51 protein-coding genes and 1 pseudogene are annotated in these 57,671 nt (G+C 64.0%); 27 read left to right on the top strand and 25 right to left on the bottom strand.

Features of this window, described 5'->3' with window-relative positions:
* Positions 1 to 173: 173 nt before the first annotated feature.
* Positions 174 to 776: a TIGR03086 family metal-binding protein gene (locus M2432_RS25845; protein ID WP_280829703.1), complete on the bottom strand. Its 603-nt coding sequence runs from the start codon at positions 774 to 776 to the stop codon at positions 174 to 176.
* Between the two features lie 51 nt (positions 777 to 827).
* On the opposite strand from M2432_RS25845, the gene M2432_RS25850 reads away from it, so the two are divergent.
* From M2432_RS25850 to yhjD, 3 genes are all read left to right on the top strand, one after another.
* The gene (locus tag M2432_RS25850) at positions 828 to 1,253 is read left to right on the top strand and encodes a MarR family transcriptional regulator (protein WP_280829704.1); all 426 of its coding nucleotides are present in this window, start codon (positions 828 to 830) and stop codon (positions 1,251 to 1,253) included.
* A 45-nt stretch (positions 1,254 to 1,298) separates the two neighbouring features.
* Positions 1,299 to 2,309, top strand: coding sequence for a tryptophan--tRNA ligase (gene trpS, locus M2432_RS25855; RefSeq protein WP_280829705.1), 1,011 nt, complete (start codon positions 1,299 to 1,301; stop codon positions 2,307 to 2,309).
* A 157-nt stretch (positions 2,310 to 2,466) separates the two neighbouring features.
* Positions 2,467 to 3,423: an inner membrane protein YhjD gene (gene yhjD / locus M2432_RS25860; RefSeq protein WP_280829706.1), complete on the top strand. Its 957-nt coding sequence runs from the start codon at positions 2,467 to 2,469 to the stop codon at positions 3,421 to 3,423.
* Between the two features lie 15 nt (positions 3,424 to 3,438).
* Here yhjD and M2432_RS25865 read toward each other — a convergent pair whose 3' ends face one another.
* The gene (locus M2432_RS25865) at positions 3,439 to 4,818 is read right to left on the bottom strand and encodes an MBL fold metallo-hydrolase (RefSeq protein WP_280829707.1); all 1,380 of its coding nucleotides are present in this window, start codon (positions 4,816 to 4,818) and stop codon (positions 3,439 to 3,441) included.
* A 204-nt stretch (positions 4,819 to 5,022) separates the two neighbouring features.
* On the opposite strand from M2432_RS25865, the gene M2432_RS25870 reads away from it, so the two are divergent.
* The gene (locus M2432_RS25870; RefSeq protein ID WP_280829708.1) at positions 5,023 to 5,904 is read left to right on the top strand and encodes a sulfite exporter TauE/SafE family protein; all 882 of its coding nucleotides are present in this window, start codon (positions 5,023 to 5,025) and stop codon (positions 5,902 to 5,904) included.
* Here the strand turns inward: M2432_RS25870 and nagA are convergent.
* From nagA to M2432_RS25890, 4 genes are all read right to left on the bottom strand, one after another.
* Complete coding sequence (nagA, locus tag M2432_RS25875; RefSeq protein ID WP_280829709.1) at positions 5,827 to 6,987, bottom strand: N-acetylglucosamine-6-phosphate deacetylase; 1,161 nt, start codon at positions 6,985 to 6,987, stop codon at positions 5,827 to 5,829. The genes M2432_RS25870 and nagA overlap by 78 nt on opposite strands.
* Positions 6,984 to 8,372 carry a sugar porter family MFS transporter gene (locus M2432_RS25880; RefSeq protein WP_280829710.1) on the bottom strand — a complete coding sequence of 463 codons (1,389 nt, stop codon included), beginning with the start codon at positions 8,370 to 8,372 and terminating at the stop codon, positions 6,984 to 6,986. Before M2432_RS25880 ends, nagA begins: the two co-directional genes overlap by 4 nt.
* A gap of 105 nt (positions 8,373 to 8,477) precedes the next feature.
* A complete protein-coding gene (locus tag M2432_RS25885; protein WP_280829711.1) occupies positions 8,478 to 9,713 on the bottom strand; it encodes a D-alanyl-D-alanine carboxypeptidase family protein in 1,236 nt (411 codons plus the stop codon).
* 97 nt (positions 9,714 to 9,810) lie between these two features.
* A complete protein-coding gene (locus M2432_RS25890; RefSeq protein WP_280829712.1) occupies positions 9,811 to 10,800 on the bottom strand; it encodes an SMP-30/gluconolactonase/LRE family protein in 990 nt (329 codons plus the stop codon).
* Between the two features lie 197 nt (positions 10,801 to 10,997).
* On the opposite strand from M2432_RS25890, the pseudogene M2432_RS25895 reads away from it, so the two are divergent.
* The 5 genes and pseudogenes from M2432_RS25895 to M2432_RS25915 form a co-directional block, all read left to right on the top strand.
* Positions 10,998 to 11,137, top strand: a pseudogene (locus M2432_RS25895) (phospholipase); the annotation flags it as partial.
* 189 nt (positions 11,138 to 11,326) lie between these two features.
* Positions 11,327 to 11,464: a hypothetical protein gene (locus tag M2432_RS25900; protein WP_280829762.1), complete on the top strand. Its 138-nt coding sequence runs from the start codon at positions 11,327 to 11,329 to the stop codon at positions 11,462 to 11,464.
* A gap of 118 nt (positions 11,465 to 11,582) precedes the next feature.
* A complete protein-coding gene (locus M2432_RS25905; RefSeq protein ID WP_280829713.1) occupies positions 11,583 to 14,222 on the top strand; it encodes a hypothetical protein in 2,640 nt (879 codons plus the stop codon).
* Between the two features lie 2 nt (positions 14,223 to 14,224).
* Complete coding sequence (locus M2432_RS25910) at positions 14,225 to 14,926, top strand: GNAT family N-acetyltransferase (RefSeq protein ID WP_280829714.1); 702 nt, start codon at positions 14,225 to 14,227, stop codon at positions 14,924 to 14,926.
* A 207-nt stretch (positions 14,927 to 15,133) separates the two neighbouring features.
* A complete protein-coding gene (locus tag M2432_RS25915; protein WP_280829715.1) occupies positions 15,134 to 16,027 on the top strand; it encodes a sigma-70 family RNA polymerase sigma factor in 894 nt (297 codons plus the stop codon).
* A gap of 21 nt (positions 16,028 to 16,048) precedes the next feature.
* Here the strand turns inward: M2432_RS25915 and M2432_RS25920 are convergent, their stop codons facing one another.
* The 5 genes from M2432_RS25920 to sdhC all read right to left on the bottom strand — a co-directional run bounded on the left by M2432_RS25920 (position 16,049) and on the right by sdhC (position 20,314).
* On the bottom strand, positions 16,049 to 16,639 hold the full coding sequence (locus M2432_RS25920; protein WP_280829716.1) for a carboxymuconolactone decarboxylase family protein: 591 nt from the start codon (positions 16,637 to 16,639) through the stop codon (positions 16,049 to 16,051).
* A gap of 201 nt (positions 16,640 to 16,840) precedes the next feature.
* The gene (locus tag M2432_RS25925) at positions 16,841 to 17,629 is read right to left on the bottom strand and encodes a succinate dehydrogenase iron-sulfur subunit (RefSeq protein WP_280829717.1); all 789 of its coding nucleotides are present in this window, start codon (positions 17,627 to 17,629) and stop codon (positions 16,841 to 16,843) included.
* Positions 17,630 to 17,633: 4 nt separating this feature from the next.
* On the bottom strand, positions 17,634 to 19,388 hold the full coding sequence (gene sdhA / locus M2432_RS25930; protein WP_280829718.1) for a succinate dehydrogenase flavoprotein subunit: 1,755 nt from the start codon (positions 19,386 to 19,388) through the stop codon (positions 17,634 to 17,636).
* 9 nt (positions 19,389 to 19,397) lie between these two features.
* Positions 19,398 to 19,817, bottom strand: a complete 420-nt coding sequence (locus M2432_RS25935; protein ID WP_280829758.1) for a succinate dehydrogenase hydrophobic membrane anchor subunit — start codon at positions 19,815 to 19,817, stop codon at positions 19,398 to 19,400.
* 59 nt (positions 19,818 to 19,876) lie between these two features.
* Positions 19,877 to 20,314 (bottom strand): succinate dehydrogenase, cytochrome b556 subunit, encoded by a 438-nt coding sequence (gene sdhC, locus M2432_RS25940; RefSeq protein WP_280829719.1) that lies wholly within the window; start codon positions 20,312 to 20,314, stop codon positions 19,877 to 19,879.
* Between the two features lie 224 nt (positions 20,315 to 20,538).
* Between sdhC and M2432_RS25945 the strand changes: the two genes are divergently transcribed.
* From M2432_RS25945 to M2432_RS25955, 3 genes are all read left to right on the top strand, one after another.
* Positions 20,539 to 20,937 carry a cytidine deaminase gene (locus M2432_RS25945; RefSeq protein WP_280829720.1) on the top strand — a complete coding sequence of 133 codons (399 nt, stop codon included), beginning with the start codon at positions 20,539 to 20,541 and terminating at the stop codon, positions 20,935 to 20,937.
* A gap of 102 nt (positions 20,938 to 21,039) precedes the next feature.
* Positions 21,040 to 22,329, top strand: coding sequence for a thymidine phosphorylase (locus M2432_RS25950; RefSeq protein WP_280829721.1), 1,290 nt, complete (start codon positions 21,040 to 21,042; stop codon positions 22,327 to 22,329).
* Positions 22,330 to 22,388: 59 nt separating this feature from the next.
* A complete protein-coding gene (locus tag M2432_RS25955; RefSeq protein WP_280829722.1) occupies positions 22,389 to 23,201 on the top strand; it encodes a dienelactone hydrolase family protein in 813 nt (270 codons plus the stop codon).
* 81 nt (positions 23,202 to 23,282) lie between these two features.
* Here M2432_RS25955 and M2432_RS25960 read toward each other — a convergent pair whose 3' ends face one another.
* Both M2432_RS25960 and M2432_RS25965 read right to left on the bottom strand, forming a co-directional pair.
* On the bottom strand, positions 23,283 to 24,032 hold the full coding sequence (locus M2432_RS25960) for a hypothetical protein (protein ID WP_280829723.1): 750 nt from the start codon (positions 24,030 to 24,032) through the stop codon (positions 23,283 to 23,285).
* Between the two features lie 164 nt (positions 24,033 to 24,196).
* The gene (locus M2432_RS25965) at positions 24,197 to 25,969 is read right to left on the bottom strand and encodes an ABC transporter ATP-binding protein (RefSeq protein WP_280829724.1); all 1,773 of its coding nucleotides are present in this window, start codon (positions 25,967 to 25,969) and stop codon (positions 24,197 to 24,199) included.
* Positions 25,970 to 26,127: 158 nt separating this feature from the next.
* Here M2432_RS25965 and M2432_RS25970 point away from each other — a divergent pair, with 158 nt between their 5' ends.
* Positions 26,128 to 28,017 carry an ABC transporter ATP-binding protein/permease gene (locus M2432_RS25970; RefSeq protein ID WP_280829725.1) on the top strand — a complete coding sequence of 630 codons (1,890 nt, stop codon included), beginning with the start codon at positions 26,128 to 26,130 and terminating at the stop codon, positions 28,015 to 28,017.
* Here M2432_RS25970 and M2432_RS25975 read toward each other — a convergent pair.
* Positions 28,014 to 28,469, bottom strand: coding sequence for a MarR family winged helix-turn-helix transcriptional regulator (locus tag M2432_RS25975; RefSeq protein ID WP_280829726.1), 456 nt, complete (start codon positions 28,467 to 28,469; stop codon positions 28,014 to 28,016). The genes M2432_RS25970 and M2432_RS25975 overlap by 4 nt on opposite strands.
* A gap of 74 nt (positions 28,470 to 28,543) precedes the next feature.
* On the opposite strand from M2432_RS25975, the gene M2432_RS25980 reads away from it, so the two are divergent.
* Positions 28,544 to 29,485: a PHB depolymerase family esterase gene (locus M2432_RS25980; protein WP_280829727.1), complete on the top strand. Its 942-nt coding sequence runs from the start codon at positions 28,544 to 28,546 to the stop codon at positions 29,483 to 29,485.
* Positions 29,486 to 29,488: 3 nt separating this feature from the next.
* Here M2432_RS25980 and M2432_RS25985 read toward each other — a convergent pair whose 3' ends face one another.
* Complete coding sequence (locus M2432_RS25985) at positions 29,489 to 30,760, bottom strand: helix-turn-helix domain-containing protein (RefSeq protein WP_280829728.1); 1,272 nt, start codon at positions 30,758 to 30,760, stop codon at positions 29,489 to 29,491.
* A 106-nt stretch (positions 30,761 to 30,866) separates the two neighbouring features.
* Here M2432_RS25985 and M2432_RS25990 point away from each other — a divergent pair, with 106 nt between their 5' ends.
* Genes M2432_RS25990 through M2432_RS26005 form a run of 4 tightly spaced genes read left to right on the top strand, consistent with a single transcriptional unit; the run spans position 30,867 to position 36,668 of the window.
* Positions 30,867 to 32,327 carry an AMP-binding protein gene (locus tag M2432_RS25990; protein ID WP_280829729.1) on the top strand — a complete coding sequence of 487 codons (1,461 nt, stop codon included), beginning with the start codon at positions 30,867 to 30,869 and terminating at the stop codon, positions 32,325 to 32,327.
* Between the two features lie 25 nt (positions 32,328 to 32,352).
* Positions 32,353 to 34,113, top strand: coding sequence for a DUF3556 domain-containing protein (locus M2432_RS25995; protein ID WP_280829730.1), 1,761 nt, complete (start codon positions 32,353 to 32,355; stop codon positions 34,111 to 34,113).
* Positions 34,110 to 35,519, top strand: a complete 1,410-nt coding sequence (locus tag M2432_RS26000; protein ID WP_280829731.1) for an NAD(P)/FAD-dependent oxidoreductase — start codon at positions 34,110 to 34,112, stop codon at positions 35,517 to 35,519. Before M2432_RS25995 ends, M2432_RS26000 begins: the two co-directional genes overlap by 4 nt.
* 51 nt (positions 35,520 to 35,570) lie before the next feature.
* Positions 35,571 to 36,668 (top strand): adenosine deaminase, encoded by a 1,098-nt coding sequence (locus tag M2432_RS26005; RefSeq protein ID WP_280829732.1) that lies wholly within the window; start codon positions 35,571 to 35,573, stop codon positions 36,666 to 36,668.
* Here the strand turns inward: M2432_RS26005 and M2432_RS26010 are convergent.
* The 5 genes from M2432_RS26010 to M2432_RS26030 all read right to left on the bottom strand — a co-directional run bounded on the left by M2432_RS26010 (position 36,647) and on the right by M2432_RS26030 (position 43,457).
* On the bottom strand, positions 36,647 to 39,631 hold the full coding sequence (locus M2432_RS26010) for an MMPL family transporter (RefSeq protein WP_280829733.1): 2,985 nt from the start codon (positions 39,629 to 39,631) through the stop codon (positions 36,647 to 36,649). The two genes, M2432_RS26005 and M2432_RS26010, sit on opposite strands and share 22 nt — an antisense overlap.
* Before the next feature lie 245 nt (positions 39,632 to 39,876).
* Positions 39,877 to 40,317: an MmpS family transport accessory protein gene (locus M2432_RS26015; protein WP_280829734.1), complete on the bottom strand. Its 441-nt coding sequence runs from the start codon at positions 40,315 to 40,317 to the stop codon at positions 39,877 to 39,879.
* Between the two features lie 222 nt (positions 40,318 to 40,539).
* Complete coding sequence (locus M2432_RS26020) at positions 40,540 to 41,829, bottom strand: primosomal protein (RefSeq protein WP_280829735.1); 1,290 nt, start codon at positions 41,827 to 41,829, stop codon at positions 40,540 to 40,542.
* 192 nt (positions 41,830 to 42,021) lie between these two features.
* Positions 42,022 to 43,155 (bottom strand): C40 family peptidase, encoded by a 1,134-nt coding sequence (locus M2432_RS26025; RefSeq protein ID WP_280829736.1) that lies wholly within the window; start codon positions 43,153 to 43,155, stop codon positions 42,022 to 42,024.
* Positions 43,152 to 43,457 carry a type VII secretion target gene (locus tag M2432_RS26030; protein ID WP_280829737.1) on the bottom strand — a complete coding sequence of 102 codons (306 nt, stop codon included), beginning with the start codon at positions 43,455 to 43,457 and terminating at the stop codon, positions 43,152 to 43,154. The genes M2432_RS26025 and M2432_RS26030 overlap by 4 nt, the downstream gene beginning before the upstream one ends.
* A gap of 50 nt (positions 43,458 to 43,507) precedes the next feature.
* Between M2432_RS26030 and upp the strand changes: the two genes are divergently transcribed.
* On the top strand, positions 43,508 to 44,131 hold the full coding sequence (gene upp / locus M2432_RS26035) for a uracil phosphoribosyltransferase (protein ID WP_280829738.1): 624 nt from the start codon (positions 43,508 to 43,510) through the stop codon (positions 44,129 to 44,131).
* A 36-nt stretch (positions 44,132 to 44,167) separates the two neighbouring features.
* Here upp and M2432_RS26040 read toward each other — a convergent pair whose 3' ends face one another.
* From M2432_RS26040 to M2432_RS26050, 3 genes are all read right to left on the bottom strand, one after another.
* The gene (locus M2432_RS26040) at positions 44,168 to 45,682 is read right to left on the bottom strand and encodes a phospho-sugar mutase (RefSeq protein WP_280829739.1); all 1,515 of its coding nucleotides are present in this window, start codon (positions 45,680 to 45,682) and stop codon (positions 44,168 to 44,170) included.
* 49 nt (positions 45,683 to 45,731) lie between these two features.
* Entirely contained in the window at positions 45,732 to 46,331 is a 600-nt protein-coding gene (locus M2432_RS26045) for an RES family NAD+ phosphorylase (protein WP_280829740.1), read from the bottom strand.
* A 92-nt stretch (positions 46,332 to 46,423) separates the two neighbouring features.
* On the bottom strand, positions 46,424 to 47,158 hold the full coding sequence (locus M2432_RS26050) for a helix-turn-helix domain-containing protein (protein WP_280829741.1): 735 nt from the start codon (positions 47,156 to 47,158) through the stop codon (positions 46,424 to 46,426).
* Positions 47,159 to 47,376: 218 nt separating this feature from the next.
* On the opposite strand from M2432_RS26050, the gene M2432_RS26055 reads away from it, so the two are divergent.
* The 3 genes from M2432_RS26055 to M2432_RS26065 are packed head-to-tail and all read left to right on the top strand — an operon-like array spanning position 47,377 to position 49,700.
* Entirely contained in the window at positions 47,377 to 48,105 is a 729-nt protein-coding gene (locus M2432_RS26055) for a hypothetical protein (protein WP_280829742.1), read from the top strand.
* 43 nt (positions 48,106 to 48,148) lie between these two features.
* Complete coding sequence (locus M2432_RS26060) at positions 48,149 to 49,030, top strand: hypothetical protein (protein WP_280829743.1); 882 nt, start codon at positions 48,149 to 48,151, stop codon at positions 49,028 to 49,030.
* A 49-nt stretch (positions 49,031 to 49,079) separates the two neighbouring features.
* Positions 49,080 to 49,700: a hypothetical protein gene (locus tag M2432_RS26065; RefSeq protein WP_280829744.1), complete on the top strand. Its 621-nt coding sequence runs from the start codon at positions 49,080 to 49,082 to the stop codon at positions 49,698 to 49,700.
* 25 nt (positions 49,701 to 49,725) lie between these two features.
* Here the strand turns inward: M2432_RS26065 and M2432_RS26070 are convergent, their stop codons facing one another.
* Entirely contained in the window at positions 49,726 to 50,550 is an 825-nt protein-coding gene (locus M2432_RS26070) for a purine-nucleoside phosphorylase (protein ID WP_280829759.1), read from the bottom strand.
* 43 nt (positions 50,551 to 50,593) lie between these two features.
* Here M2432_RS26070 and M2432_RS26075 point away from each other — a divergent pair, with 43 nt between their 5' ends.
* Positions 50,594 to 51,778: a M20 family metallopeptidase gene (locus tag M2432_RS26075; protein ID WP_280829745.1), complete on the top strand. Its 1,185-nt coding sequence runs from the start codon at positions 50,594 to 50,596 to the stop codon at positions 51,776 to 51,778.
* Entirely contained in the window at positions 51,775 to 52,938 is a 1,164-nt protein-coding gene (locus tag M2432_RS26080) for a M20 family metallopeptidase (protein ID WP_280829746.1), read from the top strand. Before M2432_RS26075 ends, M2432_RS26080 begins: the two co-directional genes overlap by 4 nt.
* 54 nt (positions 52,939 to 52,992) lie before the next feature.
* Here M2432_RS26080 and M2432_RS26085 read toward each other — a convergent pair whose 3' ends face one another.
* Positions 52,993 to 53,460, bottom strand: a complete 468-nt coding sequence (locus tag M2432_RS26085) for a gamma-glutamylcyclotransferase (protein ID WP_280829747.1) — start codon at positions 53,458 to 53,460, stop codon at positions 52,993 to 52,995.
* A gap of 66 nt (positions 53,461 to 53,526) precedes the next feature.
* On the opposite strand from M2432_RS26085, the gene M2432_RS26090 reads away from it, so the two are divergent.
* The 3 genes from M2432_RS26090 (at position 53,527) to M2432_RS26100 (ending at position 57,614) form a co-directional block, all read left to right on the top strand.
* A complete protein-coding gene (locus tag M2432_RS26090) occupies positions 53,527 to 54,942 on the top strand; it encodes an NAD(P)H-quinone dehydrogenase (RefSeq protein ID WP_280829748.1) in 1,416 nt (471 codons plus the stop codon).
* Positions 54,943 to 55,029: 87 nt separating this feature from the next.
* Positions 55,030 to 56,763, top strand: coding sequence for a glycerol-3-phosphate dehydrogenase (glpD, locus tag M2432_RS26095; protein WP_280829760.1), 1,734 nt, complete (start codon positions 55,030 to 55,032; stop codon positions 56,761 to 56,763).
* Entirely contained in the window at positions 56,760 to 57,614 is an 855-nt protein-coding gene (locus M2432_RS26100; protein ID WP_280829749.1) for a pseudouridine synthase, read from the top strand. Before glpD ends, M2432_RS26100 begins: the two co-directional genes overlap by 4 nt.
* Positions 57,615 to 57,671 lie beyond the last annotated feature (57 nt).

Below are 57,671 nucleotides of genomic sequence, written 5' to 3' on the forward strand. Positions count from 1 at the left end.
CCTCGTCGAACAACGCCTCCAGGCGCTCACCGGGGGACGCCTCGGTGGCCAAAGGTGTTGCGGTGGTGGACATAACACCATCAAAGCAGAAGGGTACGACAATTCCTGACCATGGCGATTCGGCGATCGGGGAGGCTCATCAGACCGCCATGGGCTGCCCTCGCGGAACTACCCTAGGCGCTCCACTGCGGGTTGCGGCCGAGGTGGAGCAAAAGCCGGTCTAAATCTGTTGGAGCTGAGCCACTTTGGGTCGGACCGAACGGCGCGTTCGGGAAGCTGCGGAAGTCTCCGTCGGGCACGGCCAATGCCAGCGGCAGCGCCGCCGCGATGAGGTCGTCAGGCAGCTGCCAAGGCCGGCTCAGGCTGGCGGCGACATCCCAGCCGTGCACCACGTAGTCAATGAAATGGAAGCCGATGGCCATCTCGGCGGGGGCGTCCGCGCCGAGTTCCGGTAGCGCGAACGGGGTTTCGAGGTCGGCATCGGCGAACGCGGCCAGCACGTCACGAGCGGCCCCGGCGTAACTGCCGGCCGGATCGCTGAGCACTGCGTCGCGGACGCTCGCTGGGTCCCAGACCGCAAGGTCCTGGCCACCACCCCGCGCGGCTGCTGCGAAGCCCTGGTGCTGCACCGTCATGTGTGTCAGCAGGTCGCCGAGATTCCAATCAGTGCAAGGGGTTTGCCTGCGCAATTGGTCGGTGTCGATGGTATCGACCAGGTCGACGGTGGCCTGTAGCGCGGTCCTGTGCCAGTGCAACAAGCTGGTAGCTGTAGTCATGCGCTTATAGTAAGCGTATGATTACGATATGGCAATGCCTACCATAGTCGGATGACTTCGACCCGGCGGCCCGATCTGGCAGCGATGCTCGCACCGCTGCTGCGTGAGCTGATCGCCGCGGAACAGCCCGTGCTGGACGCGCACGGCATCACCATGTGGGGCTACATCGTGTTGCTGGCCCTGGACGAGACTCCTATGCGGTCGCAGGCCGCGCTGGCCGAGGCGATAGGAGCCGACAAGACCCGAATCATCCGCACGCTGGATGAACTCCAGGACCGCGGGCTCATCGAGCGCACCCCCGACCCGGACGATCGGCGGGTACGGCTGCTGGCCATCACCACGCCCGGGCGCCGGCTCAAGGACGCGGTGCAGGCCGACATCCAGCGCGGCGAGGAGCAGTGGCTGGGCGAGCTGACCACCGAGGAACGGCGCGTCTTCCTGCGTGCTTTGGCGCGCCTGAGTCCACCCCGCGCGTGACCCCGGGAAAAACCGGATGACGTCAGTGAGAAAATCGAACCCATCATGAGCAACCAGCGCGTCGTCTTCTCCGGGGCACAACCCACCTCCGACTCTCTTCACCTCGGCAATGCGCTGGGTGCGGTGCAGAACTGGGCCCACCTGCAGGACGGCTACGACGCGTACTTCTGCGTCGTTGACCTGCATGCCATCACGGTCCCGCAGGACCCCGAGACGCTGCGTCGTCGCACGTTGGTGACCGCCGCGCAGTACCTGGCCCTGGGCATCGACCCAGCCCGCAGCACAGTCTTCGTCCAGAGCCACGTGGCCGCGCACAGTCAATTGAGCTGGGTGCTCGGCTGTTTCACCGGGTTCGGGCAGGCCTCCCGGATGACGCAGTTCAAGGACAAGTCGGCCAAGCAGGGGACGGAGTCCACCACGGTCGGCCTTTTCACTTACCCGGTGCTGATGGCCGCGGACATCCTGCTCTACGACACCGATCTGGTGCCGGTCGGGGAGGACCAGCGTCAGCATCTGGAGCTGGCTCGCGACTTGGCGCAGCGATTCAACAGCCAGTTCCCGGACACCTTCGTGGTGCCGGAGGCAATGATCCCCAAGGCCACCGCGAAGATTTACGACCTGCAGGACCCGAACTCGAAGATGAGCAAGTCGGCCGCCACCGACGCCGGGCTGATCAACCTGCTCGACGATCCGGCCAAGAGCGCCAAGAAGATTCGCTCCGCGGTAACCGACAGCGAGCGCGAGATCCGGTTCGACCAGGAGGCCAAGCCGGGTATCTCGAACCTGCTGACCATCCAGTCCGCGGTGACCGGCACCGCTATCGACGCGCTGGTGGCCGGTTACCAGGGTCGCGGCTACGGCGACCTGAAGAAGGAGACCGCTGAAGCCGTCGTCGAGTACGTCACGCCGATCAAGTCCCGGGTGGATGAGCTGCTGGCTGATCCCGCCGAACTGGAGTCGGTTCTGGCGGCTGGGGCCGCCCGCGCCGAGAAGGTGGCAAACGCGACGCTGCAGCGGGTCAACGACCGGCTCGGATTTCTGCAGCGCAAGGCCTGACACCCCGCTGATACGCCACTCTTTTCGGCGTTGCGCACTTTAGGATTCCGGCAAATGGCGGCGCGGATTGCGGGGAGCAGTGGCGGACAGCACTGAGTCGGACAAGCCGGGGATCGTAGACCGGCTGCGGCAAAGATTTCCGTGGTTTGACCGTGTGATGACGGCGCAGGAGCGCTACCAGGACTGCAACGGTGATTTCTATGCCGCCGGAATCACGTATTACACGGTGTTCGCACTGTTCCCGTTGCTGATGGTCGGCTTCGCGGCCGGTGGGTTCCTGCTGGCCAGTCGTCCGGACTTACTGGCCCACATTGAGGATCGGATCCGGGAGTCGGTGTCGGGCGATTTCGGGCACCAGCTCATCTCCTTGATCGACTCGGCAATCAACTCGCGCGGTACCGTCGGCGTCATCGGCCTGCTCACTGCGGCATGGGCCGGGCTTGGCTGGATGGCCAACCTGCGCAAGGCGCTGACTGAGATGTGGGAGCAGCAGCGGGAATCGGACGGATTTGTCCGCAACAAGCTGTCGGACCTGGTGGCGTTGGTCTCGACGTTCATTGCGCTGGCTCTCACCATTGCGCTGACGGTGCTCGGTGATCCGGCCCTGATGACCAAGGTGCTCAACTGGCTGGGCCTGGGCCATATACCGCATCTGGGCGACGTGCTGGGCATGGCATCCTTGGTGGTCTCATTCCTGGTGGCGTGGATGCTGTTCACCTGGATCATCGCCCGGCTACCGCGCGAGTCGGTGAGCCTGCGCAGCTCGGTACGGGCCGCGCTGATCGCCGCCGTGGGCTTCGAGATCTTCAAGCAGTTGGCGTCGATCCTGCTGAGGTCCGTGATGCACGGCCCGGCCGGAGCCACGTTCGGCCCGGTGCTGGGCTTGATGGTGTTTGCCTTCGTGACGGCCCGGTTGCTGCTGTTCTCGACGGCTTGGGCCGCGACGTCGAAGGAAAACCTGGTGGAGGCCCCGATTGCACCGCCGGGGCCTGCCGTGGTCATCACTACCCGCCACCATGCCGGCGACGGCGTCGACGCAGGCAGTGTGGCGATCGGTGCTGCCGTGGGTTTCCTTGGTGCGCTTGGCCTTTCGTGGCTGGTCCGACGGCGGTAGTGGGTCTCGCGTCAGTTAGACGGCGACGCGAGATTCGGCCCAAGTGTTGTACCCACCCTCCAGGTCGGCGGCATCGGCGAAGCCCTCCGCGCGCAGCAACGATGCCGCCACGCTGGAGCGCCAGCCGCCCGCGCAGTGCAGCACGATCGGCTTGTCGGTCGGCACGTCGGTCAGACGTGAACGCAACTGCGCCAACGGGATTCCGATCGAACCGGGAATCGCGCCGGACTCGCGCTCACCCGGGTTGCGGATGTCGATCAGCGTCACCGCGTCTTCGGCCAGCATGCGATCGACGTCGGCGACCCGCAGCCGCGATGCCTCGACCACCAGATCGGTCAACTGGGTGGGGAATTGGCCGTCGCGGTCGACGTGCAGGTAGCCGACAGCGTTGTCCGATCCGATGCGGGCCAGTCGCAGTGCGGCGTCCTGTTCCTCGCCGGGGTAGGTGATCAGGATGATCTGCTCGCCGACATCGGCCACCATGCCACCGGTTTCGGCGAACCGGCCGTCGAACCCGACGTTTACCGAACCACGCAGGTGGCCGTTGGTGAAGTCGTCGACGCTGCGCGCGTCGAGCACCCGCAGGCCGGCCGCCAGAGCCTGCCGGATCTGTGTCGGAGTGAACTCCGGGATGCTGCGCGCCCGGTCCAGCAGCGGGTGCACACGCTTGTTCATCGCGGCGTCGACCGCGAAGTACGACGGCGCCGCCGGCTGCCCATGGGTGATCAACTCGATGAAGGCGTCTTCGCTCATCGGCTGGACAGATGGGTTGGTGGTGCGCTGCTCGCCGATGGTCGACGTCAGTTCGGTGGACAGGTTCTTGCCGCACGAAGAACCCGCGCCATGCGCGGGCATGACGACGACGTCGTCGGGCAGCGCCAGCAAGGTGTCGTGGATGGAGTGGTACATCGCGCGGGCGAGTTCTTCGGTGGAACTGTCGCCGATATTCACCAGATCGGGGCGGCCGACATCGCCGATGAACAGCGAATCGCCGGTTAGCACCGCGGTCGGCGCAGCGCCCGGGCGTTCGCTGACTGCGATGCTGATCGACTCCCAGGTGTGCCCCGGGGTGGCCAGAATCTCCAGGTCGACCTCGCCCAGCGTGATGTGTTCGCCGTGCGCCAGCCTGCGGATGGGGTAGTCGGTTTCGGCTGATTCGCCGAATCCGATCCAGGCGCCGGTGGCCTCGACCAACTCCAGGTGGCCGGAGACGAAGTCGGCGTGAAAGTGGGTGTTGACGACGCCCTCGATGCTCAGGCCGTACTTCTCGGCGTCTGCGAGGTATTCGGTGATGTCGCGGCGCGGATCGACAATGATTGCGCGGCCGCTGATTTCGTCGCCGATGAGATACGACGCGTGCGACAGGCATTCGATGTAGTACTGCTCCAGGATCATCTGGTGCTCCTTGGGTAGGGGACTTCTCGGTTAATGTAACTATACCCCTGGGGGTATAAATTCCAAAGGTTGATGCATACCCCTATGGGTATGTGTACGATGATGGTGAATATACCCCCAGGGGTATTGCAAAGAAGGGTATGCCATGACCACGTCCCCGTTGACTACCGACGCATCCGGGCCGGCCGAGCAGGGAGGCCTGCGATGATCGCGCTTACCGTTGCTGCGGCGGTCTTGGTCGGGGTCACCCTAGGGGTGCTCGGCGGCGGCGGTTCGATATTGATGGTGCCGTTGCTGGCGTATGTCGCGGGCATGGACGCCAAGGTTGCGATCGCCACCTCGCTGTTGGTGGTCGGGACCACCAGCGCCGTCGGCGCCATCTCACATGCTCGGGCCGGCCGCGTGCAGTGGCGCGTCGGGCTGGTGTTCGGAGCGGCCGGCATGGCGGGCGCCTACCTGGGCGGGCTGCTGGCCCGCGCTATCCCGGGCACGGTACTGCTGATCGGGTTCGCGCTGGTGATGGTGGCCACCGCGGCCGCAATGCTGCGTGGACGCAAGAATGCGGCGCAAGAATCCAGCGGTGGCGCCCTGCCGATCCCCAAGGCCCTAGCCCTGGGCCTCGTCGTGGGTCTGGTGACCGGCTTGATCGGTGCCGGCGGTGGCTTCGTGGTGGTTCCCGCGCTGGTGCTGCTCGGTGGCCTGTCCATGCCGGTAGCCGTCGGCACATCACTCGTGGTGATCACAATGAATTCGTTCGCAGGCCTGGCGGGGTATCTGTCGTCGGTGCAGATCTACTGGCCGCTGGCGCTGATGGTCACCGTCGCAGCGGTGATCGGTGGCTTGATCGGGGCCCGGCTGACGGCCTACGTCAACCCCGACGTGCTACGTAAGGCGTTTGGCTGGTTCGTATTGGCCATGTCCTCGGTGATTTTCGCCCAGGAGATTCACCCCGCGGTGGGAATCAGCGTGGCTGTGCTGGTCGTGATCGCCGCAGTTGTCTCGGCGTCGTCAAAGGCGCGCGTCGCCCGTAGGCGCAGCGGCGTTCTTGGTCCACACCCCGCGAGCCATCACCGCGTGAACGTGTAGCTGCTGATCGAGTACCACGAGATCGGCGTTGGCCCCCGGTTGAAGGCACCCGGCGCCGTCGATACCGAGGGCTCGGGCCGGTGTTGTCGAGGTCATCGCGACCGCATGCAACATCGCGGCATCTGACGCGGGCTCCAAACCTGTTGCCGCGGTGCGGAACAGCGCATCCATGGTCGCGGTGCTGCCGGCGATGGTGGTCCGGCCGTGGACCCTGGCCACCGACCCGCTGACCTCAACATCCAACGGCCCCAACCGAAATGACCCGTCTCCCAGACCTGCCGCGGCCATCGCGTCGGTGATCAGCGCGACGCGGTCGGCGCCTGCGGTCTGCGCGACCTGATGGACCAGCGCGGGATGTACGTGCACGCCGTCGGCAATCAACTCGACGGTGACCCTCGGGTCCTCCAGCAGTGCCAGGGCGGGCCCCGGATCGCGATGATGCAGTGGCCGCATGGCATTGAACACATGGGTCCCGACGGTGGCGCCCATCCGCACTGCATGCTTGGTCAGCTCATAACTGGCATCGGTATGGCCAACGGCCACCACGACTTCGGCATCCACCAGACGTTCGATCGCGGCATCGGCGCCGGGCAGTTCGGGGGCGATAGTGACCATCCTGATGGTGCCGTCAGCGGCCGCCAGTAGGGCATCGATCTCTGCCGGGTCGGGCTCGCGTAACTGCGTGGCGTCGTGTGCGCCGCAACGTACCGAACTCAGCCACGGCCCTTCCAGATGAATACCTGCGATAGTGCCGTCCCTGGTGGCGTCGGCAAGCACCCGGACCTGCTCCAACAAGTCTAACGGGGACGCGGTGACCAGGCTGGCCAGGGTGCTGGTGGTTCCGTGGTCACGGTGGAACCAGGCAGTGGCGGCAACGTCTGTGCTGTACGAGAATCCGCCGCCGCCGTGCACGTGCATGTCCACAAAGCCCGGCACCACAACGCAATTAGGAAAATCGAAATCCGCGGCACGGGGCGCCGTACCCTCGCCACATGCCACGATGCGGTCGCCGCTGATCTCCAGCCAGCCGGGCCGGCACATCCTGTCGTGCAGCACCACCGCTGCGGCAGTCACCAGTGTCATTGTCGGTCAGCCGAATTCAGGGCGGCGTCCGGTGCCGGCCACGAGCCGCCGTTCTCCCAGAAGTGCCGGATGTCCTCGAGTTGGCGGCCGCGGGTTTCCGGAGCGAACCGGTAGACAAACCCGAAGGCCATCAACGCCAGCGCGCCGAACACTGCGAAAGTGCCTGCGCCACCAAGAGTGTTGAGCATGGTCAGGAAGAACGCGCCAACAATGGCGTTGGCCACCAGGTCCGAGGTCAGCATGGTGCTCGAGCCCAGCGACCGCAGCTGTGCCGGGAAACTCTCGCCGGCGTACACCCATACCAGCGCGCCGAATCCGAATGTGAAGCCGACGGTGAACAGCAGCACGCCGACGAAGCCCAGGGTGTTGTTGCGCAGGTTGTCGGCGAACACTGCGATCAGGATGATGTTGGCGACGATCATCATGGCAATGCCACCCAACAGGATTGGGCGTCGGCCGACGCGGTCGACCAGCAACAGTGACACCACCACTGCGATCAGGGCGGCGACCTGAATCAGGGCTGGCAGCACCAGTAGGGCGAAGTTCCCGGTGTACCCCATCTTCTCGAAAAGCCTTGGACTGTAATACACCACCGCGTTGATTCCGGTGATCTGAATGAAAAAGCCCAGTGCTACAACAAAAACCGTGGCTCGCAGATATGGTCGGCGTACCAGCTCGCGGACCGTGCCGCCGCTCTCGGCCATCAGCGCTTCGCGGATTTCGGCCAGCTCGGCGTCGATGTCGTCATCGGATGTGTTCGGATTGACCTGTTGCAGTGCTTGTTTGGCGTCATCGTCGCGGCCCTGGAGCAGGTACCAGCGGGCGGTGTCGGGCATCTTCAGCAGCATGAAGCCGACGAGTACGGCCGGCAGCGCCGCCAGCCCGAGCATCAGCTGCCAGTCGCGGCTGTCCGCCAGCGCGTACGAGGTCAGGTAGCCGACGATGATGCCGGCCACGGTGGCGACCTGGTAGGCAACCAACAGCCGTCCCCGGGTTGCCGCCGGCGCTGACTCGGCGACGAAGACCGGAACCACGACGATCGAGACGCCGATGGTCAGGCCCAGGAGCAGGCGGGCGACCAGCAGCATCGGCACAGTCGTGGCGAAGGCGCTGAACAATGCGAATGCCGCGTAGGTGAAGGCCACCAGCACCATGGATGCCTTGCGGCCGATGGCGTTCGCCAGGGCGCCGGCTCCGATGGCACCGACCAATTGCCCGACGACCACGGCGGTGGTGACCAATTCTTGTTGGTGCGTGCTCAGTTTGAACTGGTCGGTGATGAACAGCATGGCGCCGGCGATGTTTGACAGGTCGTAACCGTAGATGACGCCGATGCTCGCCGCGGTGACGGCGACCAGCGTCGCCACGTGTGTTGATCTGCCCACGCGTAATCCTCCGCATTGTCCGTACCCGGTGTCCAGGTGCTGGAAAAGTCCGGGTGTTGGAACAGACTTAACACCACGCGGCGGGCAACCCCGGTAGGTTCGGCGCTATCGGCTCGAGTGTTGCGGACGGCGGTTGATCGAGCGGGCTGCCATCATCAGCGACAGCACCACGACCGTGCCGACCACACCGACCCCGATCCGGATCGGTAGTGCATCGGCTGCGGGTATCGCAGCCGCCATGGCCTGCGTCGGCGCCGGCTTGTGTTGGATGAGCGACGGGTCGGGCTCGATCAGGGTGCCGACCTTGGTGCCGGGCGGAGTGGCGAACCCGTAGTCCAGCAGATGTGCGGCCTGCTCCCACGGTGCGATGGGCAACCGGGTGCCGTGCAGCAGGATGGCGACCAGTCGACGGCCGCCCCGATCGGCGGCTCCGACGAAGGTTTGTCCGGCGTCGTCGGTGTAGCCGGTCTTGCCGCCGAGCGCGCCCGGGTAGTTGTACAACAGCCTGTTGTCGTTCTCCAGCTCATAAGGCGGGTGATCGCTCGGTTCGCCGGGCTTGGCCGGGTGCCCGGGGAACATGAACTTCTGGGTCGCGACGATGCTGGCGAACGTGGGGTTCTGCCAGGCGTAGCGATAGAACAGGCCGATGTCATACGGCGAGGTGCTCATGCCCGGGCCGTCCAAGCCGGATGGGGTGGCCACCCGGGTATCGCGACCGCCCAACTTGGCGGCCAGGTCGTTGATCTTCCCGATGGCGGTGTCCATGCCGCCCACCTGCATGGCCAGGGCGTGCGCCGCGTCGTTGCCGGAATGCATCAGTAGACCGTGCAGCAGGTCATTGACGGTGTAGCTGCCGTCGACGTCGACGCCGACCCGGGTGCCCTCGGCGTTGGCGTCGTCGACGGTGCCGGTGACGCGTTTGCCCAGCGGCAGTTCGCGCAGCGCCTGGGTGGCGATCAGCACCTTGATGATGCTGGCGGGACGGTAACGGCCGTGCGGGTCTTTGGCGGCGATGATGTCGCCGTTGTCCAGGTCTGCGAGCAGCCAGCCGTCGGCGGACACGTCGCCCGGCAGTGGTGGTATGCCGGGGGCGGCGACCACTCCGCAACCGGACATCAGGTCACCGCCGAGTGGGGTTGCGGGCACGGGAAGCGGCTCGGGCGGGTCGCCGGCCTTCGGTACTTCGGACTGGTCGACCGCCGGGGGAGTGTTAACTCGGTAGGGGCACGCGTTGGTGTCGGGCGGGGCCGGTTCGGCGTGGGCAAGCGCGGGTGCGGATGCCAGAAAAAACGCTGCTGCCAGGGCTGCAACGCGGTGGGCCGGGTTTCGGTTGGTCGCCATCGTGTCGCCAGACTAGGCCAGAGGGGTGCCGATTCCAGGTAGCCGCGCTGTGACAGGTGTGGTTGATGTTGCTTCTGTTATTTGGTACAGGGAGGGCTCAGGGCAGCTCACAGTGGGCCAGAGCCGGGAACCCGATACAGCTCATCCAGAGTCGACCGTCGTGCTCAACCAGTCCGGTGACCTGACCGAAACCGGGGTGCCGGGTGCGCAGGCCGGTCACCGCGCGACCGTTGTCGGGGTCGAAGGCCACCGCCCACACCTCCGAAGGCATTGGCGGTTGCAGCGCCGCAGGCAACTGCCAAGCCAGCTTGCGCAGTGCCGGGTGCCGGGACGCCAACCAGTCGGCCGTGGCGTAAGCCGGACGGACCATCGACACCCAGATTCGACCATCGGACCCGGTCGAGATGTTGTCTGGCATGCCAGGCAGATTGACCGCGAGCGGGGTGACGCTGCCTGCCTGCGGCCCGGACAGCCAGAACTTGGAGAGTCGACGGCCCTGGGTCTCGGCGAACACCAGCGCTGACCCGTCGGCGGTCACCGTGACTCCGTTGGCGAAATACAGGTGGTCGGCCAACGTGCTGACGGTGCCGTCGGTGGTGAGGCGATACAGCCCACCGTCCCCGCGTGCCTCCAGGAACGCCGCCTCGTAGTGCTCGTAGTGGAACCGGCTGGTCGACTCGGTGAAATAGATTGTGCCGTCGGCAGTTTCGGTGGCATTGGAGCAGAACTTGAGCGGCCGGCCGTCGACCTGCGTTAGCAACGTCTCGATCTCGCCGGTGGCCGGTTCCATGGCCAGCAGCCCGCGATAGCTGTCGCAGATGAGCAGACGCCCGTCGCGGGCCACGTGCAGACCCAATGGGCGCCCGCCGGTGTCGGCAACGGTTTCAATTGTGCCACTTGCTGTTACGCGCACGATGCGGCCGTCGACCAGCCCGGTCCACAGGTGCCCGTCGGCATCGACGACGACGTCCTCAGGGGCGCCTTCGGGCATCGGAACGACGGTCAGGTCGACCGGTGGGAAATCGGGCAACGCGTCGACCGGGGGCGGGGTCCAGCGCACCGGGTCGATCGGAGGTTTGGATGTCATCGTTTTCCTTAGCTTTATTGATTTCACACGTGATTCGGAGTCTCCGATCGCATCGTAGGAGTCCCAGCGGAATCAATTGCGTGGACGGGTTGAGAGGTTGTCTGCCAATGGCGGCGACAATCCTCCGCATGTTTGCCGGTTCTGGGACCATCCGAACCAACTGACAGCTCAGCTGGCAATCGGATCCAGAGGCGGACGTGGCAGAGGGCCACGGCTCCCGTGCCGACTTCGCCCTCTCGGGCGGCGGCGTCAGGGTGTCGGGTTGGTCGGGGCCGTCGCCGCGGTGCTCGACGCCGGGTACCGGTTGCAGCGAGTGTCGGGAACATCGGCTGGGTCGGGGAGGCGGCGCCACCTGGGGCAGCGACCTGGCTGCAGCCACCCGACCCCGGCACGCTTGTCGCCTGCCAGTCCGGTCTCGGCGATGGTGAGGGTCTGCGCTGGACTACTACGCCGACTGCAGCCCAGGAACAACATATGGGCGATCCGCTGCGGGCAGGTTTACCAGCGAGTCCTCTACCGGCTACGGGTGAATCTGCCGCTTCTGCAACAGATGGTGGCAGCGCTGGAGGAGAAACAGGAACTCAGCTGGGACGAGCTGCGCAGTATCGCCGAGGTGTTCGATGACAGGAACCATGTTGATGCGCAACAACAAACGCCTCGGTAACGGAACGTTACGTGGGGAACCCGTTGTACGCATAAATGCGCGCGCCGCCGCGCTGAAGTGCATAATGACTTCGTCGTCGATCTTCCACCTTTAATAACTTCACCAACCGAGGTAGATAATGACACAGTCAGCCATCGCAGTCGGGAATGAAGAATCGGAAATATCGTGGAGCGAACTTCGAGATGAGTGGAATGCCCGGAATATCGATAGGATTCGGACGAAGCTAGAAAACGAATACGCGATCTCGCGTTCCGATCTGAAAACTGTTTGTGAGCACGAAGAGCCTGAAGCGGATGGAGAAGAAAAGCCTGAGGAAGCTGGCGACCGCGATGAAACTGGCTCAACGTTTGATCGCTTATTCCACTGCAAAAGGGATAATGCAGAATCTAGAAAGGGCAGCGGTCCAGAAGGTCAAGGTGGTGCTGCAGAAAAAGTCGATGCTGCATGGCAGCATGTGTGGGAGGCCGCAGCCAAGAAAAATTGCGAACCGTTAGTCGCTTACTTTGTTTTTGCGTTAGGGATGAAGAAATGGGAACTCAGCTCGGATCACGATGCAGTTAACGAGTACGTAGCACATGCGATTGTAGGATATCGACGGTTGCATGGTGAGCACCGCGAAGCCTCCACCGCCAATATTGCTCTCACGCACTTTATCCTCAACGAATTGGTAGCGCTCACTGGTTTTGAATTGCCCGCGCCTGATGGTGAAGCGGGTGCGAAGTGTAAGCCATTGCTGGTCGGGGCAATGAGTGTCGAGGCTGCGGTGTATGCAGGCTCATCTGTTGCAATACATGCACGTGCGAACGAAATCGCTGGCCATTGTGAGAAATGTCTTGAGAATGAGCTCATCGCAGTCCATGCGAACCACGAGAATGCTTGTGGAGATGTTCAGTGTCTCGTCTGGTACGTTATTAACCTCCACAGAATCTATTACAGTTGCATTGCGCAGACGGCGGACGCGGTGCGACGTGCCGGTGACATAGATCCGACGGTTCGCTTCGAATCCGACGATGAGAAGATGACGGCAGCGGTCAATGCACTAAACAATGCAGCGTCGCGGGTGGTAATGGCCCGAGCAGAGCTCGGTAACGATGTATACGCGAGCGAGCTACCGCCGTATCGTGCAACTTTGACAGCTTGGCTTACTCGATTGTCTAACAGGTCGGTGACGCCGATTGTCGCACTGAATGATGTAGATTTCACCTACATATACCCTTTCGCATTGGCGGACGTCGACGTACAAGAGGTCCAGGAGTTCATGCGGGCACTTGAATTCGACGATGAATCGAAAAAGATATACGCACCGGACGTCAATAAATCCGGTGCGAAGTCAGAATTTTCGCCAGCCGACCTGACTCCGAAAGCCCCGGTGAAACTCCAACTCAACGACATGTGGACTTGGGGAGGTCGCCGAGAAGAACTGAACGCCACCGTCTGTATCCCAATGCCGCCAATCACCGTCAGTTTGGTGGATGACGGCCGCTTTAAATGGAAATTTGATGTTGAACTTCTGTTCAATGACCTAGGCAACCACTACTTGCGGGTGAAACTCGAGTCAAAGGAGCGGGGGACTCGCGATTGGTTAAATCTAACTGTGAGATTGGCAACGACATATTGTGGCGAGCATCTACTCGTCTCTGATGATGACCAACAAGTACTGAAACCGGACGGAAGTCATTGTAAGACGATCGCGGACTATGCCAAGACCGTCATTGATTACGTCTCTGAATGGATTGTCAGGGAATCTGATAATTATATCGATGGTCGGGCTGCTGAAAATGAGAAGAAATATCGAGCGGATGACGCGAGTCGACGTTATAAATCTGGGTTCCAGCCGGATTTCGACTATCATATATTGGTCGTGATCGGGAGTGCCAGTTCGCCGGCGTCGGTCGACTCCGATGCGAACTCAATGAAACAAGAAATTGAAAACGGCTATGGCGATCTGTTGATGCAATTACTGAACCGGGAAGCCACTACGCTCGATGAATGGACCTGCCGGGGTAAGTACAGTGCTACGCCCAACTTGCTCGGCGACGAGTGCTTTCCCGGCGATTTTGCAATGGGCACGGCAACAACGACGGTACTGTACATGCCGTCCACCCCAAGCTGGGTGAAAAACGGATATCAAGAGGTTGCGGAATTTGCGGCATCGTTTCGACCTTTGATCAATGAGGCAAAGAAGGACCTCGAGGAAAAGCTTCAGGGTATCGATACTCTCATGCAAACGGACAAGGATAGGGAATTAGATAAGCAGGAAAGAGACTTAAGTCACCACAGACGGGATCTGCACGAGCTGCTCGACCGTATGCGCAAAATCCGAACTTATCTGGAGCCGTCGCAGCTCCTCAGCTTGAGGGCTGAAGGGGAGTTCCTTGCGAAGCTTTATAAGCAATTGGAATTAGGTAAGCTTAAAAATGACCTTGATGGGTATCTTGAGCGAGGGCGTATCGCGATCGATAGGATGAACCGACGTGAGTCGCGTTTACATGACCATAGAAGCCGGCATAACGAAGATTCGATTCAGATTATCTTGCTTATTTTGGGCGTTCTGTCGTTCTCGGGATTTCTGTCACTTTTCCTGACCTTGATGTACGGATCGAGCATACCGGGCTGGGATACTGATCCAGAGGCTGGCGAAGGACACCCTCTGACACACCACCATCTTTCGTCGCTTGATCTTTATGGCGCCGCGGCTTTATATGGGATTGTACTAGTGGCTGTCGTCTTATATTTTAAGCGCAATAAGGGGCGTTAGATATGCCTGACCTGCATCTTGTCGATTCGTTCGAACTCACTCCGAACCAGTTGTCGACCTTCTACGACGAAATACTCGCACCGTCGTTTGGTGAGGAAGAACTTGTCGAGCGCGGAGAGATGCTCGATGCGTTGGCGGACCGAACATCACTGACTCGTGGCCGGATCGCGATCGATGAGTCTGGCGAAATTGTCGGGGGAATTGTTGGCGACTGGTTTGCCGATGGTCGAGTGATGTTGCTGTCGTATTTGGCGGCACGCCCCGGCCTTCGTGGCCGCGGAATTGGCAAGCGGTTGTTGGCTGACGCGATACCCGCGTGGATGTCCGATTTCAGCGCGGTTCTTGTCGTTGCTGAAGTTGAGAACCCGGACTTTTATGAGAACGATGAAGGCCATGGCGACCCCAAAGCGCGACTTCGGTTGTATGCAGGACTGGGCGCAAAAATCTTGCGGATGCCGTACTTTCAGCCAGCGCTCAGCGCCGAGCAGTCGCGAGTGCGAAACCTCTTTCTGATGGTGTTCAAGGCGGACCCATCGGTGATGAGGGGACAGGATCGCGTTGATGCTGCGCCACTTCGGCGATTCATCGAGGAGTATCTGAGCGGCACCGAGGGAATTGTCGACGATGACGAGGTCCGGGCTGTCCGGGCAGCACTTCAAACGGAGAACGGCATCGAATTGGCGGACCCAGCCGAGTACCTCTGACGTCTTGCCGGTCTGCACCTGCGAACGAATGCCGTTGGTACTGTCCCGCGTTCTCTGTAGCTTTCTGGCGCGTTGTGCCGGGTATCACCCGGCTTATGGCTGGCGAGTCTGCTGTTGTTGATGGCTCATGTCGATGAATGCATTGCTTGACAACGTTTTTCGCCTCGCCGCCTGTGTTCGAGTAGTGGCCTGCCGTAGCTTGGAAAGGTGACCACCGCGCAACTGGACGAGTTCGAGCAGCTGCGGCCGCACCTGTTATCGGTCGCCTACCGGCTGACCGGGGTGTATGCGGACGCTGAGGACATCGTCCAGGACGCCTGGCTGCGCTGGCATGGAACCGATTCCGAGATCAGCGACCTGCGCGCCTGGTTGACCACCGTGGTCAGTCGGTTGGGGCTGGACCGTCTGCGTTCGGCGGCGCACCGTCGCGAGGCGTATTTCGGTCAATGGCTGCCCGAACCGGTGGTCACCGGATTCGATAGTGCTGATCCACTGGCCGCAGTGGTTTCCGGCGAGGACGCCCGATTCGCCGCGATGGTGGTGCTGGACCGGTTGACCCCCGATCAGCGGGTGGCCTTCGTGCTGCACGACGGGTTCGCGGTGCCGTACGTCGAGATCGCCGAATCGCTCGGCGTGACGGAAGCCAGTGCACGCCAACTTGCTTCGCGAGCCAGACGGGCGGTGGCTGCCGCGCCGATGCCGGATCCCACCCATAACGAGGTGGTCGGTAAGCTGATGGCCGCCATCGCCGGCGCCGACATGGCGGCAGTCGTCGAACTACTGCATCCCGATGCGACGTTCACAGGGGACTCCAACCGTCGCGCACCGACCGCACCGCGGACCATCGTCGGCGCCGACAAGGTGGCGCGCTTCTTGTTCGGTCTGGCCAGACGCTATGGGCCGCAATGGCTTTCGGCAACTCAGCTGGCACTGGTCAACGGGGAGCTTGGTGGCTACAGCCCCGGGATGCCAGCGCGGGACGGCTATCCTGAGCTGCTCCCGCGAATCACCGCGATGACCGTGCGCGCCGGCAAGGTCATCGCGGTGTGGGATATCGCGAACCCGGACAAGTTCACGGCGTCACCGCTTCGATCGAACTAGCGGCGCGCCGTTGAGGTCAAATTAGCTGCCCGACTGGTCCGCCCACGGCACCCGGCAGGCATCACCGGAGCTGAACCCCTGCTCGGTGATACCCAGCGCCGCGTACATCCGCGAGCGCATGTTCTCCACGCCGATCTGATAGGTCAGCTCGATCACGCCGTCGGCGCCGAACCGCCGCTTGAGGTCCGCGACCTGCTCGTCGGTGACGGTGTGCGGGTCGGTGGTCATCGCGTTGGCATAGGTGATCGCTGCGCGTTCGTCGTCGGTGAACAGTGCGGAAGTTTGGTACTCGTCGATGTGCTTGAGTCGGGCGGTGTCCAGGCTCTCCAGCCGCATCAGCATGGTGCCGAAATCGATGCACCAGGAGCAGCCGACAGTGCGTGCAGTCCAGAACACCGCGAGGTCGCGGACGGTGGCCGGCAGCTTCTTCGATCCGCTTTGCAACAGGCCTTCGTGGACCGCGTTGGCCACCAATAGCCGCGGATGGTGTGCGGCGACGGCGAAGGGCTCGGGAACCTCGCCGAACTCCCGTTTGGCGTAGCGATACATCAACCGGGTGAGCAGGCTGGCTTGTTGCGGGGATACGGGATCGACGCGTGGTTTCTGGTTCATGCTTGGTAGACGAGGCAGGGCCCGGAAGTGTGACAGAGGGAAGTGAGCGGTCGCCACTGGGATGGTTCGGGTTGGGATCCGTCAACTTTGATTGACATTGTCAACAAGAGTTGACAGGTCCAGACCGGAAGTGCTGAACAGAGCACCCATGAGAAAAGCCGCGAGACCCCGGAGGAGTCTCGCGGCTTTCCGCCAGAACAACTAACGCGCAAACATCAACGCGCGCTTGACCTCTTGGATCGCCTTGGTCACCTGGATGCCACGGGGGCAGGACTCAGTGCAGTTGAAGGTGGTGCGGCAGCGCCACACCCCGTCGACCTCGTTGAGGATGTCGAGGCGCTCGGCGGCGGCCTCGTCACGCGAGTCGAAGATGAACCGATGCGCGTTGACGATCGCGGCCGGGCCGAAGTAGGAACCCTCGCTCCAGTACACCGGGCAGCTGGTGGTGCAGCAGGCGCAAAGGATGCACTTGGTGGTGTCGTCGAAGCGGGCCCGGTCGGTCTGCGACTGGATGCGCTCGCGGGTCGGCGGGTTGCCCGAGGTGATCAGGAACGGCTTGACGGCGCGGTAGGCGTCGAAGAACGGCTCCATGTTCACCACCAGGTCCTTCTCCACGGGCAGGCCGCGGATGGGCTCGATGGTGATGGTCAGGTCCTTGCCGGCTTTCTTGGGCAGCAGGTCGCGCATCAGAACCTTGCAGGCCAGGCGGTTGACGCCGTTGATCCGCATGGCGTCCGAGCCACACACGCCGTGGGCGCAGGACCGGCGGAACGTCAGCGTGCCGTCGAGGTAGCCCTTCACGTACAGCAGCAGGTTGAGCAACCGGTCGCTGGGCAGGCAGGGGACGCGGAAGCTCTGCCAGCCGGCGGCGTCCGGGTTCTCCGGGTTGAACCGGGCGATCTTCAGCGTCACCATGACGGCGCCGTCGGGAACCGGCGGCAGAGGAGGACCTGCGGGGTCGCTCGCCTTGTCCAATACGGGTGCACTCATGGTTTTAGTACTTCCGTTCCATCGGCTCGTACCGGGTCTGGACCACGGGCTTGTAGTCCAGTCGGATGTCGGACAGCAGGTCGGTGCCTTCTTTGTAGGCCATGGTGTGGCGCATGTAGTTGGTGTCGTCGCGGTTCGGGTAGTCCTCGCGGGCGTGACCGCCACGGGATTCCTTACGGTTCAGCGCACCGACCACGGTGACCTCGGCCAGCTCCAGCAGGAAGCCCAGCTCGATGGCCTCGAGCAGGTCGCTGTTGTAGCGTTTGCCCTTGTCGTGCACCGTAATTCGGCTGTACCGCTCCTTGAGCGCGTGAATGTCGGTGAGAGCCTGCTTGAGGGTCTCCTCGGTGCGGAACACCGCGGCGTTGTTGTCCATCGATTGCTGCAGCGCGCCGCGGATGTCGGCGACCCGCTCGTTGCCGTGCTCGGACAGGATGTCGCCGACCCAGCCGTTGACCATGTCGGCCGGGTTGTCCGGCAGGTCCACAAAGTTGTGGGCCTGGGCGTACTCGGCGGCGGCGATACCGGCGCGGCGACCGAACACATTGATGTCCAGCAGCGAGTTGGTACCCAGGCGGTTGGAGCCGTGCACCGAGACGCAGGCGCACTCGCCGGCGGCGTACAGACCTGGCACCACGTTGACGTTGTCGCGAAGCACCTGACCGTTGATGGTGGTCGGGATACCGCCCATGACGTAGTGGCAGGTCGGGTACACCGGCACCAGCTCGGTGACCGGGTCGACGCCCAGGTAGGTGCGGGCAAACTCGGTGATGTCCGGCAGCTTGGCTTCCAACACCTCGGCGCCGAGGTGGCGGACGTCGATGTAGACGTAGTCCTTGTGCGGTCCGGCGCCGCGGCCTTCGAGCACCTCGAGCACCATCGAGCGGGCCACGATGTCACGGGGTGCCAGGTCGACGATGGTCGGGGCGTAACGCTCCATGAACCGCTCGCCCTCGCCGTTGAGCAGACGACCGCCCTCGCCGCGCACGGCTTCGGAGATCAGGATGCCCAGGCCGGCCAGGCCTGTCGGGTGGAACTGGTGAAACTCCATGTCCTCCAAGGGAAGTCCCTTGCGGAAGATGATGCCCAGGCCGTCACCGGTCAGGGTGTGGGCGTTGGAGGTGGTCTTGTACATCCGGCCCGAGCCGCCGGTCGCGAAAACGATCGACTTGGCGTGGAAGATGTGGATGTCGCCGGTGGCCAGCTCGTAGGCGATGATGCCGGTGGCGACCGGACCGCCGGCGGTCTCGGTGAGCACCAGGTCCAGGGCATAGAACTCGTTGAAGAACTGAACGTCGTGCTTGACGCAGTTTTGGTACAGCGTCTGCAGGATCATGTGGCCCGTGCGGTCGGCCGCGTAACAGGCCCGGCGCACCGGGGCCTTGCCGTGGTCACGGGTGTGCCCGCCGAATCGGCGCTGGTCAATGCGGCCCTCGGGCGTCCGGTTGAACGGCATGCCCATCTTTTCCAGGTCCAGCACCGCGTCGATGGCTTCCTTGCACATGATCTCGACGGCGTCCTGGTCAGCGAGGTAGTCGCCGCCCTTGACGGTGTCGAAGGTGTGCCATTCCCAGTTGTCGTCCTCGACGTTGGCCAGCGCGGCGCACATGCCACCCTGGGCGGCGCCGGTGTGGCTGCGGGTCGGGTACAGCTTGGTCAGCACGGCGGTGCGGACGCGGGGACCGGCCTCGACGGCGGCGCGCATACCCGCACCACCGGCACCGACGATGACGACGTCGTAGCGATGTTCCTGAATCATCCTGGGTCCCTACTTGATGTTGGCGTCGAAGGTGACGAGCACGTAGCTGCCCAGCACCAAGGTGAAACCGGTGGCCAGCAGCAGAATCGAGTTCAGCCAGAACTTGGTGGTGTTCTTGCGGGCGTAGTCACCGATGATGGTGCGCATGCCGTTGGCACCGTGGATCAGCGCCAGCCACAGCAGGGCCATGTCCCAGATCTGCCAGAACGGCGAGGACCAGCGCTGTGCGACGTAGTTGAAGTCGATGCGGTAGACGCCGTTTTCCCAGATCAGCCCGATGAACAGGTGACCAAGGGCTAGCAGCACCAGTGCGGCACCGGAGAATCGCATGAACAGCCAGGCGTACTTCTCGAAGTACGGAATACCGCGGGCACGACGGGGCGCACGTGGGTGGTCCAGGGCGGCGGGACGGTCGTGCTCGCGCTCCATGACCGGGGCCGGGCGGCCGCCGCGACGAGCCTCGGCAGCGCCGGAATCAGTTGTCGTGGTCACGAGAGCCACCCGAAGTGCTCAGCCATGTGCATGCCCTCTACTCCCAGCGCGGCGACCAGCACCGCGATCCAGATGGCCAAGATGGTCCACAGCATGACCCGCTGGTACTTGGGGCCCTGCTGCCAGAAGTCGATCAGAATGACGCGGACGCCGTTGAGGGCGTGGTAGAGCACCGCCGCGACCAGGCCCATCTCCATGAGCCCGATGATCGGCGTCTTATAGGTGCTGATCACCTCGTTGTATGCCTCGGGGCTGACCCGGACCAGCGCCGTGTCAAGCACGTGCACCAATAGGAAGAAGAAGATGGTGGCACCGGTGATGCGGTGCAGCACCCAGGACCACATACCCGGGTCTCCGCGATACAGGGTGCGCCGCCTCGACGGTGATGAACGCGGTGCGGGTATGGCGGAATCCGCGGCTGCCGCTGTACTCATTTCGACCTCCAACGCCGTCGGTGGACGGATGACCCGGCAGCAACTTTTTTGCCCGCCGGGCCCAAACCTCGGGGCGACTCTAAACCCAATTGGTGCACAGTCAGAACTAGCGTGTGTGGCGAATCGAGTGTACTGGGCGGAAATTAGGGTTGCCTATGTTGACGACCTTGGTTTTCGGTGTCACTGGTTCAGGACGTATTCCGAGGGCTGAAAACGGGGTATCGATGACCATCGAAATTGACTGGAACATGTTGCGGAACAAGGCAATTGATGTTTCTCGTAATGCCTATGCGCCGTACTCCGACTTTCCGGTCGGGGCTGCAGCGATAGTCGACGACGGTCGAGTGGTTACGGGCTGCAATGTGGAGAATGTCTCATATGGGCTTGGTCTCTGCGCCGAGTGTGCTGTGGTGTGCGCCCTACATTCCGGCGGGGGTGGACGGTTGGTTGCGCTGGCATGTGTTGATGGCGCCGGGAAAGCGTTGATGCCGTGCGGCCGTTGCCGTCAGGTGCTGCTGGAACACGGCGGCCCCGGCATGCTGATCGACCATCCGGCCGGGCCGAAGCCGCTATTGGAGCTGCTGCCCGATGCATTTGGTCCAAATGACCTGAACCGCCGGTAACGGCAAGTGGTGCAACGCTTCTGGGCGCCACTGGTTACTCATCGGTAACTTTGGCCTCCGTTGGCCAGGGCCTGGCTGTGCTGACCCGGCACTAGCATCTGGGTGGTGTTCGATGCGCCGTCTGTCATCCGTACCAAGCGTGACGGCGGAGTGCTGTCCGATGCCGCGATCGACTGGGTGATCGACGCCTATACCGCTGGCCGGGTTGGTGATGCCCAGATGTCGGCCCTACTGATGGCGATCTTCCTGAACGGCATGACCGACGCCGAGACCACGCGGTGGACTGCAGCGATGATCAATTCCGGTGACCGGTTCGACTTCACCGACCTGCGCCGGGACGGAAAGCCATTGGCGCTGGTAGACAAGCACTCCACCGGCGGCGTCGGAGACAAGATCACCATTCCGTTGGTGCCGGTCATCATGGCGTGCGGCGGTGCGGTGCCGCAGGCGTCCGGGCGTGGACTCGGGCACACCGGCGGCACGCTGGACAAGCTCGACGCCATCCCGGGGTTCACCGCAGAGCTGACGAAAGCCCAAATCCGACAACAGCTTTCGACTATCGGCGGCGCCATGTTTGCGGCCGGTGAACTGGCTCCGGCCGACCGAAAGCTGTACGCGCTGCGCGACGTCACCTCGACGGTGGATTCGCGGCCGTTGATCGCCAGCTCGATCATGAGCAAAAAGCTGGCCGAGGGTGCTCGGTCGCTGGTGCTCGATACCAAGGTTGGGCGCGGGGCGTTCCTGAAGACCGAGCAACAGGCTCGCGAGTTGGCCCGTGCCATGGTCGACCTCGGAAACGCGTACGGGGTGCCGACCCGGGCGTTGCTCACCGACATGGACCGGCCGCTGGGCCGGGCGGTGGGTAATGCGGTCGAGGTGGTCGAGGCGCTGGAGGTGCTGGCCGGCGGCGGGCCCGACGATGTTGTGGCGCTGACGTTGGAGCTGGCGCGCGAGATGCTGGCACTGGCCGGCCTCGACGGCGTCGACCCCGCGGACACCCTGCGTGACGGCACCGGGATGGATAGATTCCGCGAATTGGCTGCAGCGCAGGGTGGGGATTTGTCCAGGCCGCTGCCACTGGGTGCACACACCGAGACGGTCATTGCGCCGCGCAGTGGCGTCATGGGCGACATCGATGCGATGGCCGTCGCGATGGCGGTGTGGCGCCTCGGTGCAGGTAGGGAGCGGCCTGGGGACCCTGTGCAGGCGGGAGCCGGTCTGTATCTGCACCGTCGCAGCGGCGAACCGGTGGTGGCCGGGGAGCCGGTCTTCATGCTGTATACCGAGACTCCTGAGCGGCTGCCTGCGGCACTGGCCGAACTCGACGGCGGCTGGGCGGTAGGGGACGCCGCGCCGCAGCATCGACCATTGGTGATCGACCGGATCGACTAGGCGGATCAGACGAGTGTTTTGCATAGCCGTCACCCGCACCCGCGTTTAAGGTCGAACTCGTGTCCAATGACGACTTGAGCGACTTCGAGCGCACCGAGTTCACCTATGACGGGTCGACCCGCGCTGTGTATCGGCGGGGCAGCGGGCCGGCCGTCATCGTCATCGCCGAAATACCGGGCATCACACCGAAGGTGCTCGATTTCGCGCGAAAGGTTGCCGACCTTGGCTGCACCGCTGTGCTGCCGCACCTGTTCGGCATTCCAGGTCTGGATCCCAATGCGGGTCTCGGCTCAGTAGCGAAGGGCATGGCGAGTTCTCTGGTGCCGGCGTGCATCAGCAAGGAATTCACCATCCTGGCCACCGGCCGGACCTCGCCGGTGGTGGACTGGCTGCGGGCGCTGGCCCGCGCTGAACACGAGCGCTGTGGCGGCCCTGGCGTAGGCGCGGTCGGCATGTGTTTCACCGGAGGCTATGCGCTCGCGATGGCCGCCGATGACGTCATCTTGGCCCCCGTGCTGTCCCAGCCGTCCATGCCGGTGGCTCTGACCGCCAAGCAACGCCGGAACATCGACATCTCGCCGGCCGACTTGCAAATCGTCAAGGGCCGGTGCGCTCGCGGGCTCAAGGTCATCGGAATGCGGTTCAAGAGCGACAAACTGGTGCCCGCTGAGCGATTCGAGTTCCTGCGCGAGCAACTCGGCGACGCCTTCATCGCCGTCGAGCTGGACGACGCCGACGCCAACCCGGACGCTTTGATGCCGCCACATTCGGTGTTGACCGAGCACCTGATCGACGAGCCGGGGCAGCGCACCCGCGCCGCGCTCGATCAGGTGTTGGAGTTCTTCCGAAGCCAGTTGGTGACGGCGTCCTAGTCGTGGTGAACAAAACCGCGGGGCTGCCGGTTCGGCCGGCAGCCCCGCGGTTTTGTGTTGTCGGACAATCCGTTTGACGGATCAGAACGGGTTGTCGGGCCCACCCTCGGTCGGGTTGTCGAAGTCGTCGGTCCCGGACGCCTTGTGGGAGACGTCGTGGCCTTCACCGACCCGGACGCAGCCGGCGGTGCAGTCCTGCATCACGATGGTCTCCGGTCCGCCGTGCACCACGCGCCACTTCCACGCGGTCTGGGTGATGTTCTGCTCCGCCAACACCTCGTCGCGGAGACCGACGGTGCAGTTCATGGTCCGATCGCTGGAATCGCTGGTCTCGTGCAGCAATTCGTTCTCGGTCAGCCCCAGGGGATTGCGGATCAGCCGCACTCCGAAGCGGTCGGTCTTGTCGTGAGCCTGCAGGCGCTCGGCGATGCCTGCCAGGACGATCGCGTCATCGTCGCTCAACGGTTCGGTGTCGCCGAAGTCGTCCGGCTCGGCGAACTCCAGGCCGACCACGCTCACCCCGTCGGCTGCATCGTCGAATCGGATTGCGGTGGCACTCAGCTGCCCGAATGCCGACCGGTCGATGGGCGCGGTCTTGGTTCCGCGCGGCGACCGCACGATCTGCTCGACGAACACCTCGCCGGGCTCGGGTTCGAAATGCTTGTGCAGCAACCAGATTCCGAAGCGCTGCCAGGCTTCGGTGGTTACCAGGTACTGGCCCAACTCTTCGAGGCAGGCCTGATCGTCGGCGCGCAAATCCCCAACATCGGTGGCGTCCATGTCACGTAACGCCTCGTAATCCTCGACCTCATGGTCCCGCATAACTAGCATTGCCGCACTCCTTAGTTATTCGATTGTCGAAGAGAATTCCAACCAGGCGGTGGATAAGCAGATGTTAGCAACGGCAACGCCTTTCGTGCGGGGTTTGTAGAGAAGCCTACGCCGCTCGGACCTGCTGCACACCCGCCGTTCACCTGGAGTTTGGGCGGCCCGCGTCAGGCGGATTGATCGAATTGCAGTCGGTGCAGCTGGGCATAGACACCGTCGAGTTGCATCAGAGCTTCGTGCGAGCCGTCTTCCACGACAATGCCGTCCTTGACGACGATGATCTTGTCCGCGTCGCGCAGGGTGCTGAGGCGGTGGGCGATGGTGATGACCGTGCGGCCCTCCATGAGTCGCTCCATGGCCTCGATCACCAGATGCTCGGATTCGGCATCGAGTGCCGCTGTCGGCTCGTCGAGGATGAGGATCGGATTGTTGCGGATGAGCGCGCGAGCTATGCCGATGCGCTGACGCTGGCCGCCGGAGAGCGTCGAGCCCCGGTCGCCGACCAAGGTGCAGTAGCCGTCGGGCATGCGGTCGATGAATTCGTCCGCATTGGCCATTTTGGCGGCCAGGATGATCTCGTCCTCGCTGGCCTCAGGGCAACCGAATGCGATGTTGTCGCGGATGGTCCCGCGCAACAGCACCGTGTTCTGCAGCACGAAGCCGATCTGGGTGCGTAGTCCGTGCAGTGTGTAGTCGGTGGTATCGACGCCGTCGATGGTGATGCGGCCGCTGTCCAAGTTCCGGAACCGCGGGATGAGGCTGACCAGGGTGGATTTGCCGCTACCCGTAGGGCCCACGATGCCCACCATCTGACCGGGCTCGACGGAAAACGAAATATCTTGTAAGACTGGAACTTTCGGGTCATAACTGAAGGCGACGTGCTCGAAGGCTATCGCGCCCTTGAAGGGCGGCGGGTCTATCGGGGCGGGGCGCTCCGGGATCGTGACGTCAGCGTCGCACACCGCTGTCACCCGCTGAAAACCGACCGATACCTGCGCAATGGTGTTCGTCATCTGCGACAGCGTGCGCACCGGCTGGAAAAACCGTGCGAGATAAGCGAGAAACACGGTCAGTGCCCCAGCGGTCATGCCTCCGTGCAACACCAGAAGCGCGCCGCGCCACAGCACCAGCCCGGTGCAGATCGCGATGATCACGCTGACCACCGGCGAGAGCAGCGCCGACACCTTTCGGGTCCTGAGCCACGCCGTGACGGTGTCCCGGCTGACGGCCTGCACCTTCTGGTCGGTGTAGTCCTCGCGGGAGTAGGCCTGCACCACCTCTATCGACTGCAGGCCTTCCTGCAGCGTGGCCAGCAGATCGGACTGCCGAACACGCACCTCGGAGACAGCCGTCTTGATGGCTTTGTTCACGCGAACCAGGAAGATGATCAGCAACGGCGTCACGGCCAGTGCAATGAGAGCGAAATCCCACCGCAGCATAAGCATCACAACGGCCATCGCGACCAGGGTCAGCGAGTCGGTGAGCATGTTGAGCGTCGACGTCGAGGCGAAACTCTGGATGGTCTGAACGTCCGTGGTGAGGGTGCTCAGGATGGTGCCGACCCGGTTGGTGTCGTAGTAGGCAAGCGACAGTTCCTGCAGGTGGTGGTAGAGCCGGACGCGCAGATCGTTGCCGATGCACTGTCCCAGCCGTTCGGTGGTATAGCTGGCGACATAGAAGGCCGCCCCGCTGACCAACGCGATTACCACCGTCGCCACGCCCGCGGCCGCAGCGATGTGAGCCTTCTGGTGGCCGCCCATCATGGGTACCAGCCAGGCGATCCACTTCGGTGGCGGGTCCCCGGCGACGACGTTGTCCAGGACGACCTTGAGCGGCCACGGTATGGCCAGGCTCATTAGCATCGACACCAGCGTGGCCCCAAGAATGACCGCAATCAGCTGCCGATGGGCCTTCAACAATTCGCGAAGTAGCGGGGGCACGGCAGGTCGCTTCCTGTTAGCAGTGCGGTTAGGCGTACGTTAGCAGCGCCCACGGCCTTGGGCGGCCCTTGTTTGGACATTGTTCAATCGACATATTCCGAGGTTACGACCGATACTCGTCCAACAGCGCAAATGCCACGAGGGGAGGTTGTTTGGACATGTTCAAACCCTCGATCAACTGGGGCAATCAGCTCGTCGAGTCGACGTGGTGGGTCATCGAAGCCTGGGCGCTCAGCGCGGCATGCGCTATCGCGCTTACCATTCTATTGATCCGCTATGTCACGTGGGCGCGGAGGTTTTGGCGCGTAACCGGCGCGTATTTCACCGGCCGCGACAGTTGGCCGGTGTGGGGCATGCTGGCGGTGTTGTTGCTCTCGGTGATACTCGAGGTGCGGATCGCCGTGTTGCTCAGTTACTACAACAACGACCTGTTTTCGGCGTTGCAAGTCGCATTCCACGGTGCGGGCGCACGCAACGTCGCTGAACGTAATTCGGGTGTGCACGGCTTTTGGATGGCGATCGTCATCTTCTGCATCCTGGCCGCAATTCACATCGTGCGGATCGTCTTCGACACCTATTTGACCCAGCGATTCATCGTTCGCTGGCGCGTGTGGCTGACCCGTCGGCTGACCGGTGACTGGCTGACCGGCCAAGCCTATTACCGGAGCCGCTTTGTCGAGCCCACTGTGGACAACCCTGACCAGCGCATCCAGCAGGACATCGACATGTTCACCGCCGGCGTGGGTACCGGCCCCAACGTGCCGACGTACTACTCGCAGAGCATGCTGCTGTTCGGAGCCATCAACTCCGTGGTCTCGGTGGCCTCGTTCGCGGTGATCCTGTGGCGACTTTCGGGCACCCTGACCGTGTTCGGCATCGGCATCCCGAAGGCATTGTTCTGGATCGTCATTGCCTACGTGCTCGCCGCCTCTGTGATCGCATTCCGGATCGGCCATCCACTCATCCGGCTCAGCTTTCGTAATGAAAAGACGAACGCGGCATTTCGCTACGCATTGATCCGTTTGCGCGATTCCGCCGAGGCCGTCGGCTTCTATCGGGGCGAACGCGCCGAGCGAAAGGTGTTGGAGAACAGGTTTTCCGCCGTCATCTCGAACTATCGGCTCTACGTCCGCAAGACGCTGGGGCTGATCGGCTGGAATTACACGGTAACCGAGACAATCCTGCCGCTACCCTATGTGTTGCAGGCGCCCCGACTATTCGCCGGCACGATCAAGCTCGGCGACGTCACCCAATCTGCGGGTGCCTTCGGCAAGATCGAGTCGGGTTTGTCGTTCTTCCGCAACGCCTATAGCCAATTCGCCAGTTATGAGGCCGCGATCATTCGATTGGACGGGTTGCGCGAAGCCAACGAACGCGCCCGCCAGCTGCCCGTCCTAGAGGCTCAGCCAAGCTTGGACGGCGCGGTGGTTTTGACCGGTGTCGATGTGTCCACACCCGCCGGCGAGCCATTGGTCGACGCCCTCGATCTGCGGCTGGTGCCAGGGGAGTCCATGGCTGTCACCGGCGCGTCCGGTAGCGGTAAAACCACCCTGCTACGCAGCCTGGCCGGCTTGTGGCCCGCGGCGACCGGGCTGTGGAGTCGGCCTGCCGACGACGCCACGATGTTCGTCTCCCAGTTGCCGTACCTGCCGCTGGGCGATCTGCGAACGGTGGTGTCGTATCCGGCCGAGGCCGGTGAGATCACCGACGAGGCGTTGCAGGATGTGCTCACCCGGGTTTCCCTGCCGCATTTGCGCGATCGGCTCGACGAGGAGCGGGACTGGGCCAAAGTGCTGTCGCCGGGCGAGCAGCAGCGTGTCGCGTTCGCCCGTGTGCTCCTCACCAGGCCCAAGGCGGTATTTCTGGACGAAGCCACCTCCGCGCTCGACGAGGGGCTGGCCTTCGCACTGTATGACTTGCTGTACACCGAACTGCACGACGCCGTCGTGGTCAGCGTCAGCCACCACCGATCGCTGGTCGCCCAGCACAAGCATCAGCTGGAACTGCTCGGCGGCGGTGCCTGGCGGCTCGGCCCGGCGGAGCCCTAGCCGGGTTGTTGTGCGCTGTCAGTCAGCAAGAGCTGCAACGTATCTCGCAGTTCGGTCAGGCGCTGCTCGCCCAGAAGGCGGCGCCAGTCGGCCTCGATCTCAAGGGCGTTGGCGCGCATGACCGTGAGGGCTCGCCGGCCGCGGGGTGTCAGTTCGATCAGCAGGGTGCGGGCGTCGGCGCCGTCGCGATGTCGGGTCACGTAACCGTGTGGTTCGAGTGCCCGGATCGCCTGAGCCACGGCCTGCCGGGTGACGCCGAGGTGAGTGGCGAGCATCGATGCGTGCAGTGGGCCGAGGGCGAGCGGCACCAGCACCACGGCCTGCGCCGGACGGATGCCATCGAGACCGGCGTCGGCGAATGCCGCCCGCAGCCGGGGCGCAGTAAGACCCGCCACCATGTGCAACATGGCGGGAGTCGTCGGTTGCCAGCCGGTGCCAGGGGAGTCCGCCATCAGCCGAGTGTGCCATGTATCGAAATATTGACAAGTAACTTGTCAATCTTCCGACGTGGGTGCACGATGGGCGCATGACACGTGCTTCGCGCGGCCTGCTGATCACTTGTTTGACCGTTGTCTCGATGCTCGCGCTCGCGGGCTGCTTCGGTGGACGGCACGCCGCAGGGGCGCCGCCCACCGGCATCCCGGTGGGACAGTCCAGCCAGTCGCTGTCGGCCGGCGGCGTCGACCGGACTTTTGAGCTGTACCGTCCCGAAGGGCTCAGTGGCCCAGCGCCTTTGGTGGTCATGCTGCACGGCGGCTATGGAGACGGGGCACAGGCTGAACGTGCGTACAACTGGGATGCCGAAGCGGACGGCGGTCATTTCCTGGTCGCCTATCCGGACGGGATAGACCGAGCCTGGAACGCCGGAACCTGTTGCGGCATACCGAAAAACCGCAACGTCGACGACGTCGGGTTCATCACCTCGATGGTGGCAACCATCTCAGCGCAAATCCCGATCGACCCGGCACGCGTGTATGTCACCGGGATGTCCAACGGCGCCATGATGGCGCTGCGGCTGGGTTGCCAGAGCGACCTGTTCGCAGCTATTGCCCCGGTCGCCGGGACACTGCTGACGGACTGTTCGCATGCTGCGCCAACCTCTGTGCTGCAGATTCACGGCACCGCAGACGACCGCGTTCCATACGACGGCGGGCCGGGCAAGGCCAAGACCTTCGCCGGCGCACCGAACGTCGATGGCCCGTCGGTATCGGCGGTGAATGCAACCTGGCGAGGCATCAGCGGGTGCGGGGCGCCGGCGACGTCACGTGCCGGTGCGGTGACGACACAAACTGCGGACTGTCCCGGCGGGCGAACGGTCGAGCTGATCAGCGTTGCCGGTGCCGGCCATCAGTGGCCCGGCGGTGTACCGAGCCCGCTGGCGCAACGGGTGGGTGACATACCGCCGCCGTCGAACGCACTCAACGCCACCAACACCATCTGGCAGTTCTTCAGTGCGCACCACAAGTAGCCCTCAGGCGCGCTCTTGAGGTAGCACCGCCGAGGCGTACCAGTGGCACAGCAGCAGGGCCAATTCCACGTCAAGGCGGTCGTCTCCGAGCGGCCGTCCCCGCCTTTCCAGCGCGCGGCCGACGCGGTACTTGACCGTGTTGAAATGCACCACCAGCTCGTCGGCCGCCGCGGTATAGCTTCCGCCGTGCCGCAGGAACACCCGCAAAGTCTCCCGCAGGCGAGCATCGCCGGCCGTGGGCTCGGCTAGCGGACCCAGCGCTGCCTGAACGAATTCCCTTGCATCTTTTTGGTTTTCGCCTATCAGGGCGGCTGCCACCAGGCCGGGAGAGTCGGCTGCGATGACACCCCCGAGATTGGCGGTCACCGCGACGCCGTGGGCCCGAACGGCCTGCCGGTGGGAGCGCCGAAAGCCGTCGACCCCGGGCAGTGGTGTGCCCAGCGCGATGGCCGGGGCATCCGGGCGGGTTTCGGCGAACTGCCGGATTCGAGTGCCTGCGCCCGGTGCCGTGGCGCTCGACAGCGGCAACCAACCCCACCCGCTGCGTTGATCCGCCGCAACGAACAGCGGACTGCCCTGTGTCTCAACGAATTCGGCCAGCGCCCGCAGAAACTGCTCGAGCTTGGCCAAGGCGTCGTCTTGCGCGGTGTCTTGCCCGGTATCCGACGGCCACCACAACACCAGGGCCAGATGGTGTCGCCGCATCGGGTAGCGGATCGCGGCGGATATGGTGTCCTGGTCGGAATCGTTGCCGGACAGCACTTCCCGTATCCGCATTGTTCTGGTGCTGTTGCGGTTTGCCAGCCAACGGTCGCGCTCATCCTCGTAGACCGCAACCACCTGTTGGGAGATCCAGTCGATGTACCGGAACGTCACCGACGTAATCCGCTCCAGTACCGTCAGGCTGGTCTGCGGTGTCAGGTCGGCACTGTTGAGCTCCTCGGCGGCCATGTCGAGCACCAGTGCATGTCCGATCCGGTACGCTCGTACCAAAGCGTTCATCGGCACACCGCGTTGGGCCAGTCGGCGGGCGTACTCCAGTGCGGCGGTCGGCGGCTCGATGTTCTCCAGAGATATACCGTGGCGGAGAGTGCGGAAAATGGTGTCGATGTTTCCGGCCACGCTTGCACCGAGCAGATCGATGATCTCGGTATCGCCGCGGAGCTCTGAGATATCGCTGGCCAGGCGGTGCTGCACGGAGCGGGTCACCTCGGCCTGACGGGCGATGAGCCGCGTCATGACGATCGTGTTCGCCGTGTTGACCGACGGGTCCATGCACCGACTCTAGGGACACTATTTGTCCTCACGGGACAAAACGTCGGACAAAGTTGATGGGATCAACACGGAGTGTCGCACACCACATCACTTCTATCGTCGTGACATGAACCTCGCCGCCCTGCCCGATCGCCGCGCCGCCGTCGCACCGCACGCTCCCGCTCTCGCCGACGACCACGTCGACCTCGACAACACCGCATTCCTCTCCGCCGTCCAGCAGGCCGCGGGCGCGCTGCATCAGCGCGGCGTGCGCCCCGGCGACGTCGTCGCGCTCATGTTGCCCAACCGCGTGGCTTTCGTGGTCGCGCTGTTCGCGGCCTGGCGCCTCGGCGCTGTCGTCACACCGATCAGCCCGACCCTGGTTCCTGCCGAGGTCGCCTACCAAGTGACTGACGCGGGGGCTGTTGTGCTCGTCGTCGATCGAGACACCGAAACCGACATCCCAGTACTGCACGTCGACGACATGGGCGGCGAGCCACGGACCGCCGATCCGGTCGTCGGACGCGACGACGAGCTGGCACTGCTGATCTACACCAGCGGCACCACCGGCCGGCCCAAGGGCGTCATGCTCGACTACGGCAATTTGAATGCCATGTGCACCATGGTGATTGATAGTTTCGAGCTGGCCGAGGGCGACCACAGCCTGCTCATCCTGCCGCTGTTCCACGTCAACGGCATCGTGGTCAGCGTCTTGTCTCCGCTCATCGCTGGTGGGTGCACCACTATCGCCGGCCGGTTCAACCCGACGACCTTCTTCGAGCGGCTGGAAGCGTGCCGTGCCACCTATTTCTCGGCGGTGCCCACCATCTACACCATGCTTCTCGGGCTGCCGGCCGACGTGCGGCCGGATACCTCGGCAGTGCGCTTCGCCGTGTGCGGCGCCGCACCGGCCAGCGTCGAACTGCTGGAAGGATTCGAAAACCGTTACGGGATAGGCCTGATCGAAGGCTACGGCCTGTCCGAGGGCTCGTGCGCAAGCACCGGAAACCCGCTGCACGGGCCGCGCAAGGTCGGCACCGTCGGAACTCCGTTGCCGGGTCAGCAGATTCGCGTCGTCGATGTGACCGGGGTCGAGGTTCCGCAGGGTGAACTCGGTGAAGTTGTGATCAAGGGCCCCAACGTGATGCGCGGCTACCTCAATCGTCCCGAGGAAACCGCCAAGACCGTGGTCGACGGGTGGCTGCACACCGGCGACATCGGGCGCTTCGACGAGGACGGCTACCTGGTCTTGGTGGACCGGGCAAAGGACATGATCATCCGCGGCGGTGAGAACATCTACCCCAAGGAGATCGAGACTGTCGTCTACCAATTGCCCGGCGTCGCCGAGGCGGCCGTGGTGGGCCGGGCCAGCGGACTCTACGGCGAGGAGCCGGTGTTGTTCGTCTCATCTCATCCCGGAGCTGTCCTGGACACCCAGAACATCGCCGGTCATCTGAAGGCGTCGCTGTCGAAATACAAGCTACCCGTTGATATCACGTTGCTGGCAGAGCTGCCTAAGAACGCCGTCGGCAAGATCGACAAACCGTCCCTACGCAAAACGCTCACAGTCACCGAACCGCGAAACTAACCTGACACCAACCAAGGAGCCCATCATGGGATTCATCACCCCGACCCTGCCTGAGGTCGATCTCGAGGAGTTTCTCCGGATGCCGCTGATGGAGCGCATTCGGGTAATGACGGTAAAGTGGGCCGACCACGGTCTGGGAGTACCCCGCATGGTCCATGTCCTCTACATCGTCAAGTTGTTGTTCTTCTACGCTCTCGGTGGTGTCGTGATAGCCACGGCGACTTCGCATTTGCCGGCGTTCTGGCATGTGTCGGAGTGGTGGAACCAGCCGATCGTGTATCAGAAGGCGATCTTGTGGACCATCCTGCTCGAGCTGCTCGGCCTGGCTGGATCGTGGGGCCCGCTGGCCGGCAAGACCAAGCCGATGACGGGTGGTTACCGATTCTGGGCCAAGCCCAACACGATTCGGCTGCGGCCGTGGAAGGCGGTGCCGTTCACCAATGGTGACCGGCGCACCTGGTTTGACATCATCGTCTACCTGGCGCTGATGGTCAGCGTGGTGGTGGCCATGGTGATGCCCGGAGTACACAGTGATTCACTGTCAGCGGTATGGCCACAGAACACTTCCGGACTGGTGAACCCCGTCCTGCTGATCGCACCGATGGTGCTGCTGGTGCTGATCGGATTGCGGGACAAGACGATCTTCCTGGCGGCTCGCGGCGAACAGTACCTGCCCGCATTGTTGTTCTTCGCCACGCTGCCGTTCGTCGACATGATCATCGCCGGCAAGCTCTTGATCGGCACCGTGTGGATCTGGGCCGGTATATCCAAATTCGGCCCGCACTTCACCAACGTCATCCCGCCCATGGTGAGCAACAGCCCGACCATCCCGTTCAAGTGGATCAAGCGCGCACACTACCGCAACTACCCCCAGGACCTGCGTCCGTCGCATCTGGCTACCTTCATGGCGCACGGCCCCGGAAGCTTCGTGGAAATCGTTGCCCCGCTTGCACTTCTGCTCTCGCCGTGGCCATGGCTGACCTTCGGTGCCGCGGCCGTCATGGTCTCCTTCCACCTGTTCATCATCTCGACGTTCCCGATGGCTGTTCCGGTGGAGTGGAACGTGCTGTTCGCCTATATCACGATCTTTCTGTTCATTGGCTTCCCGAACTGGGACGGCTACGCCATCTGGTACATGTCCTCACCGTGGCTCACAGTTGCCCTGCTGGTCGGGCTGTGCTTCTTCCCGGTGCTGGGTAATCTGCGGCCAGACCTGGTGTCCTTCCTGCCGGCCATGCGCCAGTACGCCGGCAACTGGGCCTCGGCGGTGTGGACCTTTGCTCCCGGAGCCGAGCAGAAACTCGACCGGGTGACCCGGTCGGCGCCCAACTCGGTCGACCAGTACATCAACTTCGGCTGGGACCCAGTGGTCGCCGAGGCGTTCACTCAGCAGGTGACAGCCTGGCGGGCGCTGCACAGCCAGGGCCGCGGACTCTACTCGGTGTTGCTGAAATCCCTGCCCGACATTGACATTCGCACTGTGCGCGAGGGCGAGATGTCCTGCAACACCATCATCGGATTCAACTTCGGTGACGGCCACTTGCACAACGAGGACCTGATCGCCGCAATCCAGACCGAAGCACAGTTCGAGCCAGGTGAATTCGTGATCGCCTGGGTAGAGTCGCAACCGATCCACAAGAAGACCCAGGAGTACAAGGTGATCGATGCCGCACTCGGTGTCATCGAACGTGGCACCTGGAACGTGGCCGACTTGGTCAACGAGCAGCCCTGGTTGCCCAACGGCCCGATCCCGCTCGACGTCACCTGGCAGCGAGTCCCCGCGTGAGTACCGCTGTCGTGGTCGGCGCCGGGCCCAACGGGCTCGCCGCTGCCATCACATTGGCCGACAAGGGAATTGACGTCACAGTGCTGGAGGCTACCGATCGGATAGGCGGCGGCGTGCGGTCCAGCGAGAGCATCATGCCGGGCCTGGTATTCGACCACTGCGCGGCCATCCACGTCATGCCCGCCGGCTCGAAATTCCTCAACAGCCTTGACCTGGATCGCTATGGACTGCACTGGCGCTGGCCCGAGATCGACTGTGCCCACCCGCTTGACGACGGCGGTGCCGGGGTGCTGTACCGCTCCGTCGAGACCACCGCGGCCGGCCTCGGCTCGGACGGGTCCAGATGGGAGATGCTGTTCGGCGGACCGTCACGGCGGTTCGACACGCTGTCTGACGACATCATGGGGCCGCTACTGAGGGTGCCACAGCATCCGTTGGGCCTGGCCAGGTTCGGGGCGCCGACGGTGTTGCCGGCCTCAGTCACCGCCCGGGCTTTCCGCACCCCGCAGGCCCGCGCCCTGTTCGGCGGCGTTGCCGCGCATACCTTCCAGCCGCTGCACCGCCCGCTTACGTCGGCGATCGGGCTGGGCATCATCACGGCTGGCCATGCCAACGGCTGGCCGGTGGCTGCGGGGGGATCGCAGTCGATCACCAACGCGCTCGAAGCAGCGCTCACCGATCTCGGCGGCAAGATCGAGACGGGAGTGCGCATCACCTCCGCTTCCCAATTGCCACCCGCTGACATCACCATCTTCGATCTGTCGCCCACCGCCATCGCCGGAATTCTCGGGGACCGCCTGCCCAATCGGGTGGCCCGCGCATTTCGTCGATTCCGTTATGGCCCAGGTGCTTTCAAAGTCGACTTCGCGGTGGACGGTGGTGTGCCGTGGACGAATGAGGCAGCGCGCCGCGCCGGTACTGTTCACCTGGTCGGTGACTTCGCTGAGCTGGCCGCCACCGAACGCGATATCCACGCGGGCCGCATGCCCGAGCGTCCGTTCGTGCTGGCGTTCCAGCAGTACCTGGCCGACCCGCAGCGTTCCGTCGGCAACATCCATCCGGTCTACGTCTACGCGCATGTGCCCAACGGTTACACCGGCGACGCCACCGAGGCGATCATCACCCAGATCGAACGGTTCGCCCCGGGGTTCCGGGACCGTATCGTCGGTCAGTCGGCGCGTTCCACCACGGAAATGCCGGTCTACAACGCCAATTACGTCGGCGGTGATATCAACACCGGGGCCAAGGACATCCGGCAGCTGGTGTTCGGTCCGCGAACTACCTTGTCGCCGTACACCATCGGCGTGCCGGGGATGTACATCTGCTCGGCAGCCACCCCGCCCGGTCCGGGGGCGCACGGAATGTGCGGCGCGAATGCCGCGGTGCAGGCTCTGGCGCGCCTCTGAGGAGCAAGATGGTCTCATGAGTACACCAGCGAATAGCGAAGTGGATCGCGCATGAGTACCCATCTGACCCTCGACCAGATCAAGCAGGCTCCCAAGGCGCTGCTGCACGACCATCTAGATGGCGGCCTGCGCCCGGCCACGGTGGTGGAGTTGGCAGATCAGACCGGGTACGCCGATCTCCCCACTACCGATATCGATGAGCTCGCCAGATGGTTCCGCACGCAGGCACACAGCGGCTCACTGGTGCGTTACCTGGAGCCGTTCGCGCACACCGTCGGGGTGATGCAGACCCCGGAAGCGCTGCACCGCGTCGCCTATGAGGCCGTCGAGGATCTGGCCGCGGACAACGTGGTCTATGCCGAGGTCAGGTTCGCGCCGGAACTGCACATCGCCGAGGGACTAAGCCTTGACGAGGTGGTCGAAGCGGTGTTGGCCGGGTTCGCAGACGGGGAGAAGGCCGTAGGTGCGCACGGTCGCGGCCACGGCCCCATCACGGTGCGGTGCCTGGTGACGGCCATGCGCCATGCGGCCCGTTCCCGGGAGATCGCCGAGTTGGCAATCAGGTTCCGGGACCAGGGTGTGGTCGGGTTCGATATCGCCGGGGCCGAGGCCGGCTACCCACCTACCCGTCACCTCGACGCGTTCGAGTACATGCGAAACAACAACGCCCGCTTCACCATTCATGCCGGCGAGGCTTTCGGGCTACCGTCCATCCACGAGGCCATCGCGTTCTGTGGCGCCGACCGGTTGGGTCACGGCGTGCGGATCGTCGACGACATCGAAACCGATGCGAGTGGCGCCACTCATTTGGGTCGGGTGGCAAACATTGTGCGGGACAAGCGGATTCCGCTCGAGATGTGCCCCAGCAGCAATGTGCAGACCGGGGCCGCACCCAGTATCGCCGAGCATCCGTTCGACCGGCTGGCTCGGCTACGGTTCCGGGTCACCGTCAATACCGACAACCGGCTGATGAGCGACACCACCATGACGCAGGAGATGGCATTGCTGGTCGAGCAGTTCGGCTATGGCTGGACCGACCTGCAGCGATTCACCATCAACGCGATTAAGTCGGCCTTCATCCCGTTCGATGAGCGACTCGCGATCATCGACGAGGTGATCAAGCCCCGCTACGCGGTACTGGTGGGGTAGACCTCAGTCGGTTCGTCGTCGCTCAGGCGCTCCGAAGCTCCTCCCGTCGCTTCGCTCGCCCCTGTGGGCGCGGCAGTTGCCGGGGCGGTCTGCTGCTGGAATGCCTTGGGCACGAACTTCTGCGTGGTGTAGTTACCACGCGGATACACCACCTGTGGCCACCAGAACCAGCGGCCGAGCAGCACCGCGATCGATGGCATCAGCAGCGAGCGCACGATCAACGTGTCGATCAGCAGACCGATGGCGATCGTCGAGCCCATCTGGGCCAACACCCGCAGGCTGGAGCCCATCATGGCGGCCATGGTGAAGGCGAACACCATGCCGGCGGCGGTCACCACGCCACCGGAACCGGCCATCGCGCGCAGGTAGCCGGTCTTGAGCCCGTCGTGGATTTCTTCCTTGAAGCGGGAGACCAGCAGCAGGTTGTAGTCCGAGCCGACGGCCAACAGGATGATGACCGACATCAGCATGACCAGCCAGTGGATTCGGATACCGAGTAGGTTCTGCCAGATCATCACCGACATACCGAACGACGCGGCGATCGAGCTGCTCGCGGTCCCGACGATGACCAACGCGGCCACCAGCGATCGGGTCAGGATCAGCATGATCATGAAGATCAGCGTCAGCGCCGAGATGACCGCGATCATCAGGTCGTACCTGGCGCCGTCGGCCATGTCGCGGTAGGTCGCTGCGGTGCCGCCCAGGTACACCTTGGCGCTGGACAGCGACGTCTGCTTGAGGCCCTCTTGCGCAGCGCTGCGCTCGGCACTTACCCGGCCGATGCCCTCCGGCGTCATCGGATCGCCCTCGTGGGTGATGAAGAACCTCGCTGACTTTCCGTCCGGGGAAAGGAACATCTTGAGGCCGCGTTCGAACTCGGGGTTCTGAAACGCCTCCGGCGGCAGGTAGAACAGGTCGCCGTTCTTGGCCGTGTCGAAGCTCTGGCCCATCACGATGGCGGTGTCGTTCATCGCCTTGTTCTGGTTCTGCAGCGCCGACATGGTGGCGTAAGTCGAGAGCATCATCTCGCGGGTGGTGCGCATGACGTGGATCGTCGGCGGCAGCACCGCCGTCATCTGCGGCATCAGATAGTCAAGCCGTGCGATGTCGCGATTGAGGTTCTCGGCGTCATCGCCAAGGAAGTCGACGCTGTCGATGGTGTCGAACACGCCGCGCATGGAGGCGCACACCGGGATGTCGTAGCAGTGCGGTTCCCAGTACAGGTAGTTGCGGATCGGCCGGAAGAAGTCGTCGAAATTGCCGATCGACTGCCGCATGTCGTTGATGTCACCGACCATTTTCTGGGTGTCCAGGCTGGTCTGGTGCGTGGTGGCATTCACCTGGACCATCACGTCGTACATCCGCTGCATGTCGTCGGCCATGATCTGCATGTCGTCGGCCATCTTGCGCATGTTGCCCATGGTGATCATCTGGAACGGGTACTGCTGCATCTGGGTCTGGCCGCTCATCGCGCTCTGGAACGGGATCGAGCTGTGCTGGATCGGGATGCCCAGCGGCCGGGTGATGTCCTGGACCATAGCGATGCCCGGGGTGTTCAGGATGTTGCGGGCGACGCGGTCGAGCACCAGCATGTCTGCGGGGTTACGCATGTCGTGTTCTGCGTCGACCATCAGGATGTCCGGGTTCATGCGGGCCTGGGAGAAATGCCGGTCAGATGCGGCGTAGCCCTGGTTGGCCGGAGCATCGGCGGGCAGGTAGAACCGATCGTTGTAGTACGGCTTGTAGCCGGGCACAGCGATCACGCCAACCAGCACCAGGAAGGCGCTGCCCACCAGGATGGGGGCCGGCCAGCGCACCACCGCGGTGCCGACCTTGCGCCAGAACTTGCCCGGCGGGCGCTTGGACTCGTACCGGCCGATCTTGCTCCCCAGGAACAGTACTGCCGGCTGCAGCGTCACTGCCGCGATAACCACCACCAGCATGCCGATGGCCACCGGCAGACCCATGGTGGAGAAGTACGGCAGCCGGGCGAAGCTGAGGCAGTACACGGCACCGGCGATGGTCAGGCCGGAACCGATCACGACCGGAGTCACCGAGTGGTAGGTGGTGTAGTACGCCTGCTCGCGGTCGTCGCCGGCCAGTCGGGCCTCTTTGTAGCGACCGAAAAGGAAGATGCCGTAGTCGGTGGCCGCGGCGATGCCCAGCATGGTCAGGATGTTGGACGCGAACGTGGTCAGGCCGAACAGGTCCATGTTGCCGAACCAGGCCACCACGCCACGCGCAGCACCCAGACCGATGAAGGTAAGGAACAGCTGGACCAGCGTGGTGAAGATCGAGCGGTAGACGATCAACAGCATGATCGCGATAGCGCCCAGGGTGAAGATGGTGATGGTCATCAGGCTGGCGTTGCCGATGACGTGCATGTCATCGGTCAGTGCCGCCGGGCCGGTCACATAGGCCTTCACCCCGGCCGGCGCATGTACGTGGGCCACCACTTCACGGACGGCCTCCACCGAGTGGTTGGCGGTGGTGGTGCCCTGGTCACCGGTGAGGTACACCATGACGTAGGCGGCCTTGGCGTCGGCGCTCTGAGCGCCGGCTGCGGTCAGCGGATCACCCCAGAAGTCCTGGACGTGCTGGATGTGCTCGGGCTGCTTGAGCAGCTCGCGGATGATCTCGTCGTAGTACTGGTGGGCGGGGTCGCTCAGCTTGTCCTGGCCCTCGATGACGATCATCACCGTGCTGTTCGAGTTGAACTCGTGGAAGTTGTGGCCCATCAACTTCATGGCGATCATCGACGGCGCGTCCAACGGCGCCATCGGGGCCGAGTGCGCCTCGCCGACCTCTTCCAGTGACGGCACCAGCGTGCTGATCGCGACGGTGAAGATGAGCCAGAACAGGATGATCGGCACCGACAGGATGCGGATCATGTGGGGGATGAACGGTCGCTTGATGTTGCCGTGGCTGTCGTACTTGATCGGTCGGGGGCCGCCGTGGCTCATGCGCGATCCGCCTTCGCTACTCGCTGGGGGCTCATGCGCGATCCGCCTTCGCTACTCGCTGGGGGCTCATGCGCGATCCGCCTTCGCTACTCGCTGGGGGCTCATGCGCGGTTCCGCCTTCGCTACTCGCTGGGGGCTCATGCGCGGGTCCGCCTTCGCTACTCGCTGGGGGCTCATGCGCGGGTCCGCCTTCGCTACTCGCTGGGGGCTCATGCGCGGTTCCGCCTTTCCCGCTCGCAGCGCGCTCACGCGGACTTCACCAGACAAAAGGTCTGCGGCTTCATGCCCTGAGTTTCCTTCTGATCACGCACCGTCCCGTCGACGGTGATCTTGCAACCGATCTCGCTGCCGTCGGGGCTCTGCACAACGATGTTGCCCATCACCGAGGGCAGGGTGGTTTTGATCGTGACCGACCACGGCAGGGTGACATCGAGGTTGTGCAGGTCGGCGTTGTCATCGATGTAGCCGACCTTCGCGGTGGCGCCCGGAGTGCCATACACGTCGTACACCAGGTACTTCGGATGGAACTGGACGATCTCGATGCCGGCCCCGGCGTTGGCGTTGAGGTCCTCGGAGGCGAACATCTTGTGCAGTCGCGACACCGCCAGGCCTGACACCGACAGCACGGCGATCAGGATGAGTGGTATCCAGACCTTCTTCAGCGCGCGACCTATTGGCAACCGCATCTGACCACCCTCCGCTCAATCCACCGACTGAATCCTGGCGATCCAATGTGCAACGGGCGCTTACGTTCCGTTTCCACACCGAAACCACGCGGCGCCGGACAATGTTCTGCCCACCGCCGAATAAGGATTCTTTGGGGGATTCTTACGCATTGCTAAGCAAATGAGCAATGTGGGTCCCCTGAACGTCCTCGACGGTCGACGAAGCCAGCCGGTGACCTGGGGTTATTCGGGGCGCAAGCGCGATTCGACGAAGCGCTCCAGTGCGTCCCACTGCTCGGCGGCCTTGGCGTACGGCTTGGGCGGTGCGCCGACGGTCTCCGGCTCCAGCACATGGCCGACGAACCGGCCCAACGGCTGCGCGGTGTTCAGCGACTTCTCGGCGGTGCCGTCCTCGGCGTATTCGCAAACGTCCCGGGCGAATTCGACGGCCAGGTCCAGTTGTTCGCGGTCCACTGCGTCCGGACCGTCGGTGATGTCGTCGGACAGGCCGTTGAGCACGTAGACGTTGTCCTCGGTGACCCGGATCTGCAGCGAGCCGTCGGTCGCGGCGGTGCGGATGTCGGAGTAGGCCTCGAAGTTCGACAGATCGCTTTCGTGTTCGTCGGCCAGATACCGGGCCAGGCTGCGTTCCGAGCTGAACACGCTGATGCGGCCGTTGCGGCCGAGGAACCGCGGCTTGTCGTTGTAGTAGCAGCGCAGCGTGTAGTGGGTGCCGCCCCTGCTCATGATGCGGATCGGGTCGATGCCGACGTGCTCCCAGAAGTCGTCGTCGCTGCCGAGCAATTGCCGCTCAGCTTGCGCGGTGAGCACCTGTTCTTCGTGGTCGGTGTCCACGATGCCCTCGATGACATCATCGTCGCCGTTGTCGGCTTCGTCCTCGATGGTCTCGGCTTCGTCCTCTTCGGGCTCGGGGGCCGGCTCGTCGAGTTCCTTCTGAGCTTTCTCGACGGAGGTCTTGTCGACCTCCGGGGTGCTCACCAGCTCATCGATGGCGTCCAGCACCTTGTCCCAGTTGCGGTCGATCGCGGCCTCGATATCGGCCCAGCGCTTGCGGCCGGCGCGGCCCTTGTAGGACTCCAGGCCGCCGCCGAGGGTGGCCAGTACCGGATTGCCGTTGAACAGCTTGGATACCGGCGCCAGTTCGCATACCGAACCTATGGCTCCGACTACCTGGAGGGTCCGGCGCAGCGCCGTCACCGAGTCCTCGGTCGGCTTCTCGGAGACCAGTTCGGGCACGCCGACCAAGTCGTGCACGTGCTCCTCGCTGGGGTCCAGACGGTGGGCGTTGGCCTCGCCGAGTGCCTGCCATTTCGGATGGTCGGTCAGGTCGTTATCGGTGTTGGTACGCACGAATGCAGCCAGGTCAGCCACCGATTCGAAGCCGTAGAGGTCGTCGTCCTTGCCCAGGAACGCTTCCCATTCGTCGCCACCGTCGCGCCACAACGGCGCCCACAGGGTGTAGAGATCGCCGTTGGTGAGCCCGAGCCGTACCGGCACGATGTCAGAAGCCATGCGGCACAGCCTAACGACGTGCGCCCAGTGGCTCTTCAGGCGCACTGTCCGTGCTGTCGGTGCAGGTCGTTCCGCAGGTTCTGGAGGACCTCGTCGACGTTCGGAGTTCTCGATGAGTTGGATAACTCGGCGGCTGCCCGGCTCAGGACGGCCAGAGCGGATCTGGCTCGGGCGATGTTGTCCTCGTACGGGTCAGGCGGTGGGGCGGAAGAAGCCATGGAAACCCTGGTTCAGATTGGTGGTTCGGACGGGCGACAGCTGTACTGGATCGCCGGCTTCGATCATCAGTCCATTGCCGACGATCATGGCGACGTGGCCGTCCCACACGGCCAGATCACCGGGGCGCAGCGAAGCGCGGTCGACGGCAGCACCGACATCCTGTTCCTGTGCGAGGCGCGGCAGGTCCAGGCCGGCTGCGTGGTAGGCCCACTGGGTCAAGCCGCTGCAGTCCAGACCGACACCTGGCGACGTGCCGCCCCACACGTAGGGCACGCCGAGCTGGGTGAGGGCGTGGCGTACCGCATCGGCCGCGACCTTGTTGGGTGCGGCGGCGGTACTGCCGTCGGGCAAGGTGACGGATTCACCGGCACCGAACCGGCCGGGGTCTTGCTGTCTGTGGTTCTTGAGCGCGGTCTGGACAGCATGGGCTGCGGGCGAGGCCAGGGCACCGAGGCCGCTCAGACCGGCGGCCGAGTCAGTACCCCTGCCTGTTGAGCCACTCATCCCAGCGGAGCCCAATCCGCTGGTGTCCCAGCCTGATCCGCCGCTGGTCGATCCCGCGGGTGTCCAGTCGCCGCCGGGCCAGCTTGTCGGATGAGCCGCCGGTGCAGTCGTGGCGGCGGTGACTGCTTGCGCGCGGCCGGCCAATTCGGTGCGCAAATGCTCGACGACGGCAATGGCCTCGTCCAGCGCACGACGAGCCTCATCGACCAATTCGGCGGCATCCTGCGGGGCCTGCATGCCCGATTCCAGGGCGGCCGCACGGATTTCGAACGTCTGCAGGATGCTCTGCAGTCGTTCGCGTGCGCGGGCCACCGCTGCGTCGGCCTGCTCTGTGTGGGCGGCAAGGTCACCGGCTGTGGCAGCGAGCGCACCGATAGCCGCGGCGATCGTGTCGGCGAATTGGTCTGCGCTGTCTGCGGCGGTGCCGGTCCAGTCGGCCTGCGCGCGTTTCCAAGTGCCCTCTGCGTTTTCCGCGATGCCGCTGATGCCGGTTTGGGCGGCCTGTAGCGCCGCGGCCGGTCCGGGGCCGGAGAATCCGGGGCCTACCAGTGCCTGCACCTCGCGGATCGGGGCAGCTAAAGACTCCGTCAATGATCCGGTCACAGCCACGCGTCCAGCCGGTCGCCTGCGCGGGCGTCGGTGTCTGCGTAGCCCGCCGCTGTGGTATTGGCGGCGCCGGCTGCCGTGTGCAACCGGATGCCGAGTTCCCTTGCCGCGCATGCGTGATGCCGCACGGCGCTGGCGAGTGCTTCGATGAACCCCTCACCGGCGGGGCCGAATGACTGTGCCGGCAGCGGGATGGCGGCAAGCGCCGCCGCATGCTCGGACAGTTCGGTGCCGTGGCCTCGATAGCCGGCTGCCAGGGCGCGCAGCGCCGGGAGGTGCACAACGACGTTTTGGGTCATGTGGTTAGGACGCCCGCTGGGACGGTTCGGTTCCATTAATGTTTCGACCTATGGACGTCCGGGTCGTCGATCATCCACTGGCCGCCGCGCGGCTCACCACGTTGCGTGATGAGCGCACCGACAACACCGGATTCCGAGCGGCGCTGCGAGACCTCACTTTGATGCTGGTTTACGAGGCCACCCGTGGTTTGACGTCCGAGTCCCGGGCGGTCCAGACACCGGTGGCCGCCACCACGGGGTCCCGATTGGCCAGTCCGCCGCTGCTGGTGCCGGTGTTGCGGGCCGGGCTGGGCATGGTCGAGCAGGCGCACGCGTTGATCCCCGAGGCTCAGGTCGGCTTCGTTGGGGTGGCTCGAGATGAAACGACGCACCAGCCCACGCCGTATCTGGAGTCGCTGCCCGCCGATCTATCTGGCCGCCCGGTCATGGTGCTCGACCCGATGCTGGCCACCGGGGGTTCGATGGCACACACCCTGCAGCTGCTGCTGGATCGGGGTGCCGACGACATCACTGCGGTGTGCGTGGTGTGTGCACCCGAAGGGATTGCCTTGCTGGAGAAGGTGGTTCCGAACCTCAAGCTGTATGCCGCGACCATTGACGACGGTCTGAACTCCGACGCCTATATCGTGCCGGGGTTGGGGGACGCGGGGGATCGGCAGTTCGGGCCGCGCTGAGTTATGCCTGTTCGAATGCCGGATTGGCGCACCCGCTCAAGTTGGCGGTGAGATCAGCAGATTCGACATAGCGGTCTTGACTTCTTGAAGCTCCGAGTCCGCTGATGCCCGGGCTCCGGTCAGATCGTCGGTCGGTGGGCGGCTGATCTCGATGTAGCACTTGATCTTTGGTTCGGTGCCCGACGGCCGCACCGCAACCCGCACGCCGTCACCGGTGAAGATGAGAGCGTCGGTGCGCTGCTGACCGTGGCGCTGGTACAGGACGTCCATCTTGATCGAAATTCTGGCGATATGAGTTGGCGGTGTGGTTCGAATGCGGGCCATCACCGCGTCGGCGTCGGTGTACACGGCGATCGCGTCGGTCAGGTGGACGCCGTACCGGGTGGCGAGATGGTCGAGTCTGTCCTGAACTGTCAGGCCCATGTTGCGCAGGGTGGCAACCAGATCGCAGACCACCACGGCGGTACTGATGCCGTCCTTGTCCCGCACCGCTGCTGGGTCGACGCAGTGGCCGATCGCTTCCTCGTACGCGTATCGCAGGGTGGCTCCGGATGTTTGGCTGTCGGCTCGGGCCAGCCACTTGAACCCGGTGAGAGTCTCGACATGGTGCGCTCCGTAGTGCGCCGCGATCTTGGCCAGCAGTTGCGATGACACCATGGAGCTGGCCACTACGGTGTTGGCTGCGGCTTCGGGCTCAAGTGCTGCCAGGAGGTAATCGCCCAGCAGCCAACCAGTTTCATTGCCCGACAGCATGCGCCAGCCATTTGACGTCGGGATTCCCACGGCACAGCGGTCAGCGTCGGGGTCCAGCGCAATGGCGATCTCGGAGTTGGTTTGTGTGGCCAGGGCAAGCAACAAATCGGCGGCGCCGGGCTCTTCGGGGTTCGGGAAGGCCACGGTGGGAAAGTCCGGGTCGGGGTCGAATTGTGCTGCGACAGGATGGATGTCGGTGATGCCGGCCAGGTTGAGCACCTTGACTGCCAGCGCTCCGCCGACACCGTGCATCGCGGTGAGCGCCACTCGTATACCGCCTTGTGTGGTGCGCAGCGATGCGGCTCGGCTCGCGTACTGCTCGACGAGTGCCTCATCGGTGGGTGCTACCGGTTGGCGGGCAATGTCTGTCGGGGCTTGCCGCATTGCCGTCTCGATGTCGAGGTCGGTGGGCGGCACGATCTGGATGCCGCCGTCGAAGTACACCTTGTAGCCGTTGTCGGCCGGTGGGTTGTGTGACGCGGTGATCTGCACGCCGGCTACGGCATTGAGGTGTCGTGTTGCATAGGCCAGTACTGGCGTTGGGGCGGCATAAGGGAGCAGGGTGACCGAAAATCCCTGGGCAGCAAATATTTCCGCCGTTGCGATGGCGAATTCGTCCGAGTGGTGCCGGGCGTCCCGGCCGACCACGACGGTCGAACCACCCAAGCCACGGTCCTTGAGAACCTTGGCTACCGCCCAGGTGGCCTGGGAGACGGTGGTGACGTTCATGGCGTCGAGACCCTCACGCATCGGGCCGCGTAGGCCGGCGGTACCGAAGGTCAACGGTGTCGCGGTCATATGGGCATTGTTTCAAGTGCCGCGCGGATTGGGTGAGGTACGGACAGAGTCATGCTCGCTGGCAACCCGCACAATCGCTTTCGGACACCGTCGTGACCGCGATCCGCCGCTGCCGCATCTGTACCTGCAAGCGGTTCAGTATCCGCGGATCAGCCAGCGGGAGATCCTGTACCTGCCCGGCGGCATCGCGGACGATCTGTACCTTGTCCGAGCAATTCCACAGTGCCAGCGAACATCCGGAGTTGTACGCAGACTGGTACCGCACCCCGAAGATCGCCCGTCCGGCAGGCTTGTCTTCGAAGACAGCCCGGGCCCACTGCTGGGTCAACGCACGCGGCTCGTGCCCGACGGCCAGCGACGGTAACGCTCCAATCGCCATTGCAGCGCCCGGTGCGGTCAGATCGAACAACGACACCGTCCGCGTCGGAGCCACGATGGTCACCCGATAGTTCGGACAGATCGCCGCAACCCTCGCCTCGCCGAACACCTCGCACGCGGACGTCGCCAAGTCTTCACCGACGTAAAGGATTTCGCGTCCGGATTCGTCGACGCACGGGGGATCGGCAGGGTGGTGATGGTCCAGTCGTGAGAGCGGCCCGAACGATCGGAACGTGACGCCATCGGGAGTGTGGGCACTGCGGTGATACACCCGACACCAGTGCCATTCAGCGGACCGGGGCGGTTGCCAGCTCCAGCGGAAACGAGCTGTCGGCAGAGGTCGAACCGGTGGCTGAAGCGCCCTTACCATGCGGTGGCAGTCAGAGCCCGAGCAAGATTGATCACCGGTGCGCTACCGTGCATCATCATCTCTTGCAGCGGAGTGCGCCCTTCGAAATCGGGCTGCGCACGCATCATCCAGTGCGACAGGCTCACCGCCCCACCGGGAAACGCAGCCTGCAGAGCGTCAAGATCCGGCAATACGCCAGCCGGGTGGTCGGGGTCGAATTGCCATGGCGGCAAACGCCATTCGCGCCCCAACTTCATGCCGACCAGCTTATGAGCCGCCAGCTTGGAAGTGATGCTCTGTGCCGTGACGCCGAGCAGTTCAGCCGCTTCGTCCCGACTGATGCTGCGCTCGGCCAATTGCCGGCGCTGGGCGAACTGATCGCTCAGGTCGTCGAAGACCGCCTGCGATACCGCAACCGGATCCGGTGTCGGACCCCAGAAGTTCTCATCCAGACCGTCGTCAGGATCAGCGACTACCGCCGCTTCGAGCCGTTTGGCTTCCGCATCGTCGGCGTAGTTGACGACCTTGGCTACTGCGGTCCGTAACCGACGTCTACCGACTTCATCGATTGGTGGGTGCACCGAAGGCTCGTCATTGAGGACCGCGTTCAACGACACAACCGCGTAACCGGCCGTGTGCAGAGCCTGTTCCAATTTGACGCGCGCAGGGGCGCTCAAGGGCAGGTCAGCGGGCAGTCGGCTGGCCTGCTCATCGGCTACCGATGTTTCCAGAACAAACAGTTCAGTCACGTGAATCAGCTCCTATATGCAGGATACGCAAGATAACCAACCTAAGCCACCTGGCGGCCCAACTCGGTCTGGTCCGTTCAACGGACCGGATTCTTGTCTCCCCGACCGCCTTGTAGTGCCATTGACCTCGATGGCTTCCCCGGGAGCGCTGCTGGGACCGACTGCGGTCACCGCACGCACTCGGGTCGGCGGCACTCCGTAAGAGAAGGGATGTGAACATGTTCAACGCAACCACTCGGCCAGTTGGCACACACGGCGCAACTGCTGGGGCTGCTGCGCCACAGCCGGCGGCCAACAGCAATCTCAAAGTCGTCCCCGCGCCGGTTGTTTCGGACATTCTGCAGACCTTCACTCTCGACGATCTCGCTCAATACACTTGGGAGGGTGTATTCGGGCCGACTGCCAGCGCCGATTTTCGCGTGTTCTACGTGGGCCGCGACGATGTACATGGCGTGCTCATGCACTTGTTCACCCGGGCGCGGCTGAGCGTGAAAATGAACATGTTCGGTTACGACGACGACCAGCTCAATCAAGTCCTGTTCGGTCTGGTCAAGGATCCGACCGTCATGGTGCAGGTCACCCTCGACAAGTCTCAGTCCTCCGGAGCCCACGAAAAACAGATTCTGGCCTCCGATGAAGCCAACGACCCGGCCACGTACGCGGCCGACTTCGCGGTCGGTCAGTCGGACACCCACCAGATCAGCCACACCAAAGGCGGTGTGCTCGATGGCATCGTCGCCTTTGAAGGCTCGACCAACTGGTCGTCCTCCGGCGAAGGCACGGGTATCGTTTTGGGCGGCGCAAAACAGAACCCGGGGTTCAAGGCGCAGAACAACACGTTGTCGGTGTACGTAAATCCCTACGAGATAGCGAAATTCTCCGCTCGACTGGATTACGAACACGGCGTCGCAGTTCATCAGAGTCGGGCGGCAGTACCGAAGTCGTAGCCGTAATAACCAGGGCTGCAGCATATTACGAGGAGTTTTGGCGATGGATGAAAAGGCGGCAATCCAGTTCGGCCAGCTCGTAGTCCAAACCTACGGCGTGTCACCCAGCGATGTAACGAATTCGGCGGGCAAGGTGCTGACCGTCGGTGGCACGAAGTACACCGTGGTTACGACTATCTACGCCAACGATCTTGCGACAGACATGAACCCGACCCGAGGTGAGGACACGGTCTCTATCGGACTGGTCTGCCAAGCGAGCGGAGCGGGCGATGTCGTGATCGCCATTCGGGGTACCGAAGGAATCCTGGAGTGGATTCACGACGCCGAGTTCCTCACGGTTCCGTGTCCATTCCTTGTGGGTGCCGGCAACACGGAGGACGGCTTCACCCAGATGTACAGCTCGCTGCGCACTGGTGTAGAACCAAACTCGCCCACCGTGGTCAAATCCATTGGTAGTCTTGCGTTCCCAAAGCCGGTCACCTCTGTGACGGTTTGTGGGCACAGCTTGGGCGGCGCCCTGGCGACCCTACTCGCTCTCGACCTGGCGGCCAATTCCACGTTCAAGCAGCCAGCGATCTACACCTACGCCAGCCCTCGCACCGGAGATCCGTTGTTTGCAAGCACTTTCAATCAGGTGGTCAAGAACTCGTACCGGATCGAAAATCGCCTCGATATCGTCACGAAATTGCCGCCCGCAAGTATGTACCAGCACGTGCTCCAGTCATACGAGCTCAGCCCCGTGCGGCTTCTACCACTGCCCCCGGAGATCCTGGTCGAATTCACGCCGAGTTGTGAACATGCGATCGCCACGTACCTGTACTTGCTGTCGCTGCGATCGGGCGGTCCCGAGATTCCTCTCGATGCCGGGTGTCAGCCCACTGCGGCGACCTGGGGCCCGCTCGCTGCTGCAGCGGCATCTACCTAGTACCCGCAATAGTGGACGTCAGCCCTGGCGCTAGTGATCGGAGACCAAGATGAATGCTCCCTCGCCGGACAGTGCCGGGCCACCGTCGCAGATCTACATCATTCGCCACGGCGAAAAGCCGGCCGATCCGCCGACGCCGACTGCCACGCCAGCCCCTCCCTTTGGCGTCGATATCGACGGCAACCAGAGCATCCATTCCCTGTTACCTCGTGGATGGCAACGCTCCGGCGCGCTGGCGGTGCTGTTCGCGCCCGCCACTGGGCCACTGCAGGCCGGCTTGCGTACACCGACGACCCTGCTCGCACCCGACTATGGAAAATCGGTGAAAACTCAGGAACACCGGACCTACGAGACCATCCAGGGTCTCAGCGCTCGGCTGGGGCTGTCGATCGACTCTCCGTTCGCCGAGGGCGACGAGGCGGCGCTCGCCAGTGCCGTCGTCGTCGACTATTCCGGTGTGGTGCTCATCTGTTGGGAGCACCGGCACATACCCGACATCGCGACCGCGCTACCGACGGTGTCCGGCACCCAGATCCCCGCCGCCTGGGCGGGCGATCGATTCGATGTCATCTGGTCCTTCACGCTCCAACCGGGAGCGGCATCAGCCGAATACGCGTTCTCCCAAATCCCGCAACAGCTGCTCGCGGGCGACACCGACACGACTATTTAGCCTCGGGCCGGTAATCACACTGCCCCTACAGCCGCGCCAACACCTCGGCCAGCAGCGAGCCCATCCGCGCAGCCGACTGCCGTCCGGCTTCCAGGACCTCAGCGTGGCTCAGCGGCTCACCCGTCATCCCGGCGGCAAGGTTGGTCACCAGCGAGACGCCAAGCACCTCGGCACCGGCAGTTCGGGCCGCGATCGTCTCGTGCACCGTCGACATACCGACCAGGTCGGCGCCGAGGGTGCGCAGCATCCGGATTTCAGCCGGGGTCTCGTAATGCGGGCCGGGTAGCCCCGCGTACACGCCTTCAGTCAACGATGGGTCCACCTCGCGGGCCAGCGCCCGAAGCCGGGGAGAGTAGGCGTCCACCAAGTCGACGAACTCCGCCCCGACCAGCGGCGATCGCGCTGTCAGGTTCAGGTGGTCGCTGATCAGGACAGGTTGCCCGACCGCATACTCGGCGCGCAGTCCGCCGGCAGCATTCGTCAGCACCACCGTCCGCGCCCCGGCGGCCGCCGCGGTACGGACCGGGTGGACGACATGGCGCAGGTCATGGCCCTCGTAGGCGTGGATGCGGCCCAGCAGCACCAGCACGTTACGGTCGCCGACCTGCACCGTCAGCACCTGTCCGCCGTGGCCGGACGCGGTCGGTGGGGTGAAGCCGGGAATCTCGGCCATGGGGATGGTGTGAGTCGGCTCGCCCAGGGCGGCGGCGGCCGGCGCCCAGCCTGAACCCAGCACGACGGCCACATCGAAGCCCGCGATGCCGGTGCGAGCACGGATCATTGCTGCCGCATCAGCAGCGACGCTGGCCACTGAATCAGGGCTGGCCTGACGGTCGGTCACTCCGCCCACCTTAGTTGCCAGGGAGCGCCGAACTGGCCGGTGAGATACTTCCATGATGTTCACCGGCGACACCCTGCAGACGGTCACCGATGCCGTTCAGCGCCGCGGCGGTGATCTGGTTGAGCTGTCGCACTCTATCCACGCCGAACCCGAGCTGGCCTTCGAGGAGCATCGTAGCTGCGCCAAGACCCAGGCATTGGTCGCCGAGCGGGGCTTCGAGATCACCCCTTCGGCCGGCGGACTGGATACCGCATTTCGCGCCGACTACGGCAGCGGCGAGCTGGTCATCGGTATCTGCGCCGAATACGACGCGCTACCAGGCATCGGACATGCCTGCGGGCACAACATCATTGCCGCCTCGGCGGTGGGTACCGCGCTGGCGCTAGCCGAGGTGGCCGATGAACTGGGCATCACCGTCGCCCTGATCGGCACGCCGGCCGAGGAGGCTGGTGGTGGAAAAGCCTTGTTGCTCAAGGCCGGAATATTCGACGATGTGGCCGCGACGGTGATGCTGCACCCCGGGCCGGTCGACATCGCAGCCGCCCGGTCGCTGGCGCTGTCCGAGGTGAAGGTAACCTTCCGTGGTCGCGAATCGCACGCCGCGGTGGCCCCCTATCTCGGGGTCAACGCCGCTGACGCGGTGACGGTTGCGCAGGTCGCCATCGGCCTGCTGCGTCAGCAGCTGGTACCCGGACAGATGATGCACGGCATTGTCACTGACGGCGGGCAGGCGCCCAATGTCATTCCGGCGCAAGCCGAGTTGCTCTACACCATGCGCGCCACAGACGGGATGTCGCTGAATGCGCTGGAAGAGCGGATGAACTCGTGCTTTGCGGCTGGTGCGCTGGCCACGGGTTGCACGCACGAAGTGGTCGAGGTGTCGCCCCGCTATGACGCGCTGGCGCCGGATGCGTGGCTGTCCGAAGTGGTCCGCGGGGAGATGCTGCGGTTGGGTCGCACCCCGTTGCCGGCGGAGCTGGAAGCTTCTGTGCCGCTTGGTAGTACCGATATGGGCAACGTGACGCAGCTGATGCCGGGAATTCACCCCGTGGTCGGGATCGAAGCCAACGGGGCGTCCATCCATCAGCCGGAGTTCGCCGCGGCGGCGGTCGGTCCCAGCGCGGATCGAGCCGTAATAGATGGATCAATCATGTTGGCGCACACTGTGGTTGCGCTGGCACAGTCGCCCGTGCAGCGGGACCGGGTGGCGCAACGAGTGAAGGTGGGGCGTGTATGACCCTTTCGGACCACGCCGAGCGCTGGCTGGCAACGAACTACGGAGACGTCATCGGTTGGCGTCGCCATCTGCATGCCCATCCGGAATTGGGGCGTCAGGAATTCGAGACCACCAAGTTTGTCGCCACTCGGCTGGCCGAGGCCGGGCTGAACCCCAAAATTCTGCCCGGCGGCACGGGTTTGACGTGCGACTTCGGTCCTGAGGATCGGCCGCGAATCGCACTGCGCGCCGACATGGACGCACTGCCGATGGACGAGCGCACCGGTCTGCCGTTCGCGTCGAAGGTGCCGAATGCGGCACACGCCTGCGGCCACGATGCGCACACCGCGGTACTGCTCGGCGCGGGCTTGGCACTGGCATCGGCACCCGAACTGCCGGTGGGGGTGCGTCTGGTGTTCCAGCCGGCTGAGGAACTGATGCCCGGCGGTGCGCTGGATGCGATCTCGGCCGGCGCACTGTCGGGGATATCGAGAATCTTTGCGCTGCATTGTGATCCGCGACTGGAAGTCGGCAAGGTCGCCACCGTTGCTGGTCCCATAACCTCAGCGGCCGACCAGATGGAGATCACCCTGCATTCTCAGGGTGGGCACACGTCGCGTCCACACCTGACCGGTGACCTGGTGTATGCACTCGGTGCGCTGATCACCGGACTGCCCGGGGTGCTCTCCCGCCGGGTCGATCCGCGACACAGCACCGTCATGGTGTGGGGCGCGGTTAATGCAGGGTTCGCCTCCAATGCCATCCCGCAGACCGGGACCCTCGGCGGCACCATCCGCACCGCCAATCGCGACGCCTGGGTGGAGATGGAATCACTTGTCCGCGCGATAGTTTCGGACCTGTTGGCTCCGTTGCAAGTGGAACACACCGTGCTCTACCGGCGCGGTGTCCCGCCGGTGGTCAACGAGGAAGCATCTACTCGGATGTTGACGCACGCCATCGAAGCGATGGGGCCCGAAACGCTCGCCGATACCAAGCAATCCGGTGGGGGCGAGGACTTTTCGTGGTACCTGGAAGAGGTTCCGGGTGCCATGGCACGACTGGGCGTGTGGCCCGGCGTCGGTCCGCAACTGGATCTGCATCAGCCGAACTTCGACCTGGACGAGCGGGCACTGGGTGTCGGCGTTCGGGTGCTGGTCAACGTCATCGCCGCATCCGCGTAGCCGCGAGCTGGGGGCACCTTCCGCCTGCCCACGCTCGCGGCATGGGGGAGAGCGCTACGGCCCGATGTTGCGGGACGGGCGGGTTCGTAGGTCGTGCACGTACTCCGAGGGCGCCCCGGCGATCTCGGCGGCGTCGGCCATCACCCCGAGGTAGCGCGCCGACGGCAGCCCGCCTTCCCAGGCGTCGACCACATACAGCCAGGCCAACACCGGGTCAGTCGAGGTATCCGAGCACACCCGGTCCACCCGGCACCGGATTTTCTTGTGGATACCCAGCTCGGAGCCTTCCCACCGATCCAGGCGTTCTTCATCCTCGCGAGTCATGTCGTAGAGCACGACGAAGACCTTCGACAGCGGGTCTTCGACCAGCGTCGCCAGCGCGCCCTCCCAGCCGATGTCCGCGCCGGCGAACGTCAGCCGCCAGCCGTGCAGCCAGCCGGTGGCCGCCATCGGGGAATGGGGAGCGCGCTCCAGCATCTGCTCCGGATGCATGTTTGATCCGTAGGCGGCGTAGAGCGGCACCCGGCAAGCCTACGGCTTGGCCCGGTTGCACGGCGACCAACGCCCAACTCGGGGTTAGATAGGCGGGTGGTTACCCGCATCGTGATCATCGGCGGCGGTCCCGCCGGGTATGAGGCAGCACTGGTCGCAGCAGGCTATGGCCCGGACGTTGCGCAGGTCACCGTCATCGAGCGTGACGGTATGGGCGGGGCCTGCGTGTTGTGGGACTGTGTGCCGTCCAAGACGTTCATCGCATCCAGCGGGGTCCGCACCGAGTTGCGTCGGGCCGACGGCCTGGGCTTCGACATCAGGATCGAAGATGCCAAGATCTCGCTGCCGCAGATCAACAACCGGGTCAAAACGCTGGCTCGCAGCCAGTCGGTCGACATCGGCGGGCAACTGCTACGAGCCGGGGTCAACGTAGTGGCGGGCTGCGGCGAGCTGGTCGACAACATTCAGGGCCTGGCGCATCACCGGGTCAAGGTCACCTCAACCGATGGCCGCACCGGGGTGCTCAAGGCCGACGTGGTGCTGATCGCCACCGGTGCCAGCCCCCGGGTGCTACCCACCGCCGTCCCCGACGGCGAACGGATCCTGAACTGGCGTCAGCTGTACGACCTCATCGAGCTGCCCGAACACCTGATCATCGTGGGTTCCGGTGTCACCGGCGCCGAATTCTGCAATGCCTACACCGAACTCGGTGTCAAGGTGACGGTGGTGGCCAGCCGCGACCAGATTCTGCCGCACGAGGACTCCGACGCCGCCGCGGTGCTGGAGGAAGTGTTCGCCGAACGCGGCGTGAGCCTGGTGAAGAATGCTCGCGCGGATTCGGTGGTGCGCACCGACCGCGGTGTGAAAGTGGTTCTGGCGGACGGTCGTACGGTCGAGGGCAGCCATGCGCTGATGAGTATCGGTTCGGTGCCCAACACTGAGGGTCTGGGCCTGGAGAAGGTCGGCATCGAACTGGGGCCGGGCAATTACCTGACGGTGGACCGGGTTTCGCGCACTTCCGCGCCGGGTATCTACGCTGCGGGGGACTGCACCGGCCTATTGCCGCTGGCCTCGGTGGCCGCCATGCAGGGCCGCATTGCGATGTATCACGCACTGGGCGAAGGTGTTTCGCCCATTCGACTGCGAACTGTAGCGGCCGCCGTGTTCACCCGCCCGGAGATCGCGGCGGTCGGGGTGCCGCAGGCCGCCATCGACACCGGCACGGTCCCGGCCCGCACCTTGATGCTGCCGCTGACCACCAACGCCAGGGCCAAGATGTCGTTGGTACGACGCGGTTTCGTCAAGATCTTCTGCCGCCCCGCCACCGGCGTGGTGATCGGTGGAGTGGTGGTGGCGCCCATCGCGTCAGAATTGATCCTGCCGATCGCGCTGGCTGTGCAGAACCGGATCTCGGTGACCGACCTGGCTCAGACCTTATCGGTGTACCCCTCATTCTCGGGCTCGATCATCGAAGCTGCGCGACGGCTCATGGCGCACGACGATTTGGACTGATCCGCGGATGTCCGACGAGCGACGTAGGCTCGGGTTGCACAAGGTCTACCGTCGAGTAACTACGAGGAGCCAGACGTGAGCGACCCGATCCCCGGTCCGGGTAACGGGCAGACCCTTCTGAGCCCCGAGCAGCGGCGATGCGCCTGGGAGCGGCTCGGTAGCGAGCAGTTTGACGTCATCGTCATCGGCGGCGGCGTCGTTGGCGCCGGTGCTGCGCTCGACGCGGCGACCCGTGGCTTGAAGGTTGCGCTGGTCGAGGCTCGGGATTTCGCCTCCGGGACCTCGAGTCGCAGCTCCAAGATGTTCCATGGTGGCCTGCGCTACCTGGAGCAACTGGAGTTCGGGCTGGTACGCGAGGCGCTGCACGAGCGCGAACTGTCGTTGACCACGTTGGCGCCGCATCTGGTCAAGCCGCTGCCGTTCCTGTTCCCGCTGACCCACCGGCTGTGGGAGCGGCCGTACATCGCGGCGGGCATCTTCCTGTACGACCAATTGGGCGGCGCGAAATCGGTTCCCGCGCAGAAGCATCTGTTCAAGGCGGGTGCGTTGCGCTTGGCCCCGGGGTTGAAGCGCTCGTCGCTGGTGGGCGGCATCCGCTACTACGACACCGTGGTCGACGATGCTCGTCACACCATGACCGTCGCTCGCACGGCCGCGCACTATGGCGCTGTAGTGCGCACGTCCACCCAAGTGGTGGCGTTGATGCGGGAGGGCGACCGAGTGACCGGGGTGCGGGTCCGGGACTCCGAGACTGGGCAAACCACCGCTGTATGCGGCCACGTCGTGGTCAACGCCACCGGGGTCTGGACCGACGAGATCCAGGCGCTGTCCAAGCAGCGCGGCCGGTTCCGGGTACGCGCGTCCAAGGGCGTACACATCGTGGTGCCACGGGACCGGATCGTCAGCGAAGTGGCGATCATCCTGCGCACCGAGAAGTCGGTGCTGTTCGTCATCCCCTGGGGCACGCACTGGATCATCGGGACCACTGACACCGACTGGAACCTGGACCTGGCCCATCCAGCGGCCACCAAGGCCGACATCGACTACCTCCTGGGCCACGTCAACACCGTGCTGGCCACGCCGCTCAATCACGACGACATCGACGGGGTCTACGCGGGTCTGCGCCCGCTGCTGGCTGGTGAAAGCGAGGAGACCTCCAAGCTCTCGCGTGAGCACGCAGTGGCAGTGCCGGCCCCGGGGTTGGTGGCGATCGCTGGTGGTAAGTACACGACCTATCGGGTCATGGGCGAGGACGCCATCGATGCCGCTAGCGAATTCGTCCCGACCCGGGTGGCGCCGTCGATCACCGAGAAGGTGCCGCTGCTCGGGGCTGACGGCTACTTCGCGCTGATCAATCAGACCGAACACGTCGGGCAGCATTACGGTCTGCATCCCTACCGAGTGCGCCACCTGCTTGACCGGTACGGCTCGATGATCGGCGAGGTGCTTGACATGGCTGCGGATCGGGCCGATCTGTTGGAGCCGATCACCGAGGCACCCGTATATCTCAAGGTCGAAGCCTGGTACGCGGCGGCAGCCGAGGGCGCCCTGCACCTCGAGGACATCCTGGCCCGTCGGATGCGAATCTCCATCGAGTACCCGCACCGGGGTGTCGATTGCGCCCGCGAGGTCGCCGAAATCGTTGCGCCCGTTCTCGGTTGGAGTGCCGACGACGTCGACCGCGAGGTAGAGACCTACCTGGCCCGGGTCGAGGCCGAGGTTCGTTCGCAGACCCAGCCCGACGATGAGTCCGCAGATGCATTGCGTGCCGCCGCACCGGAGGCCCGTGCCGAGATTCTTGAACCGGTTCCGCTCGATTGAGTTTGGTTCCCCGTCCCGGGTATGAGGGGATAGGCCCGGCGCGGCTGCGGGTTCTGGGTGGGCCCGTACTAGTTGAGCTGCAATCCCGATTCGGGGATGCTGCAGCGGCGAAAGTACTTGCCGGGGAGGTGGTTTGCGCCGACGGCAGGGTGGTCACCGAGTCGACCGAATTGGCGGCAGGCGACTTCATCTACTGGTACCGCGACCTACCGCAGGAAGTCGAGGTGCCCTTCGAGATGCCTCTGCTGTATCGCGATGAGAACATCGTGGTGGTGGATAAACCGCATTTTCTGGCGACCATGCCGCGCGGTGGGCATGTGGTCCAGACAGCGCTGGTGCGGCTACGCCGGTCGTTGGGTGTGTGGGAACTGTCGCCCGCGCACCGACTGGATCGGTTGACTGCCGGGGTGCTGGTCTTCACGGCACGGCGTGAGGTGCGCGGGACATATCAAACGCTGTTTGCATCGGGCGCGGCGGCAAAAACTTATCTGGCGTGCTCTGCGGCCGGGGTGTTGGCTGAACCTGTCGAGCTGCGGAGCCGGATTGTCAAGCGGCGCGGTTCTTTACAGGCTGTTGAAGAGCCGGGCGAGGTCAACGCGGTGACGTTGGTGGAACCACAGGGAGACGGGTTGTTCCGGCTGACTCCCCGGACGGGCCGGACGCATCAACTGCGGGTACACATGTCCTCGCTCGGACTGCCGATCAATGGAGACCCGTTGTACCCCAACATCCTTGACGTTCCGCCGGGGGATTTCTCGACGCCGCTGCAGCTGTTGGCGCACCGGCTGTTGTTTGTCGACCCGGTCACAGGCGAGCAGCGGGAGTTCGTCAGCGGGCGGACGTTGGGATAGGGTCGCGGCTTTGCCGGGCTTCTCCTGCATATCTCGCGCTGGAGCCCGTCAAGTTGT

Source organism: Mycobacterium sp. OTB74, assembly GCF_029892685.1.
Taxonomy (GTDB): Bacteria; Actinomycetota; Actinomycetes; order Mycobacteriales; family Mycobacteriaceae; genus Mycobacterium.

What these genes read in the sequence shown, in the direction of transcription:
- M2432_RS26080 (WP_280829746.1), top strand. Translation starts at nt 51,775, where the DNA reads ATGACCCTTTCGGACCACGCCGAGCGCTGGCTGGCAACGAACTACGGA.
- M2432_RS25865 (WP_280829707.1), bottom strand. Translation starts at nt 4,818, where the DNA reads ATGATCCTGGAGCAGTACTACATCGAATGCCTGTCGCACGCGTCGTAT.
- M2432_RS25990 (WP_280829729.1), top strand. Translation starts at nt 30,867, where the DNA reads ATGAACCTCGCCGCCCTGCCCGATCGCCGCGCCGCCGTCGCACCGCAC.
- trpS (WP_280829705.1), top strand. Translation starts at nt 1,299, where the DNA reads ATGAGCAACCAGCGCGTCGTCTTCTCCGGGGCACAACCCACCTCCGAC.
- sdhC (WP_280829719.1), bottom strand. Translation starts at nt 20,314, where the DNA reads ATGAGTACAGCGGCAGCCGCGGATTCCGCCATACCCGCACCGCGTTCA.
- M2432_RS25975 (WP_280829726.1), bottom strand. Translation starts at nt 28,469, where the DNA reads ATGGCGGACTCCCCTGGCACCGGCTGGCAACCGACGACTCCCGCCATG.
- sdhA (WP_280829718.1), bottom strand. Translation starts at nt 19,388, where the DNA reads ATGATTCAGGAACATCGCTACGACGTCGTCATCGTCGGTGCCGGTGGT.
- M2432_RS25925 (WP_280829717.1), bottom strand. Translation starts at nt 17,629, where the DNA reads ATGAGTGCACCCGTATTGGACAAGGCGAGCGACCCCGCAGGTCCTCCT.
- M2432_RS25850 (WP_280829704.1), top strand. Translation starts at nt 828, where the DNA reads ATGACTTCGACCCGGCGGCCCGATCTGGCAGCGATGCTCGCACCGCTG.
- M2432_RS25890 (WP_280829712.1), bottom strand. Translation starts at nt 10,800, where the DNA reads ATGACATCCAAACCTCCGATCGACCCGGTGCGCTGGACCCCGCCCCCG.
- yhjD (WP_280829706.1), top strand. Translation starts at nt 2,467, where the DNA reads ATGACGGCGCAGGAGCGCTACCAGGACTGCAACGGTGATTTCTATGCC.
- M2432_RS26055 (WP_280829742.1), top strand. Translation starts at nt 47,377, where the DNA reads ATGTTCAACGCAACCACTCGGCCAGTTGGCACACACGGCGCAACTGCT.
- nagA (WP_280829709.1), bottom strand. Translation starts at nt 6,987, where the DNA reads ATGACACTGGTGACTGCCGCAGCGGTGGTGCTGCACGACAGGATGTGC.
- M2432_RS26060 (WP_280829743.1), top strand. Translation starts at nt 48,149, where the DNA reads ATGGATGAAAAGGCGGCAATCCAGTTCGGCCAGCTCGTAGTCCAAACC.
- M2432_RS25905 (WP_280829713.1), top strand. Translation starts at nt 11,583, where the DNA reads ATGACACAGTCAGCCATCGCAGTCGGGAATGAAGAATCGGAAATATCG.
- M2432_RS25845 (WP_280829703.1), bottom strand. Translation starts at nt 776, where the DNA reads ATGACTACAGCTACCAGCTTGTTGCACTGGCACAGGACCGCGCTACAG.
- M2432_RS26040 (WP_280829739.1), bottom strand. Translation starts at nt 45,682, where the DNA reads ATGACCGCGACACCGTTGACCTTCGGTACCGCCGGCCTACGCGGCCCG.
- M2432_RS26010 (WP_280829733.1), bottom strand. Translation starts at nt 39,631, where the DNA reads ATGAGCCACGGCGGCCCCCGACCGATCAAGTACGACAGCCACGGCAAC.
- M2432_RS25920 (WP_280829716.1), bottom strand. Translation starts at nt 16,639, where the DNA reads ATGAACCAGAAACCACGCGTCGATCCCGTATCCCCGCAACAAGCCAGC.
- M2432_RS25870 (WP_280829708.1), top strand. Translation starts at nt 5,023, where the DNA reads ATGATCGCGCTTACCGTTGCTGCGGCGGTCTTGGTCGGGGTCACCCTA.
- M2432_RS25935 (WP_280829758.1), bottom strand. Translation starts at nt 19,817, where the DNA reads ATGGAGCGCGAGCACGACCGTCCCGCCGCCCTGGACCACCCACGTGCG.
- M2432_RS26005 (WP_280829732.1), top strand. Translation starts at nt 35,571, where the DNA reads ATGAGTACCCATCTGACCCTCGACCAGATCAAGCAGGCTCCCAAGGCG.
- M2432_RS25985 (WP_280829728.1), bottom strand. Translation starts at nt 30,760, where the DNA reads ATGGACCCGTCGGTCAACACGGCGAACACGATCGTCATGACGCGGCTC.
- M2432_RS25995 (WP_280829730.1), top strand. Translation starts at nt 32,353, where the DNA reads ATGGGATTCATCACCCCGACCCTGCCTGAGGTCGATCTCGAGGAGTTT.
- upp (WP_280829738.1), top strand. Translation starts at nt 43,508, where the DNA reads ATGGACGTCCGGGTCGTCGATCATCCACTGGCCGCCGCGCGGCTCACC.
- M2432_RS25885 (WP_280829711.1), bottom strand. Translation starts at nt 9,713, where the DNA reads ATGGCGACCAACCGAAACCCGGCCCACCGCGTTGCAGCCCTGGCAGCA.
- M2432_RS25980 (WP_280829727.1), top strand. Translation starts at nt 28,544, where the DNA reads ATGACACGTGCTTCGCGCGGCCTGCTGATCACTTGTTTGACCGTTGTC.
- M2432_RS26065 (WP_280829744.1), top strand. Translation starts at nt 49,080, where the DNA reads ATGAATGCTCCCTCGCCGGACAGTGCCGGGCCACCGTCGCAGATCTAC.
- M2432_RS26075 (WP_280829745.1), top strand. Translation starts at nt 50,594, where the DNA reads ATGATGTTCACCGGCGACACCCTGCAGACGGTCACCGATGCCGTTCAG.
- M2432_RS26030 (WP_280829737.1), bottom strand. Translation starts at nt 43,457, where the DNA reads ATGACCCAAAACGTCGTTGTGCACCTCCCGGCGCTGCGCGCCCTGGCA.
- M2432_RS25960 (WP_280829723.1), bottom strand. Translation starts at nt 24,032, where the DNA reads ATGCTAGTTATGCGGGACCATGAGGTCGAGGATTACGAGGCGTTACGT.
- M2432_RS25910 (WP_280829714.1), top strand. Translation starts at nt 14,225, where the DNA reads ATGCCTGACCTGCATCTTGTCGATTCGTTCGAACTCACTCCGAACCAG.
- M2432_RS26020 (WP_280829735.1), bottom strand. Translation starts at nt 41,829, where the DNA reads ATGGCTTCTGACATCGTGCCGGTACGGCTCGGGCTCACCAACGGCGAT.
- M2432_RS25970 (WP_280829725.1), top strand. Translation starts at nt 26,128, where the DNA reads ATGTTCAAACCCTCGATCAACTGGGGCAATCAGCTCGTCGAGTCGACG.
- M2432_RS25945 (WP_280829720.1), top strand. Translation starts at nt 20,539, where the DNA reads ATGACCATCGAAATTGACTGGAACATGTTGCGGAACAAGGCAATTGAT.
- M2432_RS26015 (WP_280829734.1), bottom strand. Translation starts at nt 40,317, where the DNA reads ATGCGGTTGCCAATAGGTCGCGCGCTGAAGAAGGTCTGGATACCACTC.